The sequence below is a fragment of the Pseudoselenomonas ruminantium genome, assembly GCF_900142515.1.
Taxonomy (GTDB): domain Bacteria; phylum Bacillota; class Negativicutes; order Selenomonadales; family Selenomonadaceae; genus Selenomonas_A; species Selenomonas_A ruminantium_D.
Genome location: NZ_FRBC01000008.1, coordinates 1 through 57,671 on the forward strand (window position 1 = coordinate 1; position 57,671 = coordinate 57,671).

49 protein-coding genes and 2 tRNA genes (1 of these 51 running past the window's edge) are annotated in these 57,671 nt (G+C 51.3%); 9 read left to right on the top strand and 42 right to left on the bottom strand.

Annotation, left to right across the window (positions count from 1 at the left end):
* Positions 1-198: transposase (locus tag BUB68_RS05455; protein WP_073088839.1), on the top strand; the 198-nt coding region annotated here is incomplete at its 5' end.
* 134 nt (positions 199-332) lie between these two features.
* On the opposite strand, the gene dapA is transcribed toward BUB68_RS05455, so the two are convergent.
* From dapA to BUB68_RS05620, 35 genes are all read right to left on the bottom strand, one after another.
* Positions 333-1,214, bottom strand: coding sequence for a 4-hydroxy-tetrahydrodipicolinate synthase (dapA, locus tag BUB68_RS05460; protein WP_073088842.1), 882 nt, complete (start codon positions 1,212-1,214; stop codon positions 333-335).
* Between the two features lie 17 nt (positions 1,215-1,231).
* Positions 1,232-2,242, bottom strand: coding sequence for a 4-hydroxythreonine-4-phosphate dehydrogenase PdxA (gene pdxA, locus BUB68_RS05465; protein ID WP_073088844.1), 1,011 nt, complete (start codon positions 2,240-2,242; stop codon positions 1,232-1,234).
* Positions 2,243-2,254: 12 nt separating this feature from the next.
* Positions 2,255-3,562, bottom strand: a complete 1,308-nt coding sequence (locus tag BUB68_RS05470; RefSeq protein WP_178139471.1) for a four-carbon acid sugar kinase family protein — start codon at positions 3,560-3,562, stop codon at positions 2,255-2,257.
* Positions 3,563-3,697: 135 nt separating this feature from the next.
* On the bottom strand, positions 3,698-5,620 hold the full coding sequence (locus BUB68_RS05475; protein ID WP_073088846.1) for a sigma 54-interacting transcriptional regulator: 1,923 nt from the start codon (positions 5,618-5,620) through the stop codon (positions 3,698-3,700).
* Positions 5,621-5,712: 92 nt separating this feature from the next.
* Positions 5,713-6,858 carry an iron-containing alcohol dehydrogenase gene (locus BUB68_RS05480; RefSeq protein WP_073088848.1) on the bottom strand — a complete coding sequence of 382 codons (1,146 nt, stop codon included), beginning with the start codon at positions 6,856-6,858 and terminating at the stop codon, positions 5,713-5,715.
* An 18-nt stretch (positions 6,859-6,876) separates the two neighbouring features.
* Positions 6,877-8,061 (bottom strand): sialidase family protein, encoded by a 1,185-nt coding sequence (locus tag BUB68_RS05485; RefSeq protein ID WP_073088851.1) that lies wholly within the window; start codon positions 8,059-8,061, stop codon positions 6,877-6,879.
* Position 8,062: 1 nt separating this feature from the next.
* Positions 8,063-8,563: a NanQ anomerase/TabA/YiaL family protein gene (locus BUB68_RS05490; protein WP_073088853.1), complete on the bottom strand. Its 501-nt coding sequence runs from the start codon at positions 8,561-8,563 to the stop codon at positions 8,063-8,065.
* A gap of 19 nt (positions 8,564-8,582) precedes the next feature.
* Entirely contained in the window at positions 8,583-10,022 is a 1,440-nt protein-coding gene (locus BUB68_RS05495) for a sodium:solute symporter family protein (RefSeq protein ID WP_073088855.1), read from the bottom strand.
* A gap of 272 nt (positions 10,023-10,294) precedes the next feature.
* Entirely contained in the window at positions 10,295-11,614 is a 1,320-nt protein-coding gene (locus tag BUB68_RS05500) for an ammonia-forming cytochrome c nitrite reductase subunit c552 (protein WP_073088857.1), read from the bottom strand.
* A complete protein-coding gene (locus BUB68_RS05505; RefSeq protein WP_073088859.1) occupies positions 11,607-12,095 on the bottom strand; it encodes a cytochrome c3 family protein in 489 nt (162 codons plus the stop codon). The genes BUB68_RS05500 and BUB68_RS05505 overlap by 8 nt, the downstream gene beginning before the upstream one ends.
* Before the next feature lie 228 nt (positions 12,096-12,323).
* The gene (locus tag BUB68_RS05510) at positions 12,324-12,707 is read right to left on the bottom strand and encodes a hypothetical protein (RefSeq protein WP_073088861.1); all 384 of its coding nucleotides are present in this window, start codon (positions 12,705-12,707) and stop codon (positions 12,324-12,326) included.
* Between the two features lie 105 nt (positions 12,708-12,812).
* The gene (guaA, locus tag BUB68_RS05515; protein WP_081371882.1) at positions 12,813-14,345 is read right to left on the bottom strand and encodes a glutamine-hydrolyzing GMP synthase; all 1,533 of its coding nucleotides are present in this window, start codon (positions 14,343-14,345) and stop codon (positions 12,813-12,815) included.
* 134 nt (positions 14,346-14,479) lie between these two features.
* The gene (gene malQ / locus BUB68_RS05520) at positions 14,480-17,953 is read right to left on the bottom strand and encodes a 4-alpha-glucanotransferase (protein WP_073088863.1); all 3,474 of its coding nucleotides are present in this window, start codon (positions 17,951-17,953) and stop codon (positions 14,480-14,482) included.
* A 78-nt stretch (positions 17,954-18,031) separates the two neighbouring features.
* Positions 18,032-19,468 carry a glycogen synthase GlgA gene (glgA, locus tag BUB68_RS05525; RefSeq protein ID WP_073088865.1) on the bottom strand — a complete coding sequence of 479 codons (1,437 nt, stop codon included), beginning with the start codon at positions 19,466-19,468 and terminating at the stop codon, positions 18,032-18,034.
* 36 nt (positions 19,469-19,504) lie between these two features.
* Positions 19,505-21,682 carry a 1,4-alpha-glucan branching protein GlgB gene (gene glgB, locus BUB68_RS05530; RefSeq protein ID WP_073088868.1) on the bottom strand — a complete coding sequence of 726 codons (2,178 nt, stop codon included), beginning with the start codon at positions 21,680-21,682 and terminating at the stop codon, positions 19,505-19,507.
* A 56-nt stretch (positions 21,683-21,738) separates the two neighbouring features.
* A complete protein-coding gene (locus BUB68_RS05535; protein ID WP_143188094.1) occupies positions 21,739-24,213 on the bottom strand; it encodes a glycogen/starch/alpha-glucan phosphorylase in 2,475 nt (824 codons plus the stop codon).
* A gap of 112 nt (positions 24,214-24,325) precedes the next feature.
* Entirely contained in the window at positions 24,326-25,432 is a 1,107-nt protein-coding gene (gene glgD / locus BUB68_RS05540) for a glucose-1-phosphate adenylyltransferase subunit GlgD (RefSeq protein WP_143188095.1), read from the bottom strand.
* 76 nt (positions 25,433-25,508) lie between these two features.
* On the bottom strand, positions 25,509-26,663 hold the full coding sequence (locus tag BUB68_RS05545) for a glucose-1-phosphate adenylyltransferase (protein ID WP_073088873.1): 1,155 nt from the start codon (positions 26,661-26,663) through the stop codon (positions 25,509-25,511).
* A gap of 354 nt (positions 26,664-27,017) precedes the next feature.
* Complete coding sequence (locus tag BUB68_RS05550; RefSeq protein WP_073088875.1) at positions 27,018-27,359, bottom strand: hypothetical protein; 342 nt, start codon at positions 27,357-27,359, stop codon at positions 27,018-27,020.
* Between the two features lie 13 nt (positions 27,360-27,372).
* The gene (locus tag BUB68_RS05555; protein WP_073089015.1) at positions 27,373-27,990 is read right to left on the bottom strand and encodes a peptidoglycan recognition protein family protein; all 618 of its coding nucleotides are present in this window, start codon (positions 27,988-27,990) and stop codon (positions 27,373-27,375) included.
* Between the two features lie 167 nt (positions 27,991-28,157).
* Positions 28,158-28,234: transfer RNA gene (locus BUB68_RS05560), tRNA-Met, on the bottom strand.
* 4 nt (positions 28,235-28,238) lie between these two features.
* A tRNA-Tyr gene (locus tag BUB68_RS05565) sits at positions 28,239-28,324 on the bottom strand.
* Between the two features lie 88 nt (positions 28,325-28,412).
* Complete coding sequence (ftsZ, locus tag BUB68_RS05570) at positions 28,413-29,570, bottom strand: cell division protein FtsZ (RefSeq protein WP_256625787.1); 1,158 nt, start codon at positions 29,568-29,570, stop codon at positions 28,413-28,415.
* A gap of 169 nt (positions 29,571-29,739) precedes the next feature.
* The gene (locus tag BUB68_RS05575; protein WP_081371870.1) at positions 29,740-30,555 is read right to left on the bottom strand and encodes a cell division protein FtsQ/DivIB; all 816 of its coding nucleotides are present in this window, start codon (positions 30,553-30,555) and stop codon (positions 29,740-29,742) included.
* Between the two features lie 195 nt (positions 30,556-30,750).
* Entirely contained in the window at positions 30,751-31,683 is a 933-nt protein-coding gene (locus tag BUB68_RS15775) for a D-alanine--D-alanine ligase family protein (RefSeq protein WP_371914846.1), read from the bottom strand.
* A 21-nt stretch (positions 31,684-31,704) separates the two neighbouring features.
* Positions 31,705-33,096 carry a UDP-N-acetylmuramate--L-alanine ligase gene (gene murC / locus BUB68_RS15780; protein ID WP_371914847.1) on the bottom strand — a complete coding sequence of 464 codons (1,392 nt, stop codon included), beginning with the start codon at positions 33,094-33,096 and terminating at the stop codon, positions 31,705-31,707.
* Positions 33,097-34,215, bottom strand: a complete 1,119-nt coding sequence (gene murG / locus BUB68_RS05585) for an undecaprenyldiphospho-muramoylpentapeptide beta-N-acetylglucosaminyltransferase (protein WP_073088879.1) — start codon at positions 34,213-34,215, stop codon at positions 33,097-33,099.
* Between the two features lie 12 nt (positions 34,216-34,227).
* Positions 34,228-35,601, bottom strand: a complete 1,374-nt coding sequence (gene murD / locus BUB68_RS05590; protein WP_073088881.1) for a UDP-N-acetylmuramoyl-L-alanine--D-glutamate ligase — start codon at positions 35,599-35,601, stop codon at positions 34,228-34,230.
* Positions 35,602-35,614: 13 nt separating this feature from the next.
* The gene (gene mraY / locus BUB68_RS05595; RefSeq protein ID WP_143188096.1) at positions 35,615-36,565 is read right to left on the bottom strand and encodes a phospho-N-acetylmuramoyl-pentapeptide-transferase; all 951 of its coding nucleotides are present in this window, start codon (positions 36,563-36,565) and stop codon (positions 35,615-35,617) included.
* 24 nt (positions 36,566-36,589) lie between these two features.
* Complete coding sequence (locus tag BUB68_RS15555) at positions 36,590-37,957, bottom strand: UDP-N-acetylmuramoyl-tripeptide--D-alanyl-D-alanine ligase (protein WP_256625788.1); 1,368 nt, start codon at positions 37,955-37,957, stop codon at positions 36,590-36,592.
* Between the two features lie 3 nt (positions 37,958-37,960).
* Positions 37,961-39,460 carry a UDP-N-acetylmuramoyl-L-alanyl-D-glutamate--2,6-diaminopimelate ligase gene (locus BUB68_RS15560; protein WP_256625789.1) on the bottom strand — a complete coding sequence of 500 codons (1,500 nt, stop codon included), beginning with the start codon at positions 39,458-39,460 and terminating at the stop codon, positions 37,961-37,963.
* 182 nt (positions 39,461-39,642) lie between these two features.
* The gene (gene ftsL / locus BUB68_RS05605) at positions 39,643-40,020 is read right to left on the bottom strand and encodes a cell division protein FtsL (protein ID WP_073088886.1); all 378 of its coding nucleotides are present in this window, start codon (positions 40,018-40,020) and stop codon (positions 39,643-39,645) included.
* Between the two features lie 2 nt (positions 40,021-40,022).
* Positions 40,023-40,982 carry a 16S rRNA (cytosine(1402)-N(4))-methyltransferase RsmH gene (gene rsmH, locus BUB68_RS05610; RefSeq protein WP_073088889.1) on the bottom strand — a complete coding sequence of 320 codons (960 nt, stop codon included), beginning with the start codon at positions 40,980-40,982 and terminating at the stop codon, positions 40,023-40,025.
* Positions 40,983-41,013: 31 nt separating this feature from the next.
* On the bottom strand, positions 41,014-41,451 hold the full coding sequence (mraZ, locus tag BUB68_RS05615) for a division/cell wall cluster transcriptional repressor MraZ (RefSeq protein ID WP_073088891.1): 438 nt from the start codon (positions 41,449-41,451) through the stop codon (positions 41,014-41,016).
* 131 nt (positions 41,452-41,582) lie between these two features.
* Positions 41,583-42,413 (bottom strand): polysaccharide deacetylase family protein, encoded by an 831-nt coding sequence (locus tag BUB68_RS05620; RefSeq protein WP_073088893.1) that lies wholly within the window; start codon positions 42,411-42,413, stop codon positions 41,583-41,585.
* A 153-nt stretch (positions 42,414-42,566) separates the two neighbouring features.
* On the opposite strand from BUB68_RS05620, the gene BUB68_RS05625 reads away from it, so the two are divergent.
* The 3 genes from BUB68_RS05625 to BUB68_RS05635 all read left to right on the top strand — a co-directional run bounded on the left by BUB68_RS05625 (position 42,567) and on the right by BUB68_RS05635 (position 45,696).
* A complete protein-coding gene (locus BUB68_RS05625; RefSeq protein ID WP_073088895.1) occupies positions 42,567-43,826 on the top strand; it encodes a glucosaminidase domain-containing protein in 1,260 nt (419 codons plus the stop codon).
* A 47-nt stretch (positions 43,827-43,873) separates the two neighbouring features.
* Positions 43,874-44,218 (top strand): cupin domain-containing protein, encoded by a 345-nt coding sequence (locus BUB68_RS05630; RefSeq protein WP_073088897.1) that lies wholly within the window; start codon positions 43,874-43,876, stop codon positions 44,216-44,218.
* A 107-nt stretch (positions 44,219-44,325) separates the two neighbouring features.
* Positions 44,326-45,696, top strand: coding sequence for a BglG family transcription antiterminator (locus BUB68_RS05635; protein WP_073088899.1), 1,371 nt, complete (start codon positions 44,326-44,328; stop codon positions 45,694-45,696).
* Between the two features lie 67 nt (positions 45,697-45,763).
* On the opposite strand, the gene BUB68_RS14995 is transcribed toward BUB68_RS05635, so the two are convergent.
* Positions 45,764-45,982, bottom strand: coding sequence for a hypothetical protein (locus BUB68_RS14995; RefSeq protein ID WP_143188097.1), 219 nt, complete (start codon positions 45,980-45,982; stop codon positions 45,764-45,766).
* Here BUB68_RS14995 and BUB68_RS05640 point away from each other — a divergent pair.
* Positions 45,945-46,826, top strand: a complete 882-nt coding sequence (locus BUB68_RS05640; protein WP_256625791.1) for a PTS ascorbate transporter subunit IIC — start codon at positions 45,945-45,947, stop codon at positions 46,824-46,826. The two genes, BUB68_RS14995 and BUB68_RS05640, sit on opposite strands and share 38 nt — an antisense overlap.
* On the opposite strand, the gene BUB68_RS05645 is transcribed toward BUB68_RS05640, so the two are convergent.
* On the bottom strand, positions 46,811-47,677 hold the full coding sequence (locus BUB68_RS05645; protein ID WP_073089021.1) for an NAD(P)-dependent oxidoreductase: 867 nt from the start codon (positions 47,675-47,677) through the stop codon (positions 46,811-46,813). The genes BUB68_RS05640 and BUB68_RS05645 overlap by 16 nt on opposite strands.
* 108 nt (positions 47,678-47,785) lie before the next feature.
* The gene (gene eno, locus BUB68_RS05650) at positions 47,786-49,087 is read right to left on the bottom strand and encodes a phosphopyruvate hydratase (protein ID WP_073088901.1); all 1,302 of its coding nucleotides are present in this window, start codon (positions 49,085-49,087) and stop codon (positions 47,786-47,788) included.
* A gap of 205 nt (positions 49,088-49,292) precedes the next feature.
* Between eno and BUB68_RS05655 the strand changes: the two genes are divergently transcribed.
* The gene (locus tag BUB68_RS05655) at positions 49,293-50,417 is read left to right on the top strand and encodes a GGDEF domain-containing protein (RefSeq protein ID WP_073088903.1); all 1,125 of its coding nucleotides are present in this window, start codon (positions 49,293-49,295) and stop codon (positions 50,415-50,417) included.
* 261 nt (positions 50,418-50,678) lie between these two features.
* Here BUB68_RS05655 and BUB68_RS05660 read toward each other — a convergent pair whose 3' ends face one another.
* The 3 genes from BUB68_RS05660 to BUB68_RS05670 all read right to left on the bottom strand — a co-directional run bounded on the left by BUB68_RS05660 (position 50,679) and on the right by BUB68_RS05670 (position 53,899).
* Positions 50,679-51,344: a 3'-5' exonuclease gene (locus BUB68_RS05660; protein ID WP_073088905.1), complete on the bottom strand. Its 666-nt coding sequence runs from the start codon at positions 51,342-51,344 to the stop codon at positions 50,679-50,681.
* 78 nt (positions 51,345-51,422) lie between these two features.
* Entirely contained in the window at positions 51,423-52,517 is a 1,095-nt protein-coding gene (mobB, locus tag BUB68_RS05665) for a molybdopterin-guanine dinucleotide biosynthesis protein B (protein ID WP_073088907.1), read from the bottom strand.
* A 35-nt stretch (positions 52,518-52,552) separates the two neighbouring features.
* The gene (locus BUB68_RS05670) at positions 52,553-53,899 is read right to left on the bottom strand and encodes an MATE family efflux transporter (RefSeq protein ID WP_073088909.1); all 1,347 of its coding nucleotides are present in this window, start codon (positions 53,897-53,899) and stop codon (positions 52,553-52,555) included.
* A gap of 196 nt (positions 53,900-54,095) precedes the next feature.
* On the opposite strand from BUB68_RS05670, the gene BUB68_RS05675 reads away from it, so the two are divergent.
* Positions 54,096-55,136 (top strand): mechanosensitive ion channel family protein, encoded by a 1,041-nt coding sequence (locus BUB68_RS05675; RefSeq protein WP_073088912.1) that lies wholly within the window; start codon positions 54,096-54,098, stop codon positions 55,134-55,136.
* 40 nt (positions 55,137-55,176) lie between these two features.
* On the opposite strand, the gene BUB68_RS05680 is transcribed toward BUB68_RS05675, so the two are convergent.
* A complete protein-coding gene (locus tag BUB68_RS05680) occupies positions 55,177-56,883 on the bottom strand; it encodes a methyl-accepting chemotaxis protein (RefSeq protein WP_073088914.1) in 1,707 nt (568 codons plus the stop codon).
* Between the two features lie 332 nt (positions 56,884-57,215).
* Between BUB68_RS05680 and nrdD the strand changes: the two genes are divergently transcribed.
* Together nrdD and nrdG are read left to right on the top strand one after the other, a co-directional pair.
* Entirely contained in the window at positions 57,216-57,503 is a 288-nt protein-coding gene (nrdD, locus tag BUB68_RS05685; RefSeq protein ID WP_073088916.1) for an anaerobic ribonucleoside-triphosphate reductase, read from the top strand.
* Between the two features lies 1 nt (position 57,504).
* A protein-coding gene (gene nrdG, locus BUB68_RS05690; RefSeq protein ID WP_073088918.1) for an anaerobic ribonucleoside-triphosphate reductase activating protein crosses the window boundary here: on the top strand, positions 57,505-57,671 show its 5' portion. It continues 328 nt past the right edge of the window; 167 of the gene's 495 nt are visible here — the first part of the coding sequence; it begins with the start codon at positions 57,505-57,507; its stop codon lies off the right edge, out of view.

Genomic DNA, 57,671 nt, shown 5'->3' on the forward strand with positions numbered 1-57,671 from the left:
ATCCACGGAGCACTGCTGAGAATGAATCGCTCCATACAATCAGAAGGTACTTTTGGCGTAATGAAATATGATCGCTGGTATAAACGAGTCGTAAGAAAAGGCATGGAACAGGTAAGACTGGAAATTTTCCTTGTTTCTATAGGGCATAATCTTTATAAATACCATAATAAAATCAATCGAGTAAAATTAGCCGCATAAACAGATAATAAGCTACTTTATGGGGAAAGGGGCATTGCGCCCTTTTTTAGATTATAATGGTATAAGATACAAAATCACGCAATAAAAAAGCGCTGTGGATAAAATGCTTTCGCATTTCATCACAGCGCCTTCTTTTATTTATCGTAAAGCTTGAATACTTCTTTCAGCGCCGCGTCGATTTGCGGAGATACGCAGTTAGACGGCTCTCTGGCAGGGCCTACATTCCAGCCCCGCAGCTGCACAGCCCGCTTCACCACGGAATTGGGATTGCCCATTTGCATGACATTGCGGAAGGGGCGGATTTTTTTCTGTGCTTCGTTGGCCTTAGCCAAATCACCTGCTTTAAAGTAATTGTAGATGCTGACCATCAGTTCAGGGAATACGTTGGAGCAGCCCGCGATAGCTCCCGCAGCACCGGCCTGCAATGCCCAGAGAATCAAAGAGTCACTGCCCATCAGCACATTAATGCTGGGGGCCGTATTTTCGATGTATTTCAGGGTATTATCAAAATTGCCGCTGCTGTCTTTGATACCGATGATGTTTTCATAAGCAGCCAGACGTTTGACAGTCTTCCAGTCAATGTTATTCCCGGTACGGCCAGGGATATTGTAGAGCAGGATCGGCATATCCACGGCCTGCGCAATCGTGCTATAGTGGCGATAGATATCATCCTGAGATACCGCGACAAAATACGGCGAGATGATGGACAGGCAATCCACACCGCCCATGGCCTGCACAGCCTTGGATAATTTGATGGTTTCTTTCGTAGTCACGCATCCTGTACCTGCATACACCGGCACCCGGCCATCCACAGCTTTTACGGCTGCCTCGATGATACGCAGTTTTTCTTCATAGCTGAAGGCATAGAATTCGCCATTGGTTCCCAAGGGAAAAATCCCGCTGACCCCCGCTCCAATCAAATGGTCAATAAAGTCTTTATAGGCTGCAGGAGAAAATTCTTCCTTTTCGTCCAACGTAGTCAGTACCGGTGTGATGATTCCTTCTGGTTTAAACATAATATATGCCCCCTATTTCACTGCAATACATCTGCAAATTTAACCTGCGCCATCTGTGCGCCCAACAGAAGTGCCTCCGTCATGCTGCGGCTGTCAGCCTTGCCTGTGCCAGCCACCGGAAAGGCCGTCCCATGATCCACGGAAGTGCGGATGCAGGGCAGTCCGACCGTCACATTGACGCCGGTTTCAAAGCCCAGCACCTTTATGGGAATATGTCCCTGATCGTGATACATGCACACAACGATGTCGAATTCCTTCTTGTTCGCTGCCCGATGAAAGACGCTGTCCGGCGGTATCGGCCCCTGTGCATCAATACCAGCGCCCCGTGCTGCCTCGACTGCGGGGACGATTTCGCGTTCGTCCTCATCGCCGAAAAGGCCATGCTCACCACAATGGGCATTCAATCCGGCTACGGCAATGCGCGGCTGAGGAATGCCCATCAATTTGACGGCTTCATCAGCCAGCCGGATAACGGTTTCCACGCGTTCCTTTTTGACCAGATCACAGGCCTGACGCATGGATACATGGGTGGTTACATGAATGACCTTCAGCGGACCGGAAACCAGCATCATGGAATAGTCTTTCGTCCCGGTCAAAGCGCCCAGGATCTCTGTATGGCCGGGATAAGGACAGCCCCCCATATGCAGCGCTTCTTTATTCAATGGTGCTGTCACAATGGCATGGATTTCCTGCTGCTGGGCAGCTTTCACCGCAGCGGCAATGTATTCGTAAGCTGCCTTGCCAGCCCGGGCATCCAATTGTGCAAAGGGCAAATCCTGTGGCAGATTATTCAGATCCACCACATCCACCATGCCATAATCTCTGCCTCCCTGCGCAGCATTCTCTACCTTGCGGATTTTCAGCGGACTGCCCACGATGCCTGCCGCCCGCTCCAATATCTTCTGATCACCGAACACTACAGGGCGGGCTTTTTCATAAAGCCCCTGATCCGCCAACGCCTTGATGATGATTTCCGGGCCAACGCCAGCCGCATCGCCCATAGTGATTCCCAACACCGGTTTTTCCATCGATAACTCCCCCTATGCTTTGCCGTGAATGGCATTCAGTGCCGCAATAAAACAGTCCCGCTGGCCAAAGGCACCGGCCTTTGTAACCACCCACAGGCCATCACCTGTACCGCCATGCAGTTTGCCCAAAGGAATACCTGTGGCGACTTCCGCTACCACTTCAATATAGCGGGCACCGATTGTCTTCAGCACATGTACAGCGGTATCCCCGCCAGTAAGGACCATGCCGGACAGCTTCGTCATATCCAGCTGCGCTACGATCCTGCCCAGTACAACCGCCAGCTGCTCACTGACATCCCGTCCAGAAAGCCCTGCCCGGCTGCCAGCAGCTACGGCCGCTGTCACATCCTGCTGAGATTCGCTGGTCGCCAACAATACATTCCAGCCTTCTGCCAGTGCCTGTTTCACCTGTGCCGCACAATCCTGCCAAAAGCCATCCTCTGTCAGAACCTTCTCGCCCGGCAATTTGATCAGCCGGGCATTACGCCGGGTGACCTCCTGCATCTGCTGATGCGTCTTTTCGCTGACACTGCCTGCGACTATCAGAACCGGTCCGCTGCGCCGGCCAGAGCCAGCTTCATCTGTATCCGCCAGTTCCGGCGAGGCGGTCAGAAAGTCGGCCAAGCCTGCTGAACCTGCCCAAAGGGCAGAAGGCCACGCTTCCGTTCCCTGACGGATAGTCAGGAAGTCCTCTTCCTGCACCACATCAAAAATAAACCAGGAAATTCCTTGCTTCTGGCAGCTTGCCACTTCCCGGGCCACAGCCTCCCGCCCCTTTTTGATGACGGAAAGCGAAATCACCGCTGCCGTTCTGCCCGTCTGTTCCTCAATCAGCGCGGGAATATAAGAATCCTGAACCGGCGTCTTGGGCGCATGTGCGATTTCCGTGAACTCCAGCGGCAGGCCATCCAGGAAATGATATCCGCCTACCGTCATGCGTCCGGCCCGTGGGTATGCCGGGGCAATGAACACCGCCTCCGGCTGATATACATCCGCAACAGCAGCAATCTCAGCCGCAAAATTGCCCCGTAAGGTCGAATCCATTTTTTTATAGATTGTCTGCACCTGCTCAGCCTGCAAATGGCGGGCGGCTTCTTTGACCACCCGATAAGCATCCGCAGCAGATAGATCACGGCTGTCCGTATTTACGACCACCACCCGGCTGCCTTCACTTTTGGGCACTTCCTGATGCATATCAATCTGAACACTTGTACCGACACCACGCTTGGCAAATTGCACCGCCGTATCGTTAGCGCCAGTCAAATCGTCAGCAATCACCGCAAAACTAACCATTGCCTCACCTTCTTTAGCTTTTTTCATCTCCACCCGGATAAAATGCATATTCCATGCCAACTAAAGAAAGGCGATAAACGGGGGTTAAGGAAAAAATCGTTGCAACAACTTGCACATTTTCATTGCAACCTGCAAAACAAATGCAACAGTTTGCAACAAAGGTTATTTTTTCCTGCGCAGCCGGCGCCACAAGGTAGTACGATGAATCCCCAGCCGCGCCGCTGCCCGGCTGTAATTGTACTTTTCTTCGGCCAGTACCTGCTGCATCAGCTCCCAATCCTCTGGAGCCGCTTCCGCAACAGCCTGCATTTTTTCATTTCCCCTCACGGACCCCGCCGTTTTTTCATCTGCCTCAGCCAATTCATCCTGTTCCAGGCCGCTTTGCAGCGACTGCAAGGTGATACAAGGCATATCCGCCAGCAACACGGCCCGTTCCACCATATTGCCCAGCTGACGGATATTGCCCGGCCAGGGCTGCTGCTGCAAAAATTCCACAGCTGCCTGCTCCATGCCCTGTACCTGCGGATTGAGTTCCCGAAAAGATTGCAGCATGAATTCCACCAAAGCGGGAATATCGGCCGCTCGCTCCCGCAAAGTCGGCATCTGTATCCGCAGGATGTTCAACCGGTAGTACAAGTCTTCCCGAAATTCCCCCTGCTTCACTTGTGCCAGCAGATTCTGATTAGTGGCAGCGATAATCCGCACATCCACGGGAATTATGCTGTCACCGCCAATATGCATGATTTCTTTTTCCTGAATCACACGCAAAAGCTTGGCCTGCAAAGCACGCGGCATTTCCCCTATTTCATCCAGAAAAATCGTCCCGCCGTGAGCCAGCTCAAATACGCCCGGACGTCCTCCTTTACGGGCGCCAGTAAAGGCCCCGTCCTCATAACCAAAGAGCTCGCTTTCCAGCAGGTTCTCCGGCAGAGCTGCACAATTCACCGCCACAAAGGGGCCATCGGCGCGACGGCTGGCATTATGGATGCCCTGTACCAACAATTCCTTGCCCGTGCCCGACTGACCAGTGACCAGAATAGTTGCATCGGTACGGGCATATTTTTCTGCCTTGTGCTTCATCTGCTGACAGGGCTCACTATCCCCCACGATATCGGTCAGGAAATGCTTTGCCACCAGTCCCTTGCGGTGGAGTTTTTGCCGCACGCTGCGCTCCTTTTTCTGCAGTTCCGATACATTCTGCAGACGATACAGGCTGCCAATGGGTTCACCGGCCAGCAGAAGCGGATTTTTCTGCAACATATAATTGAAGCCACCAATAGCACAGACTGCCGTAAACCGACCTTCGCCATTGCTGCTCCATTCCAGCCCACGCAGTTCCTGCAGGGCGTCTGTCAGTCGTTTGTCGGTTACGGCAAAACGGCTGTGCTGGAAAATCTTTTCCGCCTGCGCATTGAACAACCGGATACGGTCATGTTCATCGGTGGTGATCACACCTTCGTCACTCTGCGCAATGACCGTTTCCAATGTTGCCGAGCGCTTTTTCTCCTCCCGGCGGATATCCGCAATGAGAAGCGCATCCTTCAGCGCCTTATAGACAGCCTCGCGCCCGGAATCAATCAACACACCGGGCAGCCCAAGGCTTTCTGCCACCTTCACCGAGATGGCATCTCCCAAGATGTATTCAATTCCCTGTGCCTTGGCGGCAGCAATCTTCGTCCGTGCTTCCTGTTCCCCCTGCACAGGAATTTCCACGATTTCCACGCCCATGACACGGCCCAGTTCTTCACAGCCATAAATCACATTGTCAAAACCTGCCAAGCCAATCTTACGGCAACGCGCCCCTGTTTCGGACAGCTTGCGCAGGATGTCCAAAAAGCTTACCCGAACGGTCACCACCGGAAGCGGCACATTCTCGCGGATATACTTAGCCGTGCCGCCACGGCTGACAATGACCTCTACACCATCTGTCAAAGATTTATGCAGCTGCAGCATGGCCTCATCCAGATTTCCCTGAATCACCTTGATTTTCTTTCCCTCCTGAGGGAAACGCTCCGCGATTACCCGCTTAGCTGTCTGTGCCAAATGAGCAAACGGAGCCACAAAGAGGATTTGCTCTTTCCCCATAAATCATCACCTCCGGAAAACATACCTTTTTATTATACCCTTTCCCCAACCACGAGAAAAGCCGCTGACCAGCAGCGGCTTTTCTTCAAGGTTTAAAATAATTTTTCATACAGGCTGCGGATATCCGCTTTGCTCAGTTCCAGGCAGTTATTGACCAACAAACGCGTCTGCTGACTGCCGGATTCTACCAGAAAATCTATTTCTTCATGCTTGACACCGAATTTTTCCAGACTGACAGGAATCTGCGTTTCCTGGACAACATTGGCAATATCGGCAATGATGTAATCTGCGCGTTCATCCACGGAAGTTCCGGCCTGCTTAGGATAGACCACATCACAGAGCCTTGCCAGACGTTCGGCACAGCCCCGCTTATTGAAGGCCATCACATGCGCAAACAGGATGGCATTGGATACGCCATGAGGAATATGGTATTTTCCCCCCAGCGGATAGGAAAGTGCATGAACCGCCGTTGTCCCGGAACCGGTGATCGCCACACCACCATAGAATGCACCGACCATCAGTTCGAGTTTAGCCTCCAAATCCTCAGGATTCTTATAGGCCTTGCGGATATTATGGAATATCTTCTGCGCCCCCATCAGCGCATAGGTATCGCTGAGCACCGTGGCCTTTTTCGAGGTGTAGCATTCCACCACATGTGCCAGGGCATCGACCGCCGTAGCCGCCAAAATCGGAGCCGGCAATCTGGCAATCATATCCACGTCCAGCAACACATAATCCGGAATCATGCAATCACTGACAATACCTTTTTTCGTCTCCAATTCGGGAATGGCTACGATAGCATTGCAGGTAGCTTCCGAGCCGGTCCCACAAGTCGTAGGGATCATGACCGTCTTCATCTGCTTGACAGCGCGGCTGCTGTCCTGCAGCAGATCCTGCAAGGTATAATCTGCTCCAATGATGATGCTGGCCAGCTTGGCGGCATCCATCACACTGCCACCGCCTATGGCGATGATCAGATCCACCTTGCCGCCTGCCGCCTGAATGGTCCGTTCAACATCCGCGACACTTGGTTCAGCCGCCAGATCATCCACCACCCGAAGGTTCACCTGCTGACAGATTTCTTCTACGGTTTTCGTCAAACCGTTTTTACGGATATCCTTGCCCGTGAAAAGCAGCACGGATTTCGCCTGCTCCCGTTGGATGATCTCTGCCACTTTCCCGGATGTTCCCTGACCGCTATAAATGACAGATGGTATGGTTAACTGACAATCCTTCATGATAAAGCCTCCAATAGTTCAAGAAATACGATGTTTAAGCAGCCAATCTTCCGCAATCCGCACATATTTGATAGTCTGACGGAAATAAGTGAAAGTGACGTGGATATCACCATTGCGCCCCTGTTTGATAGAAGGATAGGAAAATTCCCGATTCTTCTTTTCCCGGGAATTATTGCTCATGCAGCTGCCATCCCCTTCCTGCAGATAACTGATGATAGGCCAGGTCTTGCCGTTATCTTCGGACAGGGCAATGGCCATAGGTGCCCGGGGCGTGCCCCATATAGCATGGCGCCCCAATTTATCCACCTGCACCTGACTGTTGCTGTTGCGTTCCGCATCATCTACGCGGCCCGTTTCAATCTCATCATAAAGCGAGGCCCGTCTGTCACTGCTGTCACTGGCACAGATGTTATTGAATACCATCGCCATACGGCCATCCTGCAGCGTCGTAGCCTGAATCGATGAATTATTGTTGGGCAGGCTGATGGGTTCCGGCTCCGACCAATTATAACCATCTGCAGACGTACTGCGATAGATATGGTCTGCCCAGCGGCTGCGATACAGCGCAACCAGTGAACCATCCCGCACCACATTGATGCACATATGCACGCAACCAACACTTTCCGGTACCGATACTTCCTGCCAGGTCTTCCCCTTATCATGGGAAATGCAGACAGCAGACGTATCGTAATCCCCCACCCAGTTTTCCCCCGGACGGGTAGCACAGTGGAAAATCGGCAAAGCCCAGCTTCCATCCTGCAGGACAGTGATTGGCTGCCGGATAAAAGTTCCCGGTTCGGAAATCAGCGTCCTGATTTCCGACCAGGTATAACCGCCATCCTGTGATACCCGGTAACGGACAAAAGCCGTATCCTGATTGCCATATTTCTGTGCCGTATACAGGAGCCAGACCTCACCTTCCGGGCTTTCGAAGAGCACCGGATTCTGCTCGGAACGTTCCGCATCATGGGAAAGCTGTTCCGGTTTCAACCACTGACCGCTGCCCTGCGGCAGGCGGGACATAAAGATGGAAATATCGCTGACACCTTCCTGTGTACCTGAAAACCAGACACAGAGCAAATCCCCATTGCTAAGTTCCAGCAAATTGGAGGCATGATTCTGAGGACACTCAGAAGGCAGATAGGCCTCCTGCCAATCATGTTCCTGATCATAACGCAGTTTTCCATCAAAATTCATCGTCATTTCAAAAACCTCTTTTCTCACAGCCGCAGGCTGCTGCTGACACTTTTACTACGATTTTCTTCACCGCTTTATGTTCACCAGCCTGACAATTGGGACGATGCACATCCCAGGGAAAGAAGATGGCCAGGCCTCCCGCAGGCAGCGTCAGCCACATTTCTTCTGCCGGCTTTTCCGCTGCGTTATAATAAAGGATATCATTGCTGGCCAGTTTATCGCTATCCACCAGATGGACATCATCCATCGAGCAGACACCGATTTTCTCTTCCCCCATCACAATGCATTGGATATCGATATAATCCTCATGGCGTTCCGGACGGCGCTGATCAGCTGGCTCTGCATCATAACAGGAAACTTTGGCAAACACCCGCTGTCCGTCAATTTCATGGCGCCCGGCAGGCAGCGCTGCCAAATCATGTTCCAGCAAGAAATTCAATCCCTGCCGGATAGCGGCCGGATACATGCCTAACTCCTGACCAATCGTATTAAGATTTCCCGCAATCATAATCATGCACCTCGCTTATTCAATGGGACAGCTGTCCTTCGCCTTCTTCATCCTGTTCCTTGCCTTCTGGCACCTTTTTCTTATCGCCGCCAGTCAGCAGCTTTTCAAAGAACATGACAATCCCCGGTACAGCCAGTGCCACGTAAATATTATCAATGCCCAGAGGATTATCCAGCAGATACCATACCGCCGTCATGATTGCCGCCAGGGACAACCCCAGATTGGCTCCCCGCGTGCTGTTGAAGAACGGCAGATAGAAGCCCAGCACAGCCACCACGGCAATAGTCAGACGCAAAGCGCGCGTAAAGAACGACAGCTTCAATATTTCTGGTACACCAAAGACGAAAAGCAACGGTGCAAAGCCAATGATAATCGACAGGATACGAGTCATTTTCAGTTTCTGTTCCGGCGTTGGCTGATAGCGAGGCACATAGAAGTCTTCCACGACTAAAGAGGCAATCGCCAAAGCCACGGTGCTGACGCTGACAAAAACAGCAGCCACAATGGAGGTCGTCACAATACCAGCAGGCAGCGTGTCCATATGCTGGATAAATACCGGCAGCGCATACAGCGGCTGCATATCCGGATAAAGATGATGCGCCGTTACCCCGACAGCCCCCAGGATCAAACCTAAAGGCAGGCAGAGAAGAACCGCATAGAAACAGGATTTCTGTGCTTCACCAGCACTCTTCGTTGAGGAAATCGCCTGCATGACAAACTGCGTGGAAAAGATCGAACCTGACGTGGCCAGAATCCATGCAATGATTGTCGGCCAGCCGATATGTCCATCAAGAGTGAAGTTCCAATCCGGCAAATCATCAATTACCGGCTGCACACCACCGGACAGGGAAAGCGCCACACCCAAAACCAGGATCAACCCCAGATATTTGACGCCTGCATGGATGATCGTCACATAAGCTACGCCCTTCATTCCTCCCAGCACATAATAGAAGGTACTGACTACGGCGATGATCAGCATGGCCACGGGGATATTCACATCCATAATCCTTGTCAGTGCCGCCGCACCGCTGATATAATTGCCCACATTGACCAACAGAAGTGCGGCAATCATAATCAGGGAAACGATGATCTTCGTCGAATGTCCATATTTCTGGGCAATAGCCCCGGAAATGGTGAACTCACCGGATTTATATAATTTCTTGACAAAGAACAGACCATAAAGCAAATACCCAACCGCCGCTGCAATTACTGACCAGGAAGCAGCCATACCATAACGGAACGCCGATTCAGCCGTACCGACTGTTGATTTCGCACCGATAAATTCCGTCATCAGCAACACGCCTACGATAACTGCCGGCATCGTCTTGGCCGCATTCATGAATTCACTGCTGGTCTTGCTGCGCAGCCTTACACTCAGATAGCTGGTTATGGCAATATAGGCAAATACCATTCCCATGATAATCATCGTGTCCACACCGCTGAAATTACTCACTTCCATTTTATTCTCCCCTTTGCTATTATTCAGACTATAAAATCATTTGTTTTGCCGATCCTCCTTTATCCGCTTTACACTTATTTATAATGCAAATAGCGTGCCAATTGGAGCAAGTGAGTAAAAACACGTTTTCAAGGCTGTTTTCCGACAACAGATGCACAATCTGTGCACAATAAAGTTGCAACGCAACACTAGGTTGCAAACAAAAACAAACACCTCTATCAGTATAACATATACCAATAAAGGTGTTTATTATTTATACCTATGATTTTAATTTACAAGCTACCTTTGACGAGGGCATTTGCCTCTTCAATGACCTGATGAGCCAGATCGATGGCTTCACCGCTGATACGCATGCACTTGTCAGGGTTATGGAAGCCGTTGCCGTTTTCAGCGGCAACCCAATCCCAATACCACTGTGCTTCGCGGAGTTTCAGGCGGGTGGCGGCCAGCTGGTTGTCGGTTGCACCGGCATCCATGGCGGCCTTGACAGCCAGATGAGCTTTGGCTACCGTCTGACCAGCGACACGCTGGAGCTTGAAGTTATTGTCATGGATGGTCTTGACGCGGGCAATCAGGGTTTCCTTGCTCTCGTCATGGCATTTGAGGCAGGATTCCTCAGCCGTCTTCAAGGGGCTGGTCATCCAATGCGAGGTGTATTTCTGGCCATCCTCACGCATGTAAGGCATATGGCAGTCCACGCAGGTCACGCCGGCGTCGGCATGAACGCTGGTGGTCCAGATCTCAAAGTCCGGATGCTGAGCCTTGAGCATCGGCGTCTTGGAGTCGGGATGGATCCAGTCTTCCGTGAAGCCGCCAGCTGCACCGCTCTGATACCACTGGAACTGTTCTTCCGGTTCCCAGCCGCCGATGAACGGATGGCGGACACGGCCATCTTCTTTCATGAAGTAGTATTCGTTATGGCACTGGCCGCAGACGTAGCCGCGCATTTCATTGTGGCTGGCCTTGCTGATGTCGATGCCCTTCATAGCCATGGATTCCACGAAGCCCTGCTGGTAAACGCGCAGTTCCATGGTATCGGGATCATGGCAGGAGGAGCAGCCAAAGTACAGGTCGGTACCTTCCACGGTGTCCTTATCGGTATAGGGCGGCGTAGCCTCAGCAAAAGGCTTGGAGGCAAAATCCCAGCCGCTTTCCTTGTACCATTTGTCATACATCCAGGAGCTCTTGCAGACGATGCAGTTGCCCTTCTGGGGCGGGATGCGCTGGGAATTCAGCTGATCCACGCCAGCCCAGGTATGGCCGCGGGCCACATCATACTGGACGGAGAATTTGTAGCCCTTGAAATTTTCCTTGATTTCCGGCTGCATTTCGATATAGGATTTTCCCGGATCGCTGCCGCCGTAACCAGTGGGCGATTCGCCCCCCATATTGTTCTTCATGAAGGATTTGTATTCCAGCGGATAAGCATCCTTATAGGCCTCTTTGCCCAGATGGGCGTAATTTTCATGGGATATTTCCTTCAGTTTCACGCTGTTGTCGTTGGGCGTTGCCCCCAGACGAACCACCACGAAGCCGAAGAACAGCACGCAGACGGCCACAATCCCAGCTAATATTTTCTGTAGCTTACTCAACTTTTATCCCCCCTTCGAGATGATTCGAGCCGTGAGCAATCCGGCTGTGACACTTCATGCAGTCCGCACCGGTGTCCAAATCCACGCCGATTGCCGCATGGACATTGGCCATGGTGTTCTCATGACAGCGCAGGCAGTTGCTGTTCACCGTCTTCTTCCCATCTGCGGACAGCTTGATATGCGCCGGATAATCCCGCAGCACCGCATGATAGGTATCCACCATCCCCGTGCGTCCCTTCTCAATCATGTAGATTGCCATATTGTCATGAGGCAGATGGCATTCCACACAGTCCTGTTTTTGATGCGTAGACTTGGCAAAGGTCGCCGCTTCGCTTTTCATGGCATGGCAGGAACCGCAAAAAGCCGGCGAACCGGAAAAGGACATCATTCCGGCACCAATGCCACAAACCACAAGGCCGATGGCAAATCCGCCCGCCAGACAGGCCAATGTGTGTTTACTGATAAACTCCTTTACTTCCACTCCGCTCCCCTCCTCTCAATTCTGCCCCCATTATAGCATTGTTCAGAAAAGTCTGAGGTTTCTTGAGCAACCATAAATGAAATTTCGACAAAAATAAAGAGGCTCAAAGGTAACCACAACCTTTGAGCCTCTTCGTTCACGATATTCCCTTATCATATAATTCCCTTTCCTGCCATTTCCTCATGACAAGTCCTTCCTCTAATCCCTTTTGCCTGATCCGCAGCCGGATCAAACAGATGCACGATAAACCGATCCTGCTCCGACACTCCCCATCGCAGCGGTTCCGGCATAGGCTGTGCTAAGCCCATTTCCTTCCAAAAGGTGCTGCTGCTGTAAAACACTGCTGCCATCCAGCTTGGTTTCGGAAATGACTTTGTTCCCTTCCACCCGCTGAAGCACCAACGAACCATCTGCCAGCACCCTTGTCAGGGTAACCGTGGAAACTCCCTTTTCCACCTCAGAATCTGCAGCTTTCTCCGCAGCAGTCAGACTGGCCAGGATCTTTCCAAATGCGCTTGTTGCCCCATGGACACTATGACTGGTCCGGGCTGCCTGCGCCTGCTGATGCCAATAATTCAGACTGCTGGTTGCCGCAATCGTATTGATACTCATGATATCCTCCTTTCTTCACTCGTCAGAAAAAAATTCCTGCATCTATTCTATCGAACAGATGCAGGAAAAATTAATAGTTACTATCAAACTTTAATCGAAATTTAATCATTCAAATTCGATGGTTGCAGGCGGCTTGCCCGTGCAGTCGTACATGACGCGGTTGACACCCTTTACCTCATTGACAATACGGGTAGTGACGGTCTGCAAGACTTCCCAAGGCAGCTGTGCGCTTTCCGCCGTCATGAAATCAGAGGTCATGACCGCACGCAGGGCAATGGCATAGTCATAAGTACGGCCATCCCCCATAACGCCCACGGAACGCATGTTCGTAAGAGCGGCAAAATACTGGCCGAGGTTCTTGTCGGCACCGGCCTTAGCCACTTCCTCACGGTAGATGGCGTCCGCTTCCTGCACGATCTTGACCTTTTCCTCCGTGACTTCACCGATGATGCGGATACCAAGGCCCGGGCCTGGGAAAGGCTGACGGCTTACAAGATATTCGGGAATGCCCAGCTCACGACCAGCATTTCGTACTTCATCCTTGAAGAGCAGACGCAGCGGCTCCACGATTTCCTTGAAGTCCACGAAATCCGGCAGGCCGCCTACGTTGTGATGGGATTTGATCACGGCAGACTTGCCCAAGCCGCTTTCGATGACGTCCGGATAGATCGTCCCCTGCACGAGGAAGTCTACCGCACCGATTTTCTTGGCTTCTTCTTCGAATACGCGGATGAATTCTTCACCGATGATCTTGCGCTTGGCTTCCGGTTCCGTTACGCCTTTGAGTTTGGCATAGAAACGGTCTTTGGCATTGACACGGATGAAGTTCACATCATAAGGGCCATTCTCACCGAACACAGCCTCTACCTGATCGCCTTCATCTTTGCGCAGCAAACCATGGTCAACAAACACGCAGGTCAGCTGCTTGCCGATTGCCTTGGACATGAGGACAGCAGCCACAGAGGAATCTACGCCGCCGGACAGGGCGCAAAGTGCCTTGCCGGAGCCGATCTTTTCCTTGAGTTCCGCGATGGTCTTTTCCACGAAGGAATCCATCTTCCAGTCACCCGCACAGCCGCAGACCTTATAGACAAAATTCTTGAGCATGGTCTGCCCTTGTACCGTGTGCATGACTTCCGGATGGAACTGCACCGCATAGAGATTTTCCGCTGCATTCTCCATAGCGGCCACAGGGCAGACAGGCGTGTTGGCCGTAACAGCGAAATCAGCCGGAGCCTTGGCAATATAATCGGTATGGCTCATCCAGCAGATGGTCTTTTCATCTACATCTGCAAAGAGCAGGGAGGACTTTTCCTGAATGGTGATTTCCGTCTTGCCATATTCGCTGGTAGGCGCCGTGTCCACCTTGCCACCCAGCTTATGAGCCATCAACTGGGAACCATAGCAAATGCCCAAAACAGGGATGCCCAGCTTGAAGAGTTCCTCGCTGCAGGTCGCGGAATCTTCCTTGTAAACGCTGTTGGGGCCTCCGGTGAGGATAATGCCCTTAGGTGCCATTTCCCGGATCTTGTCCAAAGACAAGGTATGGGGATGCACTTCGCAGTACACATGATTTTCCCGCACCCGCCGGGCAATCAGCTGATTGTACTGTCCGCCAAAATCCAACACCAAAATCATTTCATTTGCTGGCTTGCTCAAAATATCGTCCTCCTGTATATTGTCCACAAAAGCTTTTTAACGATTATATCATATGAATTGTCTCTTGAAAAGAAAAATTGCTTTCCCCTGAAGGAGGGCTGCTTTATCCCTTCTCAGCAGCGTCCATATTTCTCGCACAGCTTCTTGATGGCCTCTATATCGATCCCCAGCAGATAGTCCGGCTTCAGGCACCATTTCCAATTGAGCCCCACGGTACCCGGAGTATTCATCCTGGCACGTTCATCCAGCCCCAAAACATCCTGCATGGGCGCAATCGCCAGCCGTGCCTCCGATGCCAGCGCGAATTTCATCAGGCCTTTAGCTACATCCCAGGGACGATCCAGTTTGGCACCGACCAATGCCGCAACCGAAGCCCTGGCAGCATCATCTAGGTCCTGATTATACCAGCCAACCGTGGTGTTGTTGTCGTGAGTCCCGGTATAGACAATACTGTTTTCCGAAGCAACGAAGCCCATCCTGCCCTGTTCATTGAAGTGCAGGGCAAAATGCAACACCTTCATCCCAGGAAAACCACAAGCTTCACGCAGGGCTTCCACTTCATCGGTGATGATACCCAGGTCTTCTGCCACAATCTCCATATCACCGATCTCCTTCTTGATGATATCGAAGAATGGCTTGCCCGGGCCTTTGCGCCAATGTCCATTGATGGCCGTTTCAGCCTTGCCATCCACTTCCCAATAAGATTCGAACCCGCGGAAATGGTCGATGCGCACGATATCCACCAACCGATGAAGATTGACAAAGCGCTTCTTCCACCAGGTATAATCTTCCTGCTCCATAGCCTCCCAATCATACTGGGGATTGCCCCAAAGCTGACCGGTCGCGCTGAAGTAATCAGGCGGTACCCCCGCCACGGTCTTAGCCGATCCATCCGGATTCAGATCGAAGAGTTTCTGATTGGCCCAGACATCCGCACTGTCATGCGAGATAAATATCGGCATATCCCCCATGATCTTGATGCCTTTGCTGCCTGCATACTCATGGAGCTTATTCCACTGTCTATGGAAGAGGAACTGGACAAACTTGGCATAACCAACTGCTTCTTCCATATGCTCCGCCAATTTCTTCAAAGCCTTGGGCTCCCGGCGTACAATAGGCTCCGGCCATTCAAACCAGGGTTTGTTCTTATACTCCTTCTTCGCTGCATCAAAGAGCGCATAATCATCCAGCCAGCTGGCCGCTTCCTCGATAAAGGCCTGATATTCCCCCTTTATCTCCACATCCTTTGATTTCTGGAAAGCAATCCAGGCTTTCTTGAAACATTTATGCTTGAAGGAGATTACCCGCTCAAAGTCAATGAACGAAGATTTGCTGGCATAGGGAACCCGGGCTTCAGCAGGCGTGATCCAACCATGCTCCAACAATTCATCTACATCAATCAGCAACGGATTCCCGGCAAAGGCCGAGGGGGACTGATAAGGAGAAAAACCAAAGCCAACCGGCCCCAAAGGCAGGATCTGCCAGACCTTCAGGCCCGCTGCAGCCAGGAAGTCCACAAACTTATAGGCTTCTTTGCCTAAATCCCCGATGCCGTATTTAGACGGTAATGATGTCGGATGCAGAAGGATCCCTGCCTCCCGTTCGTATTTCCGTGGCAATGGCTTATAGCGCAGGAGCCTGCCACTCAACGGCGGCATCTTTACATCCAGCTTGCCACGATGGGACAAGAGCAACTCCTCTTTCCGGCCCTCCATCGGCACCATATCCACGAACTGGCCATCCGCAAAGTCACTGATATCGAGATGCACGGTATGACTGTCCGTACGGCTGCGGTTGAATATGGTGATAAAAGCACCATTCGCCGCATCCATGCCAAAGACATCATGCCCGCTGCGCACCACCCGGGCAAAAGCCAGGATGTCCCCTTCTGCTGTCAGGCTCAGCAATTCCCCGGTCTGCAAAGCATCATTCTCATTGCGCGCCCTGATGATCGTATGATAGAATTCGCGCAGTTCTTCATCCCCGCCCTGCCATTTGTACGGACGGCGGTTTGTCGGGTCCTTGAAACCCTCCATGCCGATTTCATCCCCATAGTAGATACAGGGCACTCCCGGATAGGTCATCTGGAACAAGGCCGCCATTTTAAGCCGGGACTTGCCCACCTTATACATTTCAGGAGATAATCTGGCCCGGCATTGCTCAACAGCCGGCATCCCGTCGTAATAAGGAGTCTCCCCCAGAACGGTGATGGCCCGCTGCACATCATGGCTGCCGATCAAGTTCATCATCGCATAGAAATTCTCTGGTGGATAATTTTCCCGCAGGCTGTTGAGCTGGCGCATCGTGTTATGCCCTGTCACATACCCCAGGAGATAATCCAGCAGGATCTTGCGGAAGGGATAGTTCATGGCAGAATCCATTTCCTGACCGCAAAGGTATTTGCGGGGCGTTCCATATGCTACTTTATTGGAAGCATCTTCCCAAACCTCACCAATCATCACCGCATCTTTGTTGGTTTTCTTGAGTTCTGCATAAAAACTCTGCGAAAATGGCTCGGGCAGTTCATCGATGACATCCAGACGCCAGCCGGCTATTCCCTCCTTGAGCCAGTGATGGAGCACACTGTCGGGTTTTCTGATGATGAAATCCATATAGGATGGGGTCGTTTCCCGCACATTGGGCAGTGTATTGAAATCCCACCAGCAATCATACTCATAGGGAAAATTACGGAAGCTATACCATTCATAATAGGGTGATTTTTCTGACTGAAATGCGCCCACGCCATCGTATTTGCCCTTGCGGTTGAAATAACGGCTGTTGCTGCCAGTATGGCTGAACACGCCATCCAGAATGACGCGGATACCTTTTTTCGCTGCTTGTTCCACGAATTCATGGAATTCCGCATTCGTTCCCAGAATAGGGTCTATTTTATGGTAATCGCCCGTATCGTAATGGTGATTGCTTTCCGATTCAAATACAGGATTCAGATAGATCACACTGATGCCAAGCTCTTTCAGATAGTCAAGCTTAGCCATGAGTCCGGCAAGATTGCCCCCAAAAAAATCATAGGAAACGATCTCTTTGGTATCGGGATCTTTATAATAGCAGGGATCATCCGTCCAGCTGGCATGATAGACCGCGCCTTCCTTCTCGATAAGCTTATCGCCCTGCCGATAAAAGCGGTCTGGAAAGATCTGATACATGACCGCATGCTTGAACCAATCCGGAGTCTTTGCGCCCTTGTTATAAACCGTAATCTGATAGGCTGGCGGCACATGGGTATAAACGTCTCCCGGCCCGCCCCACTGTTCACGGTTATTGCCATAGTAGCAGGTACCATCACTGCAGGAGATAATGAAATAATACCAGAGCAAGTCACCTTTAGGCGGCATCTCATAATCAATATAATAATAGCGATGATCTGCATCCAAAGGATCTTTCGTCACCAATGGCAGAAGTTTTTCGCCAATCTTATCCTGCCAGACATGCAAGAGCACCTGATTGATCTGCTGCCTGCTACGAATCTGCAAGCCCAGCCTGACCTTGCTCCCAGCTTCAGCAGCTCCTCTCGGGCTTCGGTAATATACATTATGAGAGTTATGCTCTACTTCATTCCGCGTAAGCACTTAATCCCACCTCCTCAAAATGGATAAAAGGCCGCCCCCTAAAGGGGGCGGCATAGGCTGTTCATAGCCCCTGTCCTTTTATTTATTTACCAATTGCTCATAGAGCTTCTTATACTCTTTTGCCGAATTGTTCCAGCTGAAATCCGTAGCCATCGCATTATGCACGATATGGTTCCACTCTTCATAGTTCTCATAAGAGCTCAGTGCCCGTTTCAGGGAGTACATCATCTCATGAGCATTATAGTCACTGAAGACGAAGCCATTACCGGTCTGGGTGTACTTGTCATACTGCTGTACCGTATCCTTGAGACCGCCCGTTTCGCGGACTACAGGAATCGTACCATAGCGCATAGCCACGATCTGGCCGATACCGCAGGGTTCATAATTGGATGGCATCAGGAAGATATCTGCGCCAGCATAGATGCGCTGAGCCAGTTCATTGGAGAACTTGATATTGGCGGAAACCTTATGCGGGAAACGCCATGCCAGTCCCTTGAACCAGTCTTCGTATTCCTTGTCGCCAGTACCCAGAACTACAAACTGAATATCTTCATGCATGAGGATTTCATCCATCATGCGCACGATAAGGTCAAGCCCCTTGGCAGCAACCAGACGGGAAACCAATGCCACTACCGGCGTACGGCGGCCTTCCGGCAGACCCAGCATCTTCTGCAGGGCTACCTTGTTGTCCATCTTGCGATCCTGGCTGTCCACATCATAGGTTTCGAAGAGGTTCTTATCCGTCATGGGGTTATAGACATCATAGTCGATACCATTGACGATACCGAACAAGTCATCCCGGCGGCTACGGAGCAAGCCATCCAGATGCTCACCGAAATATTCATACTGGATTTCCTGAGCATACGTCTTGCTGACGGTGGATACATAATCGGAGTAGATGATACCGCCCTTCATGAAGTTGACTGCATCGAAGAACTCCAGATCGCCATTGTTGAAATACTTCCAATCGAGCCCCAGCACATCCTGCATGATATCCTTCGGGAAAACGCCCTGATATTTCAGGTTATGGATGGTATAGAGCGTCTTGATATTCTGATAGCGTTCATCTTCCATATGCTCCAGTTTCAGGAACACATTGACAAGGCCTGCATGCCAGTCATTGGAATGAATGACATCGGGCCAGAAATCCATGGCCGGCAGGAGATTCAGCACAGCCCGGCTAAAGAAGGAGAAGCGCTCAGCATCATCATCATAACCATAGAAGCCTTCACGATTGAAATATTCCTGGTTATCTACGAAGTAATAGGTCACGCCATCTTTTTCCAATTTGTCCAGGCCGACATACTTGCTGCGCCAGGCAACTTCGAGCTCTCCATCATAGACATGTTCCATCTGTTCGATATATTCTTTGGCGATGGCACCATATTTCGGCATAATGACGCGGATATCAACATCTTCTTTCAAGAGTGCCTTGGGCAACGAACCGGCTACATCGGCCAGGCCGCCCGTCTTGACAAAAGGTACTGCTTCCGATGCTACATAAAGAACTTTCATTTCGGATTTCCTCCCTAACCTTAAAAAAACTGAGCTTTAGGCATTAACAGCGGCATCTTCCCCTGAGGACTTATCCGCTCTTTTCCGCGTGGATGCTGTCCTAGCTTTGGTTGCCCTGACAGCCTTGCTTTTGCTGCTTGTTGTTTTTTTCGTGGTCTTAGCTGTATTTTTTGCTGTAGTTTTTTTCGTCGTAGTTTTTTTCTTCGTGGTTACCGTAGCCGCTATAGCAGCTGTCGAAGTTTTCTCTTCCCCCATCTCAACCCCCTTGGCTTCTACCTGGTTATGCATTTCAGGAAAGGACGCATTGGAGCCATCCTGACGCTTCAAACGCAGATAGATGGTAGCCAGTGGTGGAATGGTGAGGCTGATAGACTGCTCCCGATTGTGCCAGGGTTTATCCTGGCTCTGGATTTCGCCCACATTCTTCACACCGCTGCCACCGAAGGCTTCTTCATCGGAGTTGAACACTTCGATATAGCTGCCCTTTGCCGGTACGCCGATGCGGTAATCCTGCCGCACCTCAGGGGTGAAGTTGCTGATGGCAATAACAAAATCATTTCTGTCCTCAGCCTTGCGGATAAAGGACACGATGCTGTTGTTATTGTCGTTTGGATCGATCCATTGGAAGCCGTTCCAGTCAAAATCAACCTGCCAGAACGCTCTGGTATCCACATAAAATTTATTGAGAGCCTTGGAGAAGGACAACATCCTGGCATGCATGTCAAACTCTTTGATCAGGTGCCAGTCCAGTTCGTCATCGAAATTCCACTCGATGAACTGGGCAAATTCACCGCCCATAAAGAGCAGTTTCTTGCCGGGATGAGCCATCCAATAGCCGAAAAACGCGCGGAGTCCGGCAAATTTCTGCCAATAGTCTCCAGGCATCTTGCTGATAAGCGAACACTTGCCGTGTACCACTTCATCATGGGACAAGGGCAGGACAAAATTCTCGGAAAAGGCATACATGAAGGAGAACGTCACCTTGTCGTGATTCCATTTGCGATAAATGGGATCAAGGCTTATATACTTCAGCATGTCATTCATCCAGCCCATATTCCATTTGTAGTTGAAGCCCATTCCCCCCATATAGACGGGTTTCGATATAAGGGGCCAGGCCGTCGATTCCTCGGCAATCATCAGTGCCTGGGGGTGGAATTTGAAAATCGCTTCATTGAGTTTCCGCAGGAAGTCCATGGCTTCGAGATTGCCGGTATCGCCATATTTATTGGGCATCCACTCGCCATCCTTGCGGCCGTAATTGAGATAGAGCATATTGGCCACCGCGTCAATGCGCAGTCCGTCAATATGGAATTCCTCGAACCAGAACATGGCATTGGAAATCAGAAAACTCTGCACCTCTGTCCGGCCGTAATCGAAGTTGGTCGTACCCCACTCCCAATTTTCCGCCCGCTGCTCATTATCCGATTCATAAAGAGGCAGGCCATCGAAATGCCTGAGCCCCTGCTCATCCTTGCAGAAATGACCTGGCACCCAGTCCATGATGATGCCAATGCCATTCTGGTGAGCAATATCCACCAGATAACGAAAATCATCCGGTGTACCATAGCGGCTGGTCACTGCAAAATAGCCAGTAGCCTGATATCCCCAGGACCCATCAAAGGGATGTTCACAGAGCGGCATCAGTTCGATATGGGTGTAATTCATTTCCTTTACATAGCCGATAAGCTGCTCAGCAGCTTCCCGGTAAGTAAGGTACTCCCCATCCTCCTTGCGGCGCCAGGATCCCAGGTGCACCTCATAGGTCAGCATGGGACGGTCATAAGAAGATTCCTTGCGCTTCTGTACCTTCCAACTGTCATCTCCCCATTTGTAATGATTCATGTCAAAGGTACGAGAGGCCGTTTCCGGCTTTTTCTCCGCATAGAAGCCATATGGATCTGCCTTCAGGATATGTGGTCCTCCCCATTGCGGCTCAATGGCATACTTGTAAAGTTCGCCTTCTCCCAAGCCCTCCAGGAAGGTTACCCATATTTCCCCATCGCCGATCTTGTGCATGGGATTCACCCTGGTATCCCAACTGTTGAAGTCCCCCACCACACTGACAGACTTGGCATGAGGAGCCCATACAGCAAAGCGGATACCTTTTTTGCCCTCCTGCTCGACAAAGTGGGCGCCTAACATCTCGTAGGCATGATAATTTGTCCCCTGATGAAACAAATAACGGTCAAACTCACTCAAATCAGAAGTTTTCAAAAATAATCCCCCTTGTTGGCCTTCTCCTATGGAGAAGGCCTTGACAGTCCCCCAGCTTACGAAATACGGACTGGTTTTACATGCCAGATTTCGTTCGCATATTCGTCTATCGTGCGGTCAGACGAGAACCGGCCGGAGTTGGCGATATTCATGGCCGAAGATTTCAGCCAGCCAAGCTTGTCCTTGTACCGGCGCATGATCTCTTCATGCCCCCATGCATAAGAACTGAGATCCTTGAGAATGAAGAACTCGTCATTACCATGGATGAGATAATCATAGAGGGAACGGAAATCACCGTATGTGCCATCAATAAGCTGATTCATGACAAAGCGGACCATTTCATTGCTGTTGTATTCATCCCAAGCGGAATAAGTACCCGTCATGTAGTAAGTCAGAACATCTTCTGCCCGCAGGCCAAAGATAACACAATGCTCATCACCGCCATGATCCCCACCGACAGCTTCGCGGATTTCCACATTGGCACCATCCATCGTTCCGAGCGTAATCGCACCATTCATCATGAACTTCATGTTGCCCGTGCCGGAAGCTTCCTTGGATGCCGTAGAGATCTGTTCACTGACATCCGCTGCCGGATAGACGATCTCGCCGATGGAAACACCGAAGTTCTCGATGAAGACTATCTTCATCTTGTCTTTGATCGTCCTGTCGTTATTGACTTTGTTAGCCACCGCATTGATCAGGCGGATGGTCTCCTTGGCGATATAATAGCCCGGCGCAGCCTTACCACCAAAGATATAGGTGGTCGGAATCATATCATAGCCCTTATCATATTTCAGCGCGTTATACTGATACATGATATGGAGGATATTCATGAGCTGACGCTTATAGGAATGGATTCTCTTGACCTGAATGTCAAAGATGCTGTCCGGATTGACCTTGATAAGGTTATGTTCCAGAATGTACTGCGCCAGATGCTCCTTGCGCAGATGCTTGATTTTCCCTAATTCTGCGAGGAAAGGCTTGTCGCTCACGAAGTCATTCAAGAGGTCAAGCTGTTCCGGATAACGGTGCCAGCGGCGGCTGCCCAGCGTTTCATCAATCAGGCCAGCCAGTTCCGGATTGGCGCCCATAAGCCAGCGGCGATGCGTGATGCCATTGGTCTTGTTGTTGAACATCTTCGGATTGTATTCATAGAAATCATGCAGCGTGGAAGCTTTCAGGATATCGGTATGAATCTTGGCTACGCCATTGACGCTGTGGCCACCGACAATGGCCAGTCTCGCCATATGTACCATGCCGTTTTCCAGGATGGACATGGCCTGTACCTTGCCATCATTGTTCGGATAACGATCACGCACATCTGCCAGATGGCGACGATTGATTTCCTCGATGATCATGTAGACACGCGGCAGCAGTTCCTTGAACATATCTACCGGCCAGGTCTCGAGCGCTTCCGGCATAATCGTGTGGTTGGTGTAAGCGATGGTATTCTTGGTAATAGCCCAGGCTTCACTCCACTCCAGACCTTCCTCATCGATAAGGATGCGCATGAGTTCCGGAACGGCTACTGCCGGATGCGTATCATTGATATGGATAGCAATTTTCTGACTGAGATCCTGAATCTTCATTCCCGTCTTCTTATAGTGACGGACGATACTCTGCACACCGGCAGATGTCATGAAGTATTCCTGAATCAAACGCATCTTGCGGCCGTCCCAGGTGCTGTCATCCGGATAGAGATAACGGGTGATGCTTTCTACGAAGGAACGGTACTCGTTCTTCTGGCGAATCTGTTCCTGCGTGAGATAACCATAGTCTGAGAAGTCACGGTTTACTTCCGCATTCCAAAGGCGCAAGTTGTTAACCGTATTATTATGATACCCCACAATAGGCACATCATAAGGTACAGCCATAACCACCATGGGGTTCTCATGCACTAATTTCAGGCTGCCATCCGGCATTTCCTTCATATAGGCATTGCCGTAGAACTTGACATCAATCGCCTTATCTGGTTTACGGTATTCCCAGGCAAAACCATTTTTGAGCCAGTTATCGGGAATCTCAACCTGATTGCCATCAATGATTTTCTGTTCAAACAAGCCATACTGATAACGGATGCTGCAACCATGCCCCGGCAGATGATGCGCTGCCATGGAATCAATGAAGCAGGCTGCAAGTCTGCCCAAGCCACCATTGCCCAGACCGGCATCCGGTTCTTCCTCATAGACTTTATCCAAGTCCAGTTTGAAATCTCCCAATACTTCCCGGATTGCCTCTTCCAGCCCCAGATTGATCAGGTTGGATTTCAGGAGACGGCCCATCAGGAATTCGATGGAGAAGTAATAGATCTGCTTCTCTTCCCGCTCCATATAGGCTTTGTTGGTCTTGATCCAATTCTCGGAAATGTACTGCTTTGCCGTAGCAGCTACCGTCTGAAATATCTCATTCTCCGTCAATTCGTCCAAATCCCGGCCCCACATGATATGTGCAGCATTGACAAATCTCGTTTTGAGTTTTTCCTTTAGTTTCTTAAACTCAACATCATTGACTTTTTTCTTTTCCTTTGCCAAAAAAAACACTCCCTTTTTTCAGCCTTAGCATCAGCAACATAGCAAAAAAGCCGTCATAACTTGGCTTATGCCCGTTATAGGCAGATCGCCTCGTTACAACGGCCTTCTAATATCAGATTACGACATTCTTCGTGATGATCAACGGGTAATTATTGGCACCTTTGAGCCATTTTTCCTTCGAGATGACCACATTCTTGTCGCAGATGACATTTTCCACCAAGGAATCATCCTGTATATCACATTTCTGCATGATAATGGAATTCTTGATTTTTACGCCCTTGCCTACGGTGACACCACGGAACAAAATGCTGTTTTCGACTTCGCCGCGAATCACGCAGCCATTCGCAACCAGCGAATTCTTGACCTTTGCTGTCTCCTTATATTGAACCGGAACTTCATCTTTGCCTTTGGTGTAGATGGAATTGTTGCCCATGAAGAGCTCTTCCCATACCTCTGGCTCCAGGATGTCCATGTTCGCTTTGTAATATGCGGAAGTGGAATCCACATGGGCTACATAACCATCGTGTTCACAAGCATAGATGTTATACTCGTTAGCACGGCGGATGATGCCGTCCATCAAAAGATCCTGCCCGCCATGTTCATAAGTGTAACGCACCAATTCAACAAAGATGCGTTTCTCAATGAGGTAAACACTCATTGCCACTTTGGAATCATCATATACGGCTGGTTTCTCGGCCAAATCCGTCACTAAGCCATTCTCGGCGGTTTCCAAGACCACATTGCGGCCTGCCTGCTCTTCCTTCGCCGTATAATACACCATCGTGATATCCGCCGATGTGTTCTGGTGGAAGCGCAGGAGCTGGCTGAAATCCACATTGTAAACGAAGCTGCCACTGGTTAAAAGCACATACTTTTGACTGCTATGTTCGAAGAAATCCAGATTGTGATAGAAGTTCTTTAAATCGCCTTTACGGATGCTGTCTTCTTCGCTGGGGGACGGCAGGTAGAACAGGCCGTCATGACGGCGGGCCAAATCCCAATCCTTACCGGAACGAAGGTGATCAAGCACAGAACGCGGCTTGTCGGGAAGCATGACACCTACATTCAGGATACCTGAATTCACCATGCTGGACAGCGTAAAGTCAATCAGCCGGTAACGTCCTGCAAAAGGCATGGACTCCACGGCTCTTTTTTCCGTCAATTCACGAATTAATTTATTATCTTCCTGAAGATTAATAATCCCCATTACATCTTTCAATTTCTTCCACTCCTTGCTGTATATAGTGCAACTGTCGAACTGACTGCCACACAAGGCTGTAACGATAGGGAAAAGCTTAGCCGGCCTGTTTGCCGCTGGCCTCTGCCTCAACGGTTTCGCCTTCAGCTACCACCGTAATAGCGCCCAACTCACCGATAACTTTTGCACCGGCAGCCACTTCACAGTTCTGCGCCAGGATAGCATAATCCACCACAGCCCCATCACGGATGACCGTAGAAGGCATGATGACCGAATTCGTAACCTTGACGCCCTTGCCAATGCGCACGCCCGGGAAGATCACAGAGTTTTCCACTTCACCGAGGACCATGGAACCTTCACTGATCATGGAATTCTTCACCTTGGCATCCGGTCCGATATAATGCGGCGGCATGGATGCATTGGAAGAGTAAATCTTCTTCTCACCCTTGAGATCGAAGGGCGGCACGTCCTGGAGAAGGTCCATGTTGGCCTGCCAGAGGCTTTCAATCGTCCCCACATCTTTCCAATAGCCTTCAAAGGCATAGGAGTAGAGACGGGCATTGTCCTTCAGCATCTTCGGAATGATGTTCTTGCCGAAGTCATGGCTGCTGGTTTCATCCTTCGCATCCTCTTCCAGATATTTCTTAAGGAAATTCTTATTGAATACATAGATACCCATGGAGGCCAGATTGCTCTTGGGTTTAGCGGGCTTTTCCTCAAATTCTTCGATGCGGCCCGTCTTGTCCGTGTTCATGATGCCGAAACGCGGTGCTTCATCCCAAGGCACTTCGATTACACCGATGGTTGCCTCAGCCTTGTTCATTTTATGAGCTTCCAGCATCCAGGAATAATCCATCGTATAGATGTGGTCGCCAGACAGAATGAGAACGTACTCAGGATCTGCTAAATCAATGAAGTTCAGGTTCTGATAGATAGCATCAGCCGTACCCTGATACCAGTCAGCACCCTTTTCACGGGCATATGGCGGCAGGATAAAGATACCACCATCCTTCTGGTCCAAATCCCAGGCGCTGCCGGAAGCTAAGTAGTTGTGCAGCTCCAGCGGACGATACTGGGTGAGGACACCGACCTTGTCAATACCGGAATTCGCGCAGTTACTGAGTGGGAAGTCAATAATGCGGTACTTTCCCCCAAACGGTACAGCCGGTTTTGCAATCTTCTTGGTAAGCGCGCCGAGGCGGCTGCCCTGACCACCGGCCAAGATCATGGCCAAGCATTCTGTCTTTCTCATAAAAAATCCCCCTTGGATATCATAGTAAACAATAATCTCCCCTTATTCGACTACGGTTTACTTTTATGTATATATTTTAACAGATTTTTATCTGTTAGTATACAGTTTTTCCCTGCTATTTCTGTCTTTTTTGTTGCAGGTTATAAAATTGTTACATTTGTCATGATATTATGACATATGTCATGGTACAGACAGGATGCAACTACACGGATTGCTTTTCACTAACAATCAATCTCTTTTGTTATTTATTCGCCTTTCTACAGCTTTTTCCTGCCATATTCATAAAAAAAAATAAATAATTTTTTTATTTATTTTTTGCCAAATAACTGAAAATTTATAATAATAAAGATAAATTTAAAGAAAAGCCCAAACAACAGCAGCCAAGAACATCGCCACACTGAATCCGGCCAGTGCATTACTGACAGTCTGCCCCCGTTCCCCCAGGAACTGCTTTGCCAGCGGGCGCAGTTCAAACGTCAGGAATGCCACGCATATATAAGCTACTGGGCTGTCATCTGTAATCCATTCATACAACAGGATAAAGAATGCTGCCACAATAGCCAGCATCTCTCGCCGTTGGTATAACTCCGACCGGGAAGGCAATGTCCTGTCACGCTCGTCACGTTCAGCCCGGCTCACAGGCATGCCGAATTCATCCGTCTGCCTTTCCTCATCAACAAACCAGCGGTAACGCATATCCCGTCACCTCTCAGTAATATTTGCGGGTCATCGCTACCAATCCGGGCAAGCGGTCAAAAAGATTCTGCCCCGGACAGGCAGTAGCATTATACTCCCTGTGTCCTTTGATATGCTGCCGGTCAGGCTCAATGCCATAGTAGCGGCAAAGAGCTGCCAGCAACGAAGCTGCCGAGTCCATCTGGCGCGGTTCGGGTTCGTGATTGTCAAATTCCCCGACAATATTCACTCCCACCGTATGCCAATTGTGCTCATAGCAATGCGCCCCCAGCATATCCATAGGACGTCCCCGTTCGATCGTGCCATCCTTGCGGATGACAAAGTGGTAACCAATACCAGCCCAACCGTTGTTTTTATGCCAGCGGTCGATTTCTGCTGCCGAAACATCGCGGTTTGTGTTGCCAACATGATGGATAACTATGGCATCAGTGGTCCTGCGGTTCTGTAAAGATGAGAATTCGAAATTTGTTTCCTGGATGGGAATCCCTAACAGCGGGTCCACGCCATTTGCGGCTGCTCCCCCATCGGCATTCCAGGCTGCCTCTGCTGCCTTTGTCGTCCACAACTGTGGCAGTATGAACGCCCCTGCACCTACAAATATCATATTTTTCAAGAATTCTCTGCGTTTCATGCCATCCATCCCAATCTTACTAACAAACGGATTATATTATAGCCCTCTTTTCTGAAAAAAACATGTACATTTTCTATGTATACAGCAGGACTTTAGCCCTACAATACCAGACAATGCTTCGCGCAAAGAAAAAGCACATCCTGTAAGATGTGCTCAAGACTTCATATTGGTGGCGGCAAAGAGATTTGAACTCCTGACACTGCGGGTATGAACCGCATGCTCTAGCCAACTGAGCTATGCCGCCAAAGTGGTGGGCAGGGATGGATTCGAACCATCGTAATCCGAAGATGACAGATTTACAGTCTGTTGCCTTTAACCACTCGGCCACCTACCCATATAGACTTGTTAACAAACAAGCGTTAAGAACAAGAAATATTATATCCTAGTTCTTAACGCTTGTCAACAGTTATTCCAAACTTTATTTATTTTTTCTGCATCCACACCGGAATGTCGATGAAATCAGCGGCTGGCGTTACCGTCTGCTGATTGTCTGCTGGCTGGGAAGCGGCATTCATGTTCGGCATTCCCAGATTCAAACCTGCCATGTTCGGCTGTACCGGCTGTGCTGCAGATGGAGCCATCTGCGGCTGCACGCCAAGCGTTTCCGGTGCATCAAAACCCGTAGCGATAACCGTCACACGTACCGTATCGCCCATGGTGTTATCAATGGAAGTACCCCAGATGATGTTTGCCTGATCATCAGCGGCATCATGCACAGTAGCAGAAGCTTCCTGTACCTCCACCATGCTGAGGTATTCCTCAGCACCGGTGATATTGATCAGGATACCGCGAGCACCATCGATCGTGGTTTCGAGCAACGGCGATTCAATAGCCATCTTCGTAGCAGCGATGGCAGCGCCCTCGCCAGAAGCCTCACCGATACCCATCAGGGCAGAACCGGCGTTGCTCATGATGCTCTTGACATCGGCAAAGTCGAGGTTTACAAGGCCCGGCTGAGAAATCAGGTCGGATATGCCTTTGACGCCCTGGCGCAGGACATCATCAGCGATGCTGAACGCCTGATTGATCGGCGTCTTTTTGTCTACAACCTGCATCAGACGGTCATTGGGAATCGTGATGATCGTATCCACATGCTGCTTGAGGTTCTCGATACCAGCCTCAGCATTGCGTTCGCGCTTCTTGCCTTCAAACCCGAAAGGACGCGTAACCACACCTACGGTCAGCGCACCGATCTCTCTGGCGCATTCAGCTACTACTGGTGCAGCACCGGTGCCGGTGCCGCCCCCCATACCAGCAGTAACGAAGACCATATCTGCACCGCGCAGGGCTTCCAGGATATCATCACGGCTTTCCTCAGCTGCTTTCTGCCCAATTTCCGGACGAGCACCTGCACCTAATCCACGGGTGAGTTTCTCGCCAATCTGCATACGCTTCGGAGCCAAAGACTTCAACAGTGCCTGTGCATCTGTATTCACAGCAATAAACTCGACTCCCTGCAGTCCATAGTTTATCATGCGATTAACAGCATTGCTGCCACCGCCGCCTACACCGATTACTTTAATTTTGGCCACTTGATCCAGGCCGCTATCATCCAATTCAAACACAGCGTTAACCCCCATGACGTTCGTATTCTATATCCCGTGTAAACGGTATTTCGTCCACCGGGATTCCTAATCCACACAAATATACTCCTTAATTCTACCATTTATCTGCTCATAATGCTATAACTTTCATAAAAAAAAATGGAAAAAACGAAAATCTGTGTTTACCGCCGAATATAAAACAGAACTACTGTGCGCCTTTATGGACCTGCACTTCCGGATTCACCAGCTGCTCTTTGAGCCGGATGAAGGGTGCCGTATAGCTGAAATCCACGAACTCGATCTGATGCTTGGCATGAGGAAGGCTCAGCAGGAAGTCGCGCGTGAGTTTCGCTTTTTCTTCCCAACGGTCAAAATTGCCCAGCCGGATCTGCACAGACTGATTCGTATAGGCTGTGATTGCCTGGGGATTGGTGATATTGATTTCCGACAGATGATTCAGCGTTTCTGTATCCAGCAGGGACAGGAATTCCAAAACCTTTTTCACATTCGCATCCGTATTGTCATCCCCGATATACTTATCATGCATGGCCACACCAGTAATCAGCGGAATGGGCATCTTATGCAGGTTCTTGTAACTGGCGATAACCTTGCCCTGACGGTCCAGATCCAGATAACCATACTCACAGGCCACCGTGGCCACAGGCATGCGCTCTTTGAGCTCCACATCCAGCGTATCCGGCAGCTTCCGCCGCACTACGACGCTTTCAATGCGCAGATCCTTCATCAGATTCTGGGTGACGGCATCAGTTTCCAGCTGGAACAAGGGTTCTCCCTTATGCAACCGCCCACTGGTCAGGATATCCTCTTCCTTGAGATATGTATTGCCATGAAGGTTCACCCGTTGCAGGGTGAAAAGAGGTGAATAAACCACAATGGACATCAGGCCGCCGCAAATGCCCAAAAACATCAGCCCTTTGATGATACGGCGGGGACTGCGGCGGCGCTTCTTCCTTTTCGGTTGCAAGGGTTCTGCTGCTTCCCTAAAATCCTGTTCGTCCATTTTGCCTCCTTTCTGCCCAAGCCCGCCCCCTCAGGATAGGCTATATCAAAGCCTCCCCTGAGGGGGCGGGGAACTTCGCCAGCGGTGGAAGGAGCGCTGATACAAGGTACTTGCTTCTTGCCTGCCCCTTCCGCTTCGCTTTGCTCAGCACCTCCCCCCATGGGGAGGCTTGGGATGCGGCCGCTTGCGGCCTGATTAGAATCCTGCCATTTTCAGCAGACGTTCACAGAGTTCCGGGAATTCTACGCCCATAGCGCGGCCGGCATCGGGAACCAGAGAAGTCTCCGTCATGCCCGGCACGCTGTTCACTTCGATGACATAAGGCGTTTCATCTTCGCTGTACATCATATCTACGCGGGCTACGCCTTTGCATCCGCAGGCGGTATAGGTCTTGATGGCCAACTCCTGCATCTCCTTGGTCTTTTCCTCGCTGACCGGAGCAGGGATGATATGTGCCGAAGCGCCCTTGGTGTACTTGCTTTCGTAGTCATAGCGGCCGGAAGTCGTGGTAATCTCGATAATCGGGAAGGCTTCCTTCTCGTCTTTGTCCCCCCAGACGGCTACGGTCATTTCCCGGCCTTTGATGAATTCTTCGACGAGAATCTCATCATTGTAAGAGAAGGCCTCCTTGATAGCCGGTGCCAGTTCTTCTTCTTTCTCCACGATATAGACACCGATGCTGGAGCCCTGGGAAGCGGCCTTGACCACTACAGGCAGGCCAAACTCAGCGAGGATTTCCCCGGCCAGGTCCCGTTTCTGCTCGAAGCTGTTATAGGTGTGGCATTTCGGCGTGGAAATGCCTTCGCTGATGAAGACGCGCTTGGAAGCTGCCTTGTCCATGGTGATGGCCGCAGCCAGCACCCCTGAACCCGTGTAGGGAATCCCGAGCATATCGAGAGTCCCCTGCAGCAAACCATCTTCACCGAACTTGCCGTGCAGCGCGTTGAAGACCATCTTGGCACCAGCCTTCTGGATATCCATGGCAAAGGTTTTCGGATTGAGTTCCATGCCTTCGGCATTATAGCCCTTTTCCAGCAGAGCATCCAGAATTGCTTTGCCCGTGCGGCGGGAAACTTCGGCTTCGGTGGAGGTACCACCCATAACAACTACGATTTTATCCTGTTTCATTATTTCTAAATCCTGCTTTCCTTACTTGTTCAAAAGTTCCACTAACTCTTCACCGGTCTTGTAGATATCCCCGGCGCCCATGGTGATGATGAGATCCCCATCCTGCGCCTCGTTCTCCAGATAGCCAGCCAGCTTTTCCCGCTTGGCGATGTAAATGACATCCTGCCCGGACTGCTTGCGCACTTCCTTCAGGATGGTTTCGCCGTTGATGCCTTCAATCGGAGCTTCGCCAGCGGCATAGATATCCGTCAGGATGAGCATATCCGCGGAAACGAACGCCTTGCCAAACTCCTCATGCAGGAGCTGGGTACGGGAATAACGATGGGGCTGGAACACGCAGACCAGACGTTTGGGATTGAGTTCCTTGGCAGCTTTGAGGGTGGCGGCAATCTCCGTCGGATGATGGGCATAATCGTCCACTACCCAAACGCCATTGGCACGGCCCTTGGTCTGGAAACGGCGCTTGGCACCGTGGAATTCCGCGAGACCTGCCACCAATTTCTCGAATTTTACACCCATGGACAAACCGGTCACGATGCAGGCCAAAGCATTGAGCACGTTATGGCGGCCCGGGATGTTCAGGGACACATGGCCCAGCATCTCTTCGCCATGGAAGACATCGAAGGCAATGCCCTTGCCATTTGTCTTGATGCTCCGTGCCATATAGTCAGCTTCGTGGTCGATGGCATAGGTATAGAACTTACGGTCGACAGTCTTGGCGATATTGCGCAGATTTTCGTTATCGAAGCACAGCACCGCATAGCCCGTTTCCTTATCCACATTCTGGATGAACTGCGTGAAAGCCTTGATGATGTTCTCCATCGTGCCATAATGATCCATATGGTCATCTTCCACATTGGTCACGACCGCAATATGAGGACGGAGTTTCAGGAAGGAACCATCGCTCTCATCCGCCTCAGAAGTCAGGTATTCGCTCTCACCCAGAATGGCGTTCGTTCCGAGGTCCGGCATTTCGCCGCCCACAACCACCGTTGGGGAGACACCGGCCTTAGTCAAGGCCACACCCAGCATGGAAGTGGTCGTGGTCTTGCCATGGGCACCGGCTACAGCAATGCCTTTGTACTCGTTGACGAGTGCCGCATTAATATCGGAGCGGTGCAGCTTGCGGATGCCGAGGTCACGGGCCGCGAGCACTTCCGGATTGTCATAGGGAATAGCCGTGGATACGACGATTGCGTCGGCTCCTTTGACATTCTCCCCTTTCTGACCGTCCAGCGTGATTTTCGCCCCCAGCTTCTTAAGGTTCTGGATCACCTCGGAATCTGCCCGGTCAGAGCCGGTGACTTCATAGCCCAGCTCCAACATGATCTTGGCCAGCGGGCTCATGCCGGCACCGCCGATACCAACAAAATGAATCTTTTCAATATCTTTAAGCTCTTTCAGCCGTTTCATTTAGTCTTTTCTCCCCTGTGTCATTTCAATAACCATGTTCGCGATATCCTCTGCCGCCTGTGGCTTGCCCAAGGCACGGCTTGCCGCAGCCATGTCCGCCAGTTTTTCATCATCGGCCAGCAGTTCCTGCAGGGTACTTTGGAGATTTTCACTCTTCAGATCCCGATTGAGGATTACTTTGGCAGCCCCTGCCGCTTCCAAAGCTCTGGCGTTGTGCTCCTGATGGTTCTCCGCCGCGTAAGGATAGGGAATCAGGATGGACGGGATCCCCCGGGCCGTGAGTTCAGCCAGCCCCGTCGCTCCGGCACGGTAAACCACCAGGTCAGCCATGGCCATAGCCGCCGGCATATTGTAAAGATAAGGCTCTACCTTGATATTTGGCGTTTCTGCAAGGTTCACGCCTTTCTCGGCCAGACGGCCGATGATATCCTCATAATCCAGCTTGCCGGTCACATGCAGGTACTGCACCTCCGTCTGCTGCGCTGCAGCTGCCAGTACATCAATCATGGCGTTGTTGATGCTGCGGGCGCCGCGGCTGCCACCAGAAATCAGCACGGTCTTTTTCGCCGGATCAAAGCCAAAAGCTTTGGCCCCGTCCTCCCGAGCAGCTGTCATGACTTCCTTGCGGATAGGATTGCCTGTGCAGATGACCTTGCCCGCGGGGAAATGCTTGGCCGCTTCAGGCGTGCCTGCCGCAATCTTCGTCACGAACTTGGCCAGGATCTTATTGGTGATGCCCGGCACCACATTCTGTTCCTGTATCAGCGTCGGAATCCCCAGCATGCTGGCGGCCATGAGTACCGGACCGCAGACATAGCCGCCCGTACCGATCACCGCATCAGGCTTGAACTTCCGCACCACGTTCATGGCCTTAGCCACACCGATAGCGGCCAGTCCCGCCCGGACGAAGTTCGCCGGAGAAAGGCTGCGCTTGAAGCCCTGAATATCCACCGTCGCGAAGGGGATATTTTCTTTTGGGATGATATCCGCCTCCAGCCCCTTGTTTGTACCCACATAGAGGAAATGGGTATCGGGATATTTTTCCTCAATGGTGCGCATGATGGTCAGCGCCGGATAGATATGTCCACCGGTGCCGCCACCGGAAACAATGATATTCATGCAAAATCCCTCTTACTGTAATTTATTCACTAAATCCTTGAAGTGACGGCCGCGCTCTGCCATGCCATTATACATATCGAAGCTGGCACAGGCCGGAGACAGCAATACCACCTGCGGAGCCTTGGCCAGGCCATGGGCCAGTTCCACGGCCTTTTCCATGGAGAAACCAGCCCGATGGATATGCTCAGCCGGATAGCCGTTCTTCAAGGCCTCCTGCTCAAAGCGGTCAGCAGCAGCGCCTACGAGCACCAGATCCGTCACCCGTTCTTTGACACGCGCCAGAAAATCGGTCAGATCCGTCATCTTATCGTCACCGCCTGCCAGCAGCACAATGCCGTCCGCAAAGGTCTCCAACGCCTTGATGGCCGAATCCGTGTTCGTAGCTTTCGAGTCGTTGTAATATTCCACACCGTCCAAGGTGCGCACATATTCAATGCGATGTTCCACGCCCCGGAAGGATTTGAGTACCGGAACCATCTCTTCTGCCGTGCAGCCAGCCAGGAATGCCGACATGGCAGCGGCCAGGGCGTTTTCCACATTATGGGCGCCCTTGATGCCCAGCTCACCGATAGTGCAGAGCGGGAAATCCTCTCCATTCCAGGCAATGGTCAGCATATCGCCTTCCAGGTAGGCACCTTCATGGAGATGCACCTGACGGCTGAAATAGACCACATGAGCACTGGCGCGTTTTTCCATATCGCGCACGCGTTCATCATCATAGTTGAGCACGAGGAAATCCTTGCCCACCTGCTGGGCAAACATGCGCTCCTTCATGCGCTGGTATTCTTCCATGGAACCATGACGCACGATGTGGTCGGGGGTGACATTGAGGACCGTGGCCACATGCGGATGGAATTCTTCCGTGACTTCCATCTGATAGCTGGAAATCTCCGCGGCAATGCAGCCATCGGCGGGGATCTCCAAAGCCACTTCCGACAGGGGCACACCGATATTGCCACCCACGCCGACTTTATCATAATGGCTCTCAAGCAGTAAACCGAGCAGTGTTACCGTAGTGGTCTTGCCATTGGTACCCGTCACGGCACAGATTGGCGCCTTTTTCAGCCGGTAAGCCAGCTCCACTTCGCTGGCCACACGGATTTTCCGCTGGTAAGCTGCCTGAATCAAGGGAATACGGGCAGGTACGGCAGGCGAAACAATCACCAGGCTCACGCCATCCAGGAGCTCCTCGGACTGGGGACCAAACACAAGAGCCACGCCCATATCCCGCAGCTCGGCAAAACTTTCCTCACTGTCCTTGAAATCTGCCTCTGTCTTCGCATCGCTCAGCGTCACCTGCGCCCCTAACCGGCGGGTGATCTTCGCCGCCGCAAAGCCGCTGATGCCTGCACCGATAATCAGTACCTTCTTGCCCGTCAAATCCATTGTCAAATCCCCCTTACAGTAATTTCAGCGCCGCTACACAGCCAATCAGCTGCACCGTCCAGAAGACGAAAACCACTTTCCATTCCGACCAGCCGCCTAATTCAAAATGATGATGAATGGGGCTCATGCGGAATACCCGTTTGCCTGTGGACTTAAAAGATGCTACCTGAATGATAACCGATCCTGTTTCGCACATAAAGATGATGCCAATCAGGGCTAACAGTATTTCCGTATGGGTCAGAATCCCCAGAGCAGCCATAGCGCCCCCCAGGGCCAGGGAACCCGTATCCCCCATGAAGACCTTGGCCGGATGAGCGTTGAACCGCAAGAAGCCCACGCAGGCAGCGGCAATGGCCGTGGCAAAGATGGCCAGATCGCTATGCCCCAGCAACAGGCAGGCCACCGCATAGGTACTGGCAGATATGGCCACAGTACCGGAAGCCAGACCATCCAGACCATCCGTAAGGTTCACGGCATTGCTGGTGCCCACCATGACAAAAGCCAGAAAGGCAAAATATCCCATGCCGATGTTGACATGCGTATCCAGCCCCGGTATCCAGATGGTGGTATCAATGCCCAGCATCTGGGTGCCGATGATCATCGTAACCACGGCAATGATGATCTGCCCCAGCAGTTTCTGCTTGGCCTTCAGGCCTAAGTTGCGCTTCTTCACGACCTTGATATAGTCATCCAGGAACCCTAGGACAAAATGTCCCAGCATGATGAACAGCGCCAGGATGATTTCCGTAGACAGCGGTGCTGCCACCAGGGTGGCAATGGTTATCCCCAGGATGATCATGATGCCGCCCATGGTAGGCGTACCGCTCTTGGCCTGATGACTTGCCGGCCCTTCCTCGCGAATGCTCTGGCCAAACTTCAGCTTATGCAGTTCCGGGATGAAAAAGGGCCCGGTCAACAGAACGAAACCTGCGGCAATCACAGCCGCCAATATAAAGCTATCCAACTTCAATGCCTCACTATCTACAAATTACAACAAGTCAATGATCTTTTCCATCGTCATGCCACGGGACCCCTTGAACAGCAGGGTATCGCCGGGCTGCAGCAGCTCATGGAGTTTGTCTGCCGCCTCCTCATGGCTGGCGCAGCGGTAAACCGCTGTCATGCCCTTGGCTTCTGCCCCCTTGGCGATGAAATTGCCCATCTCGCCGCGGGTAACGAGCGCCGAAAAGCCATGCTCCGCCACTTCCTCACCTACATGGATATGCGCCTCTTCGGACACACTGCCCAATTCCAGCATATCACCGAGCACGGCAATCTTGCGGCCTTTGGCCAGTTCCGACAGTGTATTGATAGCCGCCGTCATGGACATGGGGCTGGCGTTGTATGCGTCATTGACCACATTCCATTCCTTGACCTGCTGCAGCTCAAAGCGCATCTTCGTGGCTTCGAGATTGCTCAGACCCGTACGCACTTCGTCCGGTGTCAGGCCCATGGCAAAGCCGGCGGCAATAGCGGCCAGGGTGTTATAGACATTATGGCGCCCCACCATATTGACCTCATATCCATGGCGTTCATTGGCATAGGTCACCATGAACTTCGTGATCGTGCCTTCCGTATGCAGGGCTTCGCCCTTGACATCCGCATCATTTTCGATGCCGAAGGTCATGACCTTGACGCCTTCTTTCGCCGCAGCGCGCATACCGGCCACATACTTGTTATCGGCGTTCAAGATCACCGTGCCGCCTGCGGGAATGGACTCCACCAGTTCCTGCTTGGCCTTGGCGATATTTTCCAGCGAGCCCAGAAGTTCCATATGCGTCTCGCCCACATTGGTCACGATGCCGATCTGCGGCGAAGCAATCGGTGCCAAGGCGTCAATCTGATGGAAACCACGCATGCCGATTTCCACGACAGCGGCCTTATGCTCTTTTTTGAGACCCAGCAATGTCAAGGGCAAACCGATTTCATTATTGAAGTTGGCCTGCGTCTTGAGCACATCCCCTTTGGCCGACAGCACAGCCGCCGTCAGATCCTTGGTGGTGGTCTTGCCATTGGATCCCGTGATCGCTACTACGGGAATTTCGGGGAACTTATCGCGCCATGCCTTGGCAATCAGCTGATAGGCCGTGAGCGTATCTTCAACCTGCAGGACCGTACCCTGGCATTTTTCCAACTGTTCCTGGGCGCAGTTCTCGCTGACCACGACCCCAAAGGCCCCCTTCTCCAGTGCTTCAGCGGCAAAATCCTCACCATTGAAACGCTCGCCCTTCAAAGCCACAAAGAGCACGCCTTCGCTGATCTTGCGGGTGTCGGTGACGACGGCGCAAAAATCCTTCTTTTCTTCCTTATATATGTTGGCACTAATCGCCTTTACAATCTCGTCCAGCGTAAACATCAGTTATGCTCCTTTTTTCGCTGCCACGGCTTCGCGGGCAACTTCCTTATCGTCAAAGTGGATGGTCTTGTCTTTGAGAATCTGATAATCCTCATGGCCCTTGCCCAGGATGATCACAATATCGTCTGTCTCGGCCAGTTCCACAGCACGGAAGATGGCTTCACGGCGGTCGATGATGCACTCATGATGCTTGTCACCGATGGTTTCCTTGACACCAGCTTCGACTTCACTCAGGATGAAGGCCGGGTCCTCACTGCGCGGATTATCCGAAGTCGCAATCACCACATCGGCGAGCTTGGCGGCCAGACTTCCCATGATCGGGCGCTTCGTGCGATCGCGGTCGCCACCGCAGCCAAACACAGCGATAATCTTCTTCTTCGCGATACGGCGAGCCGTATTGAGTACATTTTCCACCCCGTCCGGCGTATGAGCATAGTCCACGATGATGGAGAAATCCTGCCCGGCCTTTACGAGTTCAAACCGCCCCGGCACACTGGTGAATTCAGACAGTGCCGACCGGATGACAGCCGGATCGATTTTCTCTGCAATAGCAGCACCGACCGCAGCCATCACATTATAAACATTGAATATTCCCGTGATATGCAGCTGCAAGTCCATGTTGCCGAGGAATTCCTCGGTCAGCGTAAAAGCAGCACCGCTGGCCAATACTTCCACATTGGTAGCCTGCAGGCTGGCTTTATTCTCAATACCATAAGTCAGATGACGGCAATGGGCATGTTCCAGCATGGTCTTGCCTGCCTCGTCATCAGCATTTACCACAGCCGTCTTGTTTTCTTTGACGCCCTCCTGTCCCAGCAGGTCGAAAAGCTTGGCTTTAGCCAGCTTGTAGTTTTCCAGTGTCTTATGATAGTCCAGATGATCCTGGGTCAGATTGGAGAACACCGCCGTATCAAATTCAATCCCCGCTACACGATTCTGATCGAGAGCATGGGAAGAAACTTCCATGACGACATAATCCATGCCCTTGTCACGCATGATGGCCAGCGTATGCTGAAGTTCCACCACATCCGGCGTGGTATTGTGAATCGGAAAGACTTCCTCTTCCATCATGATCTGGATGGTACCGATAAGGCCCACTTTGTAGCCTGCTTTCCGCAGGATGGCACGAATCAGATAGCTTGTGGTCGTCTTGCCGTTAGTGCCCGTGATGCCGATCACCCTCATCTTCTGTGCCGGATAATCATGGAAGAACGGCACGATACGATCGAGAGCTTCTTTGAGTTCTGGTACCTGAAGTACCGCAATCCCTTCCGGAACTTCCACTTCTTCAATATCACGCGTGGTCAGGATAGCCTTGGCCCCTTTTTCCACCGCCTGCGGAATGAACTTATGGCCATCCACATGGAAGCCCGCAATGCATACAAACAAAGAGCCTGCTTCTACCTTGCGTGAATCATGTTCAATGCCGGTGATCTCTATATTGCTATCGCCATGGATCACAGAGCCATCGACAAGCTCTGCCAATTGCGCTAATGTCTTCATATAATATCCTCCCTCGCCTAATGAATGCGAACCGTTTTTTATTATAACGCCATTGTTCAAATTTTGCCATAGGCAAAATCCACCGATTAGCGTTTCGCCGAGCATTTCTCGGCATATAATGGATTGCAAAAAAATTACAGGATTTTTCCACGAAAAATCCTGTAATTTTTGCTATCCGATCATTATTTCTCACTGCTGAAATAAGTCTGCCGCGGAACTTCCATTCCCAGCTGATCCTGCGCGATACTCTTGATGCGCTCGGGTGACTTCAGTTTGGCAATCTCAATCTTGAGACGTTCATTCTCCTGCTCCAGCTTATCCGCCTGCTGCTGGACTGCCACCAACTCATATCCACGGCTGGCACTGACACCACTGCCTACAGTCACAAGCAGCGCCAATACCGTCATCGTCAAAAACAGCAGCTGACCATGCGCACGCAATTTGGTATCCAGGACCGTCTTGAAAAGCGGTTCCTCAGGCGCCTTGCGCAATGCTGCTTCTTCCTCGGCAGGAGTTAATATTTGCTCTTCTTCATAATAGGTTTCCTGTTTCGCCAGCATGGTCATCTGCCCTCCTTCTCTTGTAATGGCAATTTTTCTGCAATACGCAGCTTCGCACTCTTAGATCGGGAATTATGTTCCAGCTCATCGGTAGTGGCCTGCACTGGCTTGCCGATCAGCTTGATTTCCGGCTGATGGTTACACATACAAACGGGAAGCTCTGGCGGACAAATGCAGCCGCGGGACATATCCTTGAGGACGCGCTTGGCAATGCGATCTTCCAAGGAATGGAACGTAATGATGGCAATGCGGCCACCAGGTCTCAAATGAGCCACCGCCGTGCGAAAGGCATTTTCCAGAATCCCCAGCTCGTCATTGACCTCGATGCGGATGGCCTGAAATATGCGTTTGGCCGGATGACCGCCCGCCGCCTGCCGTACGGCCTTAGGCACTGCCTTGCAGATGATATCGACCAGCTCACCAGTAGTCTCAACGGGCTTTTCCTGACGGGCTTGCACAATAAACTGGGCAATGCGCTTGCTCCAACGCTCCTCACCATATTCCTTGAAGATGCGATTGAGTTCCTTTTCCTCATAAGTGTTCACCACTTCATAGGCACTGAAATCCGCTTCCGGATTCATACGCATATCGAGCGGCGCATCCTGCATATAGGAAAAGCCCCGTTCTGCCGTGTCGATCTGGTGGGAAGACACGCCTAAGTCAAAGACCACACCATCCACCAGCTGGGCATCCTCATCCGCGAGAATCTGCTCCAGATTGCGGAAGTTGTTGTGCACGATATCCACGCGGCATTTGGCATCCTTCAGCCGTTCACTGGCCGCTGCAATGGCCGCCGCATCCTGATCGATACCGATCAGCCGTCCCTTTTCCGTCAGCATCGATGCAATCAGGCTCGAATGCCCGCCGCCTCCCAAGGTACAGTCCACATAGGTTCCTTCTTTAGTTGTCACAAGACCTTTGACGGTCTCCTCCAGCATCACACTGATATGATGAAACTCCATGTTAACTGTAATCCTTCCTTTTTATTACCTATTATATACCTAATTCTGCCAGCGAGGCGGCAATTGCCGTAACATCCGGCTCCACCTCACCATTATATCGGTTCCAATTTTCCTTGCTCCAAACTTCGATGCGATTGTCCACACCTGTGAGAATCACATCCTGCCGCAAAGCAATCTCCGCATAATTGCGCAGATTAGCCGGAACAAGAAAACGCCCCTGCTTATCACATTCCAGCATGCGGGCACCAGCAAAGAAAAAGCGGTTCATCACCCGGGCCTCCGGCTTGACCAGCGACAGGGCGCGAAGCCTGGCCGCTAAGTCCTCCCACGCCTGCTGTCCATAGAGGAACAGGCATTTATCCAACCCTTTGGCAATGATGAACGTGACACCGAGTTCCTGACGGAAATCTGCTGGCAGAATGATACGCCCCTTGGCATCAATGGAGTGAGTATATTCCCCCATAAACATCCTGCCTCACCACTTTCCTTTCACCCTATGGCACTTTTTGCCACAATTCTCCACTTTTACTACATTCATTGTATAGCAAATCAGATGAGAAGGCAAGTAAAAAAGCCCGCCCCTTTCCGGGCAGGCTTGCTTCAGTTTTTCATCCAGCCAAAGCTTTCAAATATGGGCTGATATCTTATGCGTTCAACGAAGTCCTTATTGGTATCTTCCGTGTGGAAGATCGGCACACGTTCCAGCGCAAAGATGTTGCTCGCTTTATCCACGTTGCCGTACTTGATGGTAAATGCCGCCTTATAACCGGCCTCCTTCACCATCTGTGCGATATGCAGATTGTACGTTCCCGTCGGATAGGCAATGTAATTCACCGCATGCCCCAGTTCCGTTTCCGCCTTTTTCTTGGAATCCACCAACTCAGCCCGCAACTCATCATCCGTCAGATCCGTCATGGAACGGTGATTTACCGTATGCGATTCGATATTGATGCCATTCTTGTTCATCTCCCGGGCCTGATCCCAACTCAGATACCCCTTCTTATGCCGGTCCAGGAAGCCTGTCACGACAAATATGGTGGCCTTGAAGCCATATTTCTTCAAGATTGGATAAGCATTATTGTAATTATCCTCATACCCATCATCAAAGGTAATCATCACGGGGTTTTCCGGCAACTGACCATTTCCCGCCAAAGCATCATATAACTCATCCGGCGTGATGGTATGATAGCCATTGTCCCGCAGATACTTCATCTGATTTTCAAAATCCTCCGGCCTTACCGCCAGGGATATGAACGTATAATCAATCTTATGGTAATTGAGCACCAACACCTTGGTACCACTTTCACTGTCCGCCACCATAGTAGCCTGCAACGGCCTTGGCTGCTGCCAGAAAACCAACACACTAGTCAGCACTGCTACAACCGTCAGCAACAACACCAGTTTCCAACCGAATATCTTACGCAAATTCATTTCTCCTCAATCGTATCGCCATATCTACCGGGATATCACCCTACAATTCTACAACGAATCGTCAGCTTATACAATAGAAAACTTCAATTCATAATGGCAAAAGGATTACAATAGCGTTATAATGAAGGCAAGTATTTTTTAGGAGGATTTCTTATGCGTCTTTGTTATACCCTGATTCCTCTGCTGAGCCTGTCCTGCCTGCTTATGCCGGCTTGCGCTTTCAGCAAGGAACAGCAGGCTGTCCCTGTAGCCCAGCGCACCATTGCAGGGCGTCCGGATTTTCCGGAGAAAATGCCCGGGGAGATCAACCCCAAGATAATCCAGGGGGTTCATTTCCGCTATGAAGCGGCCTTCGACGAACCCATGATGGCAACAGATACCACACCGGAAACCGTCACCATCATGGGGCCGGCAGAAGCTACTCAGGAACAGATGACAGCTTTTATCCGCAAGCGCAACCCCAACCCCAAAATCAACTGTACGCTGGAAGAAATGGTAAACTACTATTATCAGGAAGCTGGCGCTGAGGGTGTACGGCCTGATGTGGCCCTATGCCAGGCCTTAAAAGAAACAGGCTTCTTCGCCTACGGCGGGGATGTATCCCCTCAGCAGAATAATTTCTGTGGTCTTGGGGCGACGGGCAATCACGAACCAGGGCATAGTTTTGCCACCGCCCAGCTTGGTGTACGTGCCCATATCCAGCATTTGCTGGCTTATGCAAAATACAAACCGCCAGTGCAGGCTATCATAGATCCACGCTACCAGCATGTGGTGAAAAACCGCCCGGACCTTCATGGCAAGGTGCTGACCTGGACAAAGCTCAACGGGAATTGGGCCGTTCCGGGGAAAAACTACGGACAGGAAATCCTGATGCTCTGGCGTGAAGCCCAGGCCCCGGATGGTTCCGACGCCGCTCTCGCTGCAGCTCAAAAAAAGGTCAGCCAGGCTCCGGATGAAGCAATCAATCATATCTACCGCGGCGTGGTCTACTACAACCGGGACGATTTCAAAAACGCTTTGGACGATTTCAAAGCGGCCAAAAAATTCAGCCCCACCTCCGGCGAAGCCCTCTTCGATCTGGCCATCACAGCCGAAAAGCTCGGAGAAAAACGGACCGCCCGCAAGACTTATGATGAACTCATCAAGCTCCATCCCAACTTCAATCAGGCTTATTACAATCGGGCACTCCTGCGCTACCAGGCCAAAGACTACGACGGTGCCATCGCTGATTTACAGGCTCTGCTGAAAATCGAAGAACGTACGGCCGATGCCATGAATCTCATCGGTCTTTGCCATATTGCCCAGAAGCAATACAGCGCCGCCTGGGATGATTTCGCTGCTGCCGGAAAGATCAACTCCGCCAATATGAATGTGTTGGCCAACCAGTTTATTATGATGGCATGTTTGAAGTAAAAACGTTATAATAGAATAAAACAATTTGTGTAAAAGGAGACTTTATCATGGCTTTTATCGAACCCAATCCCATTCAGGCAACCAACAAGGCAGACGGCAATGGCACCATCACGATTGTCAAGCTGCTGACACCTGCTGAGCTTGACGGCAAATGCGACATGTATGCCAAGGTCATCATCCCGCCACTTTGCTCTATCGGCGTCCATGAACACCACGGCAACACGGAGACCTATCACATCCTCTCTGGCACAGCCCTCTACAACGACAACGGCAAGGAAGTGACCATCGGCGCCGGCGCCACGACCTTCTGCCCCGACGGCGAAAAACACGGTATCGCCAACCCGTCCAAGACGGAAGACCTGGTATTCATGGCTTTGATTATCAAAAAATAAATAAGGGCTATCACAAGAACGAATGCTTGCAGGAATAATCCTGCAAGCATTCGTTCTTGTTGTGACGTATTTTACTTCGTATAATGATTACTGTAAACAGGGGGGTGATGAACATCGACGGTTGTGAAAGACGGCGGGAGCTGTTGAAAGCTCTGCGGGCCACCATCGCGGCAACGCCGCTGACGGTGAAGAATCTGGCAGAACTCTTGCACGTTTCCGTCCGCACGGTTCATTACGATTTGGATATTCTGACTGACGAGCTGCAGGACAGTGGTGTGCGGCTCTGCCGCAAAGCTCGCTATGGCGTCTGGCTGGAAACCGACGCAGATGACAGCAAGCAGCCATTGCTGCAAACCGAGTTTTTAAGTCCTAAGGAACGACGGGATTTCATCATCTTGGAACTCTTAGCCGATGGCTGGCACGCCATTGATGAGATTGCCGAAAAGCTTTCCATCAGCCGCAACACCCTGCTGGCCGACCTCAAGGATGTACAGGAACTCATCGAAGCCCGAGGCCTTGTCTATGAATCCAAGCGGGGCGCGGGCATCAGCATCAGCGGCTCGGAGCAGAGCATCCGTGATATGTACATCCATATCTTTGCCAAAGCTGATTATGATTTCCGCTACGGCATCAACCGAAAATTCCCGGTACAATCCGCACAGGGAGCTTTCCAGACCTATACGGCAAAACTGCCCCTTGAGGATATTGCCGCCCGCTTCATCGCCTTGATGAAAAAGCACGGCATCCTGGAAAACGACGCCTCCACCAACCGCATGATCTGCGCATTAGCCGTACAGGTCAAACGATTGCAGGCTGGCAAGGAACTGACTTGCAGCCAAAAAGTCAGCTTCTTGGGCAACGAGGGCACAACACTTACCAATCTGGCTATGGAAATCGCGCAAGTGATGGCCGCTTTCCAGAAAGGAGTCCAAAACGCCGGCGAAATCCAGTACCTGATCCGGGAACTTTTGCACAGCCGCATTTACCTCTTTGCTGACAAGTCCGGCGACGGTGGTCCCAAAGACGTGAATCTGCATGCGCTGAAACTTTCCCGGAGATTTGTGGAACAGGCGCAGGTATGGCTCGGCGATATCTATCAGGATGATGATGAACTCATCTACAATCTGGCCATGCATCTGCAGCCAGCCATTGAACGAGCCAGGTTCGGCATCGTCCTGACCAATCCCTTGTTGGGGCAGATCCAGGAGCAGTACCAATCCCTGTATATGGTGGCACACAAGGCTGCCGATAGGCTCACCGAAGAACTTGGTATCCGCTTCACTGAAGATGAGATCGGCTACCTGACCATCCATCTGGGCGCTGCGGTAGAACGCAAGCGCCTGATGCAGAAACAGAAGCTATCGGTATTGCTGGTCTGTGGCAATGGCATCGGCACGGCCAATCTGCTGGCTATGACGCTCAAGAATCACCTGCCTTACATCAATATCCGCGATTGTCTCACTCTACAAACTGGATGATGAGAATCTGCAACATATCGATCTGGTGATCAGCACGGTTCCTCTGGAACTGGACTCAGTAGCCCTGCTACGGGTATCCCCCATTGCCACAGCCGAAGAGATCAAGGTCATCGAAGGACAGATTTCTTATTTCTACAACAAGAAATTTGCCGCCAAAGAGCTGCTGGCGAAGGTTCAGGAACCGTTGGGCCTGAAAGAGCTCCTGAAGCCGGAAATGATCGAGCTGGACAGCCAGGCCGCGACCTGGGATGAAGCCGATTGCCCGCTTCACTCCGCTGAAATTCATCTTCCTTACCGGTCATCATACATTATACATGGCCTGCATGATTGGCATCATCCTTACGGTCGGCGGACTCAGCGGCACTTCTCTCGTCGCAGTCGGTGCCATCACCCTGGGCTTTATCATGGCTCTGTTCCCAGCTATCGCCCATCCGACCATGAAGAAGATCACCGGCAGCGATGATGTGGCCTTCGGCCATTTCGGCACGGTTGGTTATATCTTCGCCGCTTATGTCGCCAAATGGCTGGGCAACAAGGAACACTCGACAGAAGAAATCAACTTCCCGAAAGGGCTCTACTTCCTGCGTGATTCCTCCATCGCCATCTCCCTTGTCATGTTAGTTCTCTTCCTTATCGTAGCGCTTGCCTGCAGCCCGGAATATGTGGAAAAGAACCTCAGCGGCGGCCAGAGCTTCCTCGTCTTCTCCATCATTCAGGCCATCACCTTTGCCGGCGGCGTCTACATCATCCTGGCAGGCGTACGCCTGATTCTTGCAGAAATCGTACCAGCCTTCACCGGTATTGCCACGTCTCTGGTCCCCAATGCCAAACCGGCCATCGACTGCCCCGTTGTTTATCCCTATGCTCCTAACGCTGTGCTTATCGGTTTTCTCTCCAGCTTCGTAGGCGGCATCATCGGCATGGGCGTGCTGCTGGCTATGGACAGCCCCGTAAATCCCCTGCCCATAATTCTCCCGAGCGTTGTGCCCCACTTCTTCTGTGGTGCACCGGATACGAAAAGGCCATCTGGCAAGTTCAATCACTTGCCGGATGGCCTTTTTCCATCGGTTATATGCGCGTCAGATCATTCCCCGCTGACACGCACGCCAGCTGCTTACTCCAGCCCATAATAATGCAAAAGCGCCTGCGTGCCCTTGTCTCCCTCCTGCAGTCTTTCCATCTGCCGCACTTCACTGAGAACCTGCGCCAGCACCGGCAGGGCTGCACCATAAGCTGCAGAAGTCTCCGTGCCGATGGCCAGATCCTTGCCGAAATGCTTCAGCATGAAGCCCGGCGCAAAATCACCGGACAGCCCGCGGCGCACGACGTTATTCATCTGGAAGCTGCTGGCGGCTCCCGCCGATATGGCCTGATAGGTCTTTTCCACATCCAGCCCCGAAGCCTTGGCATAGGCATATGCCTCGCAGGCTCCGGCCAATGCCCCGGCAATGGCAATCTGATTGCAGGCCTTGGCCTTCTGGCCGGCACCGGCACTGCCCATATGCACGATATTCTTCCCCATTGCGGCAAACACCGGCTGCAACGCCGCAAAATCCTCAGCTTCACCGCCCACGAGAATGGAAAGCGTGGCATTCTTCGCCCCTACATCGCCGCCAGTCACCGGTGCATCTACCGCATGAACCCCTTTCTCCTTCGCTGCCGCAAAGATCTTCTCCGCAAGGATTGGTGACGAAGTGGTCATATCCACCACATAGGTACCTGCCGGAACATTAGCCAGAATGCCATCCTTCCCCAGATAAACTTCCTCCACGTCCTTTGGGTAGCCCACAATGGTAATCACCACATCCTGTCCTTTGGCACAGGCTCCGGGACTGTCACACCAGACAGCGCCCTTGGCCAGCAGGCCTTCCGCCTTGGACTTCGTACGATTGTAAACGCTCAGCCTGAAGCCCGCGTCCATGAGGTGCCCGGCCATAGCCGCCCCCATGATGCCTGTGCCGATAAAGCCAATATTCCTGATTTCCATAAAACTCTTCCTTTCAATATTCACACTGACAACATTAGATTATTTCGCCATGCTAAACAAAAAACCTGCCCTTACAGGCAGGTTTGCAAATCACAATTTGGGTTATTTCTTATGCTTGAAGGCCTTCATGCCGGCATAGACCGCACTGTCCCCAAGCTCTTCTTCAATGCGCAGGAGCTGGTTGTACTTGGCCACGCGTTCGGAACGGGAAGGCGCACCGGTCTTGATCTGATCCGTGTTCAGAGCCACTGCCAGATCGGCAATGGTGGTGTCTTCCGTTTCACCGCTGCGGTGGGATACGATAGCCGTATAGCCAGCCTGATGTGCCATCTTGATGGCTTCGAGCGTTTCCGACAACGTGCCGATCTGATTCAGCTTGATCAGGATGGAGTTGCCGCTGCCGCCTTCGATGCCCTTGGCCAGACGTTTGGTATTGGTCACGAACAGATCATCACCGACCAGCTGTACCATGCCGCCGAGTTCCTTGGTCATCTGCTGCCAGCCTTCCCAGTCCTCTTCATCCAGGCCATCCTCGATGGAATAGATGGGGTATTTCTCCACCAGGGATTTCCAATGGGCGATGAGTTCAGCAGACGTGAACTCTTTGCCGGATTTAGGCTGTTTGTAATAGCCCTTGCCCTTTTCACTCTTCCATTCGGAGCTGGCAGCATCCATGGCCAGGACGAAATCCTTGCCCGGCTCATAGCCTGCATTGCGGATAGCCTGCAGGATATGTTCAATCGTATCTTCGTCCGAAGCCAGATCCGGAGCAAAACCGCCTTCATCCCCCACAGAGGTTGCCTTGCCTTCTTTTTTCAACAGAGCCTGCAAGGCATGGAATACTTCCGTAGACCATCTGAGGCCTTCCCGGAACGTCGGAGCACCAGCCGGCATGATCATGAATTCCTGTGTGTCCACGGAATTGGTTGCATGTGCACCACCATTCAGGATATTCATCATCGGCACCGGCAGATGATTGCCGGCCAGGCCGCCCAGGAAGCGATACAGGGGAATGTCCTGCGCCGCAGCTGCCGCCTTGGCCGCTGCCAAAGATACCGCCAGGATGGCATTGGCCCCCAGATTGGACTTGTCCTCGGTGCCATCCAAAGTCAACATTGCAGCATCCACGGCATAGATATCTGATGCGTCCATCCCTTCCACTGCCGGGGCAATCTTTTCGTTGATATTCTCCACGGCCTTGGATACACCTTTGCCGCCAAATTTGCTCTTGTCACCATCACGCAGTTCCAAGGCCTCAAATTCACCTGTAGAAGCCCCGCTGGGAGCAGCCGCCCGGCCAATGGAGCCATCAGCCAGATGCACCTCAGCCTCCACGGTCGGATTACCACGGGAATCAATGATTTCCCGGCCAATCACCTGCATAATCTGTAAATAATCTTTCATGCAATATGCCTCCTCTCAAATCTGATTTTATTATAACCGTTCACAAGCAATATTGCAAGTAATTATCATTTGCATTCACCGGTGATTTTTCCTTTGAAAATAATTCTCTCTATTGGTTCTTTAGTCCTAATTTATACTTGCAAGTCCCGTATTGAGTTGTTATAATTGTGTATAGTTACGGAACGAATAGTTTAAGGAGTTTCTTATGGCAGAACCGTATGCGATCATTCCCAGCCATTTCAATCCCACCGTATACGAAGCATTAGAATCAGCAGATAACGTTATTTTTTTCAAATGGGATTTGACCGATGACACATTCGAGCTACGGGATAATTGCTGCAAACATCGCTATGCCTTGGCCAGCCACTTTTCTCGTGCTTCCACACATCTGGCCCAGGACGGTATTGTCCATCCTGATGATGCTGGTATGTTGGAATATTATTTACATCGCATCTATAAGGCTCGCCCTAGTGCACTGGAGCACAATCAAATGACAGCCCGTCTTCGCCTGCGCAGCAACAAGAACCCGCTGTGGGTGTGGTCGGAAATTCATCTTGTCACTTATTATAAGGGACGCCGTCCGATGGTTGCCTTCGGCAATATCCGCAATATCCAGGCCGAAAAGCTATGGCAGCAACGGATATGCGATCGCGCCAACACCGATGAATTAACCCGTCTTTACAGCAAAGGCGCGGTAAAGACCCGCATCCGGGCAGCTCTGCGCAAAATGGTCCCCAAAACAGACACCGCCACACTGCTGATTGTCGATGCCGACAATTTCAAGGGCATCAATGATACATTTGGCCACCTTTTCGGGGATCAGGTATTGAAGGAAGTCGGACAAGCCATCAATAAAAACTTCCGCCAAAGCGACATAAAAGGCCGCATCGGCGGGGATGAATTCGTGGTGTTCCTGCCCGGGATGGATAATGTCGATGTTCTGACTCGTCATTGCAACTGTCTTTGCCAGCGTCTTTCCCGTATCTTCCATGCTGATGGCAAACGTCAGTCCTTCTCCATCAGCGTGGGTGCAGCACAATATCCTGCCCACGGACAGAACTATACCGATCTTTTTGCTCATGCGGACCATGCCCTCTATGAGGCTAAGCGCCTGGGCAAAGGGAAATTCGTACTCTATCAGCCGATCATGTCAGAAACGTCGATGGAGTACAGCGGCCGTAATGCAGATACTGCACAAACCGAACCACAGGAAGCGTGCCAGCCTTATGCAGAAACCATGGAGGATATGCAGCAACGTCTCGACGAAATGCAGCGCACCATCGATTATATGAGAAAAATGATGTGTGCCCTGCTCAAGGTCAAGAGCTGATTTCATGGTATAAACGCATAAAAAATGACACCAGCAAAGAATTTGGGGAAATTCCGCTAGTGTCTCTTCTATCGTAGTGAACTGGGGAAGCTCGCGATCGGCACAGCCCAATGGGGATTGGGGAAAGAACTATACCGAACATTTACTACATTTATAGTATACAGCATATATCCAAAGGGTATGCTGTATTTTTTTACATTTTTTTCCCAACATAATGTATAAGTTTACAATCCGCTCCCTTTTTTCCGCCTCTTACCACGGTCAGTCCTCTAAATTTGCCTTCAATTTCCACAAATCCGGACATAAATCACCAATGGAACTGGCCAGATCATCCTGTGGCTCCAATATATCCAGAACCGGCTGCATCGTCTGACGGAATTTAGCGTCATCCTGCATGAGCACCAAGATCGCACTGGTATTGATAGCATCTGCCAGCGCCGTATGCTGCGTACCTTCGAATTTATGATCCATGGCTCCCAGTGCGTGTTTCAGAGCCAGACTGTTATGAAGCCCCAGACGGTCATCAAATTCCTGCTGCAGATCCACCCAGCGCTCATCCAACCAGCTCACATCAAACTCCGGCAGCTTGAAACGACATTCTTTCTTCAACTGCTTGATATCCGACATGCTCCAGGAGTAAATCTTCGTTTCCTCCGTGCCAATCCATTCCACAAACCGCTGGAAGGCCTGCGCATAATTGCCTTTGCCATCCACCATTTCCTGCTTGATGCCGGTAAGATTCGTGATATGCTTCTTGATCTTGCCATACTCCGGTTCCACATAGCATTGGAACTCCGCTTCCTGCTGAAAATTCTCATCCAGCCGCACGGCGCCAAACTCTATGACCTCTTCTTTCATATGACGTTTGACTTCGCGGAATTCCCGATCTACAGGATTCATCTCCAAATCTATCACTACATACTTCATCAAATTCCCCTCGCGCTTTCTTCGTTCATTTATCATTAAATATTCTACCGAAAAGCGCATTTTCCTTCAAGCGCTTTTTCACACCGCCTGATGTCCGCAAAGAAATAATATCAGGCGCACGGCTCCATCAATATCATCCAGATCATATTGCCGGATTGGCAGAGCCTCCGGCCCGCCACTGCTGAAAAGCGCCACGGTTTCCGTATCCACCAAAACATCTCCCAGCCCGCGCCATAGGGAAATCTTCGGCAGTACCCCGTGATTGCGGCTCTCAATCAATACGATGTCCACGTTTTCCAGACGGTTGGCTACTGCCGCCAAAGGCGCACGTTTAGCGGTCTGCTGCTGGATGAAATAGCCTTCCGGAGAAACCACCGCCACGGCCTGCGCGCCAGCTTCCTTGAACCGCCAGCTGTCCTTGCCGGTCTCATCCACATTATAGCCATGACAGTCTCCTTTTACCACGCCCACGCGCAAGCCATGCTCCCGCAGGCGCGGCAGCAGCTGCTCGATAAAAGTGGTCTTGCCGGTATTGGACACCGGCGCCGCGATCGTAACCAGAGGAACATCCCGCCGGAGGTTGGCAAAACGGCCTTCCATCAAGCGGTAATCCGCAGGAGTATTCACATTGAAAAATACATCCTTGTCGGCAATCTCCACAAATTTATGCGGTACGGCATCAATTATCTTCCCTATTTTATATTCACCGCTGGCCAAAGCCGCCTCCACCTGAGGCAGGATCTTTCGATGGTAGATGCCTGCCAACGGCTGCCGCCGCCCTCCTGCCACAGGAATGACAGCCCATTCCCCCTGAACAGCGTCCAGCAACGGCTTTAAAACCGGATAACGGAACAAGGGCATATCACAGGATACCGCTAACGCATAGTCGGTCTGCAAGCGAGCCAGCCCCGCCCGCAATCCCTCCAGCGGCCCTGCCGCCTCCCGGCTATCCGGCACGAATTCCAGCTCATACTGCTGGCAAAGGCGCTGCAGTTCCTCATTATCTTCATGCCCACCGCAAAGGTACCGTTCCTTGAAGGGTTGACGCTCTGTCTTGCGCAGCTGCCACTCCAGGAGCGAACTATTATCCAGCTCCAGAAAACGCTTATCCTGTCCCATACGGGAACTTTGACCCCCCGCGATAATCAGTACCCCTAAATCAGCAAAATCCATGTCAAAGCACACCCCTTCAATTCATCATGGAAAACTCACACCCGGATCAGCTTGATATGCCGCCGGCAATAACGATACAACAGACCAATAAAAATACCTGTAATCAGCCAGCTCACCGGATAGCAGGCCATAAGCGTGCCATAGTCCGGATGGGCAGGGAACAGCGTGTAAAGCCAGGTTATGCGCACGCCGCAGATTCCCACCAAGGCCAGCAAGGCCGGCGGCAAAGAAAAGCCATAACCACGCAGCGCCCCCGAGAGCACATCGATGAACACCTGCAGGAACTGCGGCGCTACGATGTACCAGAACCGGACGATGCCCAGCTCCACCACAGTATCGTCCGCATTGAAGATGGCAAAGAATTCCCGGGCAAACACGATGACGACAGCAGCCATGCCAAGCGTAAACGCAATATCCAGCAGCATCCCCACCTTGGTAATCGCAAAGCAGCGCGGCAGATTCCCCGCTCCGTAATTCTGGCTCACAAAAGTCGTGGTAGCCTGCGCAAAAGCATTCAGGAAACAGTAGACATTGACCTCGATGGCAAAAGCCGCTGCCGAAGCAGCCATGGCATCCGGCCCCAGACTATTCACCGCCGCCTGAATGAGGATATTGGAAAAGGAAAAGACCATGCCCTGAATCCCGGCAGGCAGGCCGATGGCCGCAATCTCCCGCAGCATTCTCCGGTCAAAGACAAAATCCTTGAACTGCAGACGCAGGATATCCTGCGAATGCGTAAGCGACCAAAAGAGGATAAAAGAACTTACCCCCATGGCAATGATCGTCCCCAGTGCCACGCCCATGACCCCCCAGCCCCAGCTGACAAAGAGCAAGTCCAAGGCGAGGTTGACCACACTGGCTGCCGCCAGTGCCAAAAGCGGCGTGCGCGTATCACCCCGCGCCCTGAGGATGGCCGCCTCAAAGTTATAGACACCGATAAGAGGCAGGCCCAGCAGATAAACCCGCAAATAGGTTTCCGCCATCGCCTCTACTTCTGCCGGCACATCCAGCCAGTTGATGATGGGCGCAGCCAGGATTTCCCCCACTGCCAGCAGCAAAAAACCGGTAATGACAGCCAACGCAAAGGAAGTCTGCACCGCCGTGCCCACTTTCTCAGGCTTTTTCGCCCCGATGAAACGGGCAATCACCACATTGGCCCCCAGCGATAATCCCATAAAAAGATTCACCAGGATCCCAATGACCGAGATATTATTTCCCACTGCCGCCATAGCGTTCTTGCCCACGAACTGCCCCAGCACCGCTACATCAGCAGCATTGAAGAGCTGCTGCAGCACGCCTGTCAGGGCCAGCGGTATCGCAAAAATAATCAGCTTATCCCAAAATGAGCCATGAAGCATATCCATGTCCCGTGTGTTCAACATTCCTGTCACCTCATAAACCTAAAAATACATCGAAAGCTAATTATAACGCTATATGCAGCACAATACCAGACCTTTAGGAAGCAAATTTTACCATATGCAAGATATGGCAAAACAAAGCCTTTTTGATGTATAATAGAAGGGATTTCTGTACTGATATCTTAATAAGGGAGGAATTATTTTGCCTAGCACAGATTGGATGAGCTGGATTGATTGGACTCATCTGTTAGAAATGCTGATTGTACCAGTCTGTATCCTGATTGCCGCCCTGACTGCGGGAATCACCCTGAACCGCATGATCCGGAAACGGGTGATGAATCGCCTGACCAGTGATGAAACCACCTGGCAGACTATTTTTATCAATGCATTGCAGGGAGTTCCCATTTCTCTCTGTCTGGTAGTAGGGCTCTACTGGATTGTCAATACCATCAACATCATTGAACCATTGGTAAAGATTTTCTCGTATATCCTCTTTACGGTAATCATCATGACGATTACCCGCGTCATCGCCCGCACGGTCAGCGGCATCATCGATATGCAGATTGAGCGCTCCCAGCAGAAGATGCCTAAGACCACACTCTTAAACGCCATTGTCAACGGCATCATCTATGCCATGGGCATTCTGGTGATACTCCAATACTACGGCATCTCCATTGCACCGATCCTCACCGCCCTGGGTGTCGGTGGTATGGCCGTGGCTCTGGCTCTGCAGGAAACCCTGGCCAATATCTTCTCCGGGTTGCATCTGATTCTCTCCAAGCAGCTGCGCCTGGGCGACTATATCCACCTGAGTTCCGGCGAGGAAGGCCGCGTCACAGATATTACCTGGCGATTCACCACCATTGTCCCCGTAGGCGAGGGGAATATGGTAGTCATACCGAACCAGAAAATTGCCTCCTCAATCATCACGAACTTCAGCATGCCCCGCCATGATATCCTCATCAAGATTCCCGTAGGCGTGGCCTATAACAGCGATTTACAGAAAGTGGAAGAGGTTACGCTGGATGTAGCCCGCCAGGTCCTGCTCCAGCTCAACGAGCGACTGGATAAGGACCGCCAGCCAGCGGTGCGTTTCTACAACTTCGGTGAGAGCAGCATCGATTTCAACGTCCTGCTCCATTCTGCCCGCTTTGACAATCAATTCCTGCTCAAGCACGAATTCATCAAAGCACTCACCGCCAGATACCGGGAAGAAGGCATCGAAATCCCCTTCCCCATCCGCACAATCGTACAACAATAAACCGCAGGGGCCGCGAACATTTCGCGACCCCTTTTTTTAATTAGAACTTGAAATTCCGCAAGGTATCCTGCAAATCCTGCGCCAGCTTAGCCAGTGAATCACTGGCATTAGCAATCTCAGCAGCCGAAGCCGACTGCTCCTCCGACACAGCAGATACGTTCTGCATTTCATCGGATACCCTGGTGCCCTGCCGGTCAATATCTTCAATATGATGATTGATGACATCGGCATCGGCAGCCACGCCCCGAATGGCTGCAGCCATATTTTCGACCTGCGTGGATACTTCATCGACAAATTCCCGAATCTTCTCAAAGGTATTACGTAACTCCTCTACGGAATGCGCGCCTTCCGAAACAGCAGTACTGCCAGCCCTCATGGACTCCACGGCACTGTTGGTATCGGACTGGATGTCCACAATCAAAAGCGAGATCTGCTCCGCAGCCTCTGAGGACTGTTCTGCCAGTTTACGTACCTCATCTGCCACCACGGAGAAACCACGCCCCTGCTCACCAGCCCGGGCCGCTTCAATGGCCGCATTCAAGGCCAGCAGATTGGTTTGTTCCGCAATGCCAGAAATCGTCTCGACAATCTGACCGATTTCCTGTGAACGCTCGCCCAGTTTCCCTACAATGCTTGCGGACTCACCTACTGTAGACTCCACGCCGCGAATCTGCTTCACCGAAAGCGCAATCGCCTTGGTCCCTGCAATGGCCTGTTCCGATGCCGCATTGGCATGATTGGCTACCCGCTCAGCCTCAGTCTGCAGCATTTTCACTGAATCGGCCACCTTGCCAACAGCCGTACTGCTTTCAGCAATACCCTGCTGCTGCTGGGAAACGGCCCCGGAAGCCTCCGTTACAGATTCCGCCACCTGCTGGGATGCCTGTGCAGATTGTTGGAAACTAGCGGTAAGCTGCTCCGAAGCTGAAGCAATATGTTCTGCCGACTCATTGCTTTTTGCCATCAAATCATTCAAGGCAACACGTACATCTTCCACGACCCTGGCCATTTCTCCGAACTCATCCTCACGATGCTCCGGCATATCCAGCTGACGGAAATCTCCCGCCTGCAGGCGCTGGCAGGCAGCCACCATAGCCTTCAAGGGTTTACGGATGACCTGCGTCAGAAGGCCGCCAAACAGCGTCATCAACACCACCGCCACTAACGTGATGATTCCCATCGACCACTTGGCAGTCGAAACATCCTGTTCATTCTGCTTGTTGATTTCTTCAGCCTCAGCATAAACAGCTTTCCGCAGCGGCGACATACTGGTATCCCAGGCAATGATATCCTTTATGGCCTTGGTTCCGTATAAAGCCCTGGCTTCCTGCTGCTTGCCCTGCAATGACAGCTCCATCATCTTGTCCACAGAGTCCTTGAAATCCAACCAGTGCTTTTCCACCACATCGACACCTTCTACGTTCTCACCTAAGGCCCGATATTCGCTCCACGTATCCTCATAGCGTTTCAGATACTTTTCGATATCCTTTTTATTCTTCTGCATCTGCGCCACATCCGTGAGCATGACATTTTCCAAGATCCGCGATTGGATTGCCCGTACTGTAATCGAACAGTCTCCCAGCAATCTCACAGATTGCATCTTTTGGGCATACATCCTGTCCATGTCCTTCTGAATGCCATTCAGATACGAAACAGAATTCCAGCCCACAGCTACCAGTGCCAAAACAGCCAAAGCAATCATACAGGCAATCTTGGCACTTACACGCAGGTTATTCAACCAATTCATAATCCATCCCTCACATTCTCAAAAAATCCCTTTCAAAAACAATCTCCTTCCATAATGATGAACAAACTGCGGCACCTCCTTACTCATTATGGATAATGTTATCCACAAAACCTCCATTTTCCTGCCTGTGGATAACTTTTTTCACCCCCTTCCATTCCGCGCTCAAGCCCGTTTTCTCCTGTGGATAACGCGGGGGATAAACAACTATATATAGTATTACTATTGACTAACAGCCATACATATTGTATAATTTCTTTACATTCACCACATATGGGTGATTCAAGTCAAACACAGGCCGCAAGGCTAAAAAATACAAAGGATAGGTGATTATCATGATGGTAAATGATGTAGCAGTAACTATCGATGGTCTCAGCGATGTAACGGAGGCAGAAATCGCCCAGTACATCGGCTATGTGGAAGAGCAGACCAACGAGAAGCTGAATGAACTCACGCTGACCCCCGCAGCTGATGGTCAGATTCATCTGGACTATGTGCTCCAGCCCCAGAAGTTTGAGCGCATCCGCCGCATCACGGGTTATCTCGTAGGCACCATCGACCGCTGGAATGACGCCAAAAAGGCTGAAGAACATGACCGCGTAAAGCATACGGTTATGCACTGATATGAAAATTCGCATTGCCGGCATTGTGGAAGAATCCATCGTGGACGGTGACGGGCTCAGATTTACGGTATTCACGCAGGGCTGCCCCCATCATTGCCCTGGATGTCATAACCCCGCTACTCACCCGGCCACAGGTGGCCGCGAAGCCGATACAGATGAGATTCTCAC

Bases quoted from the DNA above. Each gene is read 5' to 3' on its own strand.
- dapA (WP_073088842.1), bottom strand. From the start codon at position 1,214: ATGTTTAAACCAGAAGGAATCATCACACCGGTACTGACTACGTTGGAC.
- pdxA (WP_073088844.1), bottom strand. From the start codon at position 2,242: ATGGAAAAACCGGTGTTGGGAATCACTATGGGCGATGCGGCTGGCGTT.
- BUB68_RS05470 (WP_178139471.1), bottom strand. From the start codon at position 3,562: ATGAAAAAAGCTAAAGAAGGTGAGGCAATGGTTAGTTTTGCGGTGATT.
- BUB68_RS05475 (WP_073088846.1), bottom strand. From the start codon at position 5,620: ATGGGGAAAGAGCAAATCCTCTTTGTGGCTCCGTTTGCTCATTTGGCA.
- BUB68_RS05480 (WP_073088848.1), bottom strand. From the start codon at position 6,858: ATGAAGGATTGTCAGTTAACCATACCATCTGTCATTTATAGCGGTCAG.
- BUB68_RS05485 (WP_073088851.1), bottom strand. From the start codon at position 8,061: ATGACGATGAATTTTGATGGAAAACTGCGTTATGATCAGGAACATGAT.
- BUB68_RS05490 (WP_073088853.1), bottom strand. From the start codon at position 8,563: ATGATTGCGGGAAATCTTAATACGATTGGTCAGGAGTTAGGCATGTAT.
- BUB68_RS05495 (WP_073088855.1), bottom strand. From the start codon at position 10,022: ATGGAAGTGAGTAATTTCAGCGGTGTGGACACGATGATTATCATGGGA.
- BUB68_RS05510 (WP_073088861.1), bottom strand. From the start codon at position 12,707: ATGAGTATCAATACGATTGCGGCAACCAGCAGTCTGAATTATTGGCAT.
- guaA (WP_081371882.1), bottom strand. From the start codon at position 14,345: ATGATTTTGGTGTTGGATTTTGGCGGACAGTACAATCAGCTGATTGCC.
- glgA (WP_073088865.1), bottom strand. From the start codon at position 19,468: ATGAAAGTTCTTTATGTAGCATCGGAAGCAGTACCTTTTGTCAAGACG.
- BUB68_RS05545 (WP_073088873.1), bottom strand. From the start codon at position 26,663: ATGAGAAAGACAGAATGCTTGGCCATGATCTTGGCCGGTGGTCAGGGC.
- BUB68_RS05550 (WP_073088875.1), bottom strand. From the start codon at position 27,359: ATGCGTTACCGCTGGTTTGTTGATGAGGAAAGGCAGACGGATGAATTC.
- BUB68_RS05555 (WP_073089015.1), bottom strand. From the start codon at position 27,990: ATGAAACGCAGAGAATTCTTGAAAAATATGATATTTGTAGGTGCAGGG.
- ftsZ (WP_256625787.1), bottom strand. From the start codon at position 29,570: ATGGGGGTTAACGCTGTGTTTGAATTGGATGATAGCGGCCTGGATCAA.
- BUB68_RS05575 (WP_081371870.1), bottom strand. From the start codon at position 30,555: ATGGACGAACAGGATTTTAGGGAAGCAGCAGAACCCTTGCAACCGAAA.
- BUB68_RS15775 (WP_371914846.1), bottom strand. From the start codon at position 31,683: ATGAAACAGGATAAAATCGTAGTTGTTATGGGTGGTACCTCCACCGAA.
- murC (WP_371914847.1), bottom strand. From the start codon at position 33,096: ATGAAACGGCTGAAAGAGCTTAAAGATATTGAAAAGATTCATTTTGTT.
- murG (WP_073088879.1), bottom strand. From the start codon at position 34,215: ATGAATATCATTGTTTCCGGTGGCGGCACCGGTGGACATATCTATCCG.
- murD (WP_073088881.1), bottom strand. From the start codon at position 35,601: ATGGATTTGACGGGCAAGAAGGTACTGATTATCGGTGCAGGCATCAGC.
- BUB68_RS15555 (WP_256625788.1), bottom strand. From the start codon at position 37,957: ATGTTTACGCTGGACGAGATTGTAAAGGCGATTAGTGCCAACATATAT.
- BUB68_RS15560 (WP_256625789.1), bottom strand. From the start codon at position 39,460: ATGAAGACATTAGCGCAATTGGCAGAGCTTGTCGATGGCTCTGTGATC.
- ftsL (WP_073088886.1), bottom strand. From the start codon at position 40,020: ATGCTGGCGAAACAGGAAACCTATTATGAAGAAGAGCAAATATTAACT.
- rsmH (WP_073088889.1), bottom strand. From the start codon at position 40,982: ATGGAGTTTCATCATATCAGTGTGATGCTGGAGGAGACCGTCAAAGGT.
- mraZ (WP_073088891.1), bottom strand. From the start codon at position 41,451: ATGTTTATGGGGGAATATACTCACTCCATTGATGCCAAGGGGCGTATC.
- BUB68_RS05620 (WP_073088893.1), bottom strand. From the start codon at position 42,413: ATGAATTTGCGTAAGATATTCGGTTGGAAACTGGTGTTGTTGCTGACG.
- BUB68_RS05625 (WP_073088895.1), top strand. From the start codon at position 42,567: ATGCGTCTTTGTTATACCCTGATTCCTCTGCTGAGCCTGTCCTGCCTG.
- BUB68_RS05630 (WP_073088897.1), top strand. From the start codon at position 43,874: ATGGCTTTTATCGAACCCAATCCCATTCAGGCAACCAACAAGGCAGAC.
- BUB68_RS05635 (WP_073088899.1), top strand. From the start codon at position 44,326: ATGAACATCGACGGTTGTGAAAGACGGCGGGAGCTGTTGAAAGCTCTG.
- BUB68_RS05640 (WP_256625791.1), top strand. From the start codon at position 45,945: ATGAAGCCGATTGCCCGCTTCACTCCGCTGAAATTCATCTTCCTTACC.
- BUB68_RS14995 (WP_143188097.1), bottom strand. From the start codon at position 45,982: ATGAATTTCAGCGGAGTGAAGCGGGCAATCGGCTTCATCCCAGGTCGC.
- eno (WP_073088901.1), bottom strand. From the start codon at position 49,087: ATGAAAGATTATTTACAGATTATGCAGGTGATTGGCCGGGAAATCATT.
- BUB68_RS05655 (WP_073088903.1), top strand. From the start codon at position 49,293: ATGGCAGAACCGTATGCGATCATTCCCAGCCATTTCAATCCCACCGTA.
- BUB68_RS05660 (WP_073088905.1), bottom strand. From the start codon at position 51,344: ATGAAGTATGTAGTGATAGATTTGGAGATGAATCCTGTAGATCGGGAA.
- mobB (WP_073088907.1), bottom strand. From the start codon at position 52,517: ATGGATTTTGCTGATTTAGGGGTACTGATTATCGCGGGGGGTCAAAGT.
- BUB68_RS05670 (WP_073088909.1), bottom strand. From the start codon at position 53,899: ATGTTGAACACACGGGACATGGATATGCTTCATGGCTCATTTTGGGAT.
- BUB68_RS05675 (WP_073088912.1), top strand. From the start codon at position 54,096: ATGAGCTGGATTGATTGGACTCATCTGTTAGAAATGCTGATTGTACCA.
- BUB68_RS05680 (WP_073088914.1), bottom strand. From the start codon at position 56,883: ATGAATTGGTTGAATAACCTGCGTGTAAGTGCCAAGATTGCCTGTATG.
- nrdD (WP_073088916.1), top strand. From the start codon at position 57,216: ATGATGGTAAATGATGTAGCAGTAACTATCGATGGTCTCAGCGATGTA.